This is a genomic window from Pseudomonas sp. 3JA (assembly GCF_036961705.1).
In the GTDB taxonomy this organism is placed as follows: domain Bacteria; phylum Pseudomonadota; class Gammaproteobacteria; order Pseudomonadales; family Pseudomonadaceae; genus Aquipseudomonas; species Aquipseudomonas fluorescens_Q.
The window spans coordinates 115,343-156,180 of record NZ_JBAMDJ010000012.1; the positions used below are offsets into that span (position 1 = coordinate 115,343).

The window sequence follows — 40,838 nt, forward strand, 5'->3', positions numbered from 1 at the left end:
GCACTCCCAGTTGCGCGCCGCACGGCCAATGCCACCGTAGACCACCAGTTCCTTGGGGTTCTCGGCCACTTCCGGGTCGAGGTTGTTCATCAGCATGCGCAGCGGCGCTTCAGTCAGCCAGCTCTTGGCGGTCAGCGTGTTACCGCGAGGGGCACGGATTTCAACGTCACGGTATTTTTCAGGTTTGCGGGTAGCGTCGGTCACAGCAAAAACTCCTCAGCGATCAATCCAGACCAGCCCGGGCAGTGGGCAGCGATTTAGCGAACGTTGCGTTGAATATCAGTGACTCATACGCATACGTCTTTACTTGTATGTACAAGCATATGCAATCAAGCGGCCAACTTGTTGGAGGTTGTGTTCAGAAACGCTTGGGAATTGGCTGAAAGCCTTGTGATTTCTGGGCTGCTGAGCGGCATGAAATTTTTTAAGAGGGTTTTCGAGAGGGCAATCGGCGGGTCACAGAAGCATGGCATTGCGCCACGCTGGGGCATTCGGTAACAAATTGGTGCGCAAAGAGGAAACAGCGAGGACGAGGCTTTTTGTGGCGAGGGAGCTTGCTCCCGCTGGGCTGCGCAGCAGCCCCCTCTCAAGCTCATTCAATCAACCTGTTCCACCGCGTTGCCGGGTTTTAGGGCCGCTGCGCGCCCCAGCGGGAGCAAGCTCCCTCGCCACGGGGAATTGGGCACGGGGTGGGTTAGGGGAATGCCTTGAATCGGTGTCAGTTTCAAGAGCAAATCGGTTGGTTGACCGGGATGCTTTTGTGGCGAGGGAGCTTGCTCCCGCTGGGCTGCGCAGCAGCCCCCCTCTCAAGCTCACTCAATCAACCTGATCCACTGCGTCGCCGGGTTTTAGGGCCGCTTCGCGCCCCAGCGGGAGCAAGCTCCCTCGCCACAGGCGTGGCGCTATCGCGATTCAGTCCTTACGGACCCAGCGCGCCTGGCGCCAGGCCTGTTGCTGGGACTCGGTCTGGAAGGTCCAGGCCACGAAGCGACTCTGCTTCTGGCCCTGGGACATCTCCACCACCTGGCTGTGCAGCGCCCCGGCCTTTTTCAGCGCGGTTTGAATCGCCGGCAGGTTCGACGCTTTTGACACCAGGGTGCTGAACCACAGCACTTGCCCGGCCAACTGCGCGCTTTCGCCGATCAGTTGCGTCACGAACCGGGCTTCCCCACCCTCGCACCACAGCTCCGCAGCCTGCCCGCCGAAATTCAGCACCGGCAGCTTGCGCTTCGGATCGGCCTTGCCCAGTGCCCGCCACTTGCGCTGGCTGCCCTTGGTGGCTTCCTCCAGGGACGCATGGAACGGCGGGTTGCACATCGTCAGGTCGAACCGTTCGGTGTCTTCCAGCAGGCCCAGGAGAATCTGCTTGCGGTTGGCTTGCTGGCGCAACTGGATGGCTTTGTTCAAGCCATTGGACTGGACGATGGCCTTGGCCGAGGCGATGGCCGTTGGGTCGATCTCCGAACCGAGGAAGTGCCAGCGGTAGTCGCTGTAGCCGATCAACGGATAGACGCAGTTGGCGCCGGTGCCAATGTCCAGCACCTTGACTGCTGCCCCGCGGGGGATTTCACCGGCGTTGTGGCTGGCGAGCAAATCGGCGAGGAAATGCACATAGTCCGCCCGACCTGGCACCGGCGGGCACAGGTAATCGGCCGGGATATCCCAGTGGGCGATGCCATAGAAAGCTTTGAGCAGCGCCCGGTTGAACACCCGTACGGCTTCGGGGCTGGCAAAGTCGATGCTTTCTTTACCGTAGGGGTTGATGATCACGAACTTCGCCAGTTCCGGCGTGCTCTTGATCAACGCTGGGAAGTCATAGCGGCCCTGGTGGCGGTTGCGCGGATGCAGGCTGGCCTTCTCACGCGGCGCCACGGTTTTAGCCTCTGGGGTGGACTTGGGCTTCTGGCGGGCTGGTTTGGGTATGCGGGGGGCGGTCATGGGCGAGTCGATTCGGGATGGCTCAAAAGTGGCGGGCATTGTCCCACATCCGGCCTGGTCTTGATGACTGCACAGTTCAAATGTGGGAGCGAGCAGGAGTGAGAAAGTGCCAGGCAAAAAGAAGGAGGCCACCAGGGCCTCCTCCTTCAGCGACGAACCACCGTTACAGGCTGGAGATCCGCGCGTGCTGCTCGGCCAGTTTGCCCAAGGCCTGTTCGGCCTCGGCCAGTTTGGCCCGTTCTTTCTCGATGACTTCGGCCGGCGCCTTGTCGACGAAGCCGGCGTTGGACAGCTTGCCGCCGACCCGCTGCACTTCGCCTTTGAGGCGCAGGATTTCCTTGTCCAGGCGCGCCAGTTCCGCGGCCTTGTCGATCAGGCCCGCCATTGGCACCAGCACTTCCATCTCGCCGACCAGGGCGGTGGCCGACAGTGGCGCTTCTTCGCCGGCAGCCAGGACGGTCACCGATTCGAGCTTCGCCAGTTTCTTGAGCAGCGCCTCGTTCTCGTTGAGGCGGCGCAGGTCTTCGGCGCTGGCATTCTTCAGGAACAGGGTTAGCGGCTTGCCCGGGCCGATGTTCATTTCGGCGCGGATGTTACGCAGGCCGAGCATGAAGGTCTTGAGCCATTCGATGTCGTCTTCGGCCGCCGGATCGATGCGGCTTTCGTTGGCCACAGGCCAAGGTTGCAGCATGATCGTCTTGCCTTGGGCGCCGGCCAGCGGTGCGATGCGCTGCCAGATTTCCTCGGTGATGAACGGCATGAACGGATGCGCCAGGCGCAGGGCCACTTCCAATACGCGCACCAGGGTGCGACGGGTGCCGCGCTGGCGCTCGACCGGGGCGTTTTCGTCCCACAGCACTGGCTTGGACAGCTCCAGGTACCAGTCGCAGTACTGGTTCCAGATGAACTCGTACAAGGCTTGTGCGGCCAGGTCGAAACGGAACTGATCCAACTGGCGGGTCACTTCGGCCTCGGTGCGTTGCAGCTGGGAGATGATCCAGCGATCAGCCAGGGTCAGCTCGAAGGCTTCGCCGTTCTGGCCGCAGTCTTCACCTTTATCCAGCACGTAGCGCGCGGCGTTCCAGATCTTGTTGCAGAAGTTGCGGTAGCCTTCGACGCGACCCATGTCGAACTTGATGTCGCGACCGGTGGACGCCAGCGAGCAGAAGGTGAAGCGCAGGGCGTCGGTGCCGTAGCTGGCGATGCCCTCGGCGAACTCTTCGCGGGTGGCCTTCTCGATCTTCTTCGCCAGTTTTGGCTGCATCAGGCCGGAGGTGCGTTTCTGCACCAGGGTTTCCAGGTCGATGCCGTCGATGATGTCCAGCGGGTCGAGGACGTTGCCCTTGGACTTGGACATCTTCTGGCCCTGGCCATCGCGCACCAGGCCGTGGACATAGACCGTCTTGAACGGCACTTGCGGTGTGCCGTCTTCGTTCTTCACCAGGTGCATGGTCAGCATGATCATCCGGGCGACCCAGAAGAAAATGATATCGAAACCGGTGACCAGCACGTCGGTGGAGTGGAATTTCTTCAGGAACTCGGTCTGTTGCGGCCAGCCCAGGGTGGAGAAGGTCCACAGGCCCGAACTGAACCAGGTGTCGAGGACGTCGTTGTCCTGCGCCAGGGCGACGTCCGGACCGAGGTTGTGCTTGGCGCGGACTTCGGCTTCATCGCGGCCGACATAGACCTTGCCCGACTCGTCGTACCAGGCCGGGATGCGATGGCCCCACCACAGCTGGCGGCTGATGCACCAATCCTGGATGTCGCGCATCCACGAGAAGTACATGTTTTCGTATTGCTTGGGCACGAACTGGATGCGGCCATCTTCCACGGCGGCAATCGCAGGTTCAGCCAGCGGCTTGGTGGACACGTACCACTGGTCGGTCAACCACGGCTCGATGATGGTGCCGGAGCGGTCGCCTTTCGGAACTTTCAGGGCATGATCGTCGACGCTGACCAGCAGGCCGGCGGCGTCGAACGCCGCGACGATCTGCTTGCGTGCCTCGAAACGGTCAAGGCCGGCGTATTCAGCCGGGATCTGGCCGTCGATGCTCTCGTTCAGCGTGCCGTCCAGGTTGAACACCTGGGCTGCCGGTAGGACGTTGGCGTTCTTGTCGAAGATGTTCAGCAGCGGCAGGTTGTGGCGCTTGCCGACTTCGTAGTCGTTGAAGTCGTGGGCCGGGGTGATTTTCACACAGCCGGTGCCGAATTCCGGGTCGCAGTAGTCGTCGCCGATGATCGGGATACGACGGCCAACCAGGGGCAGCTCGACGAACTTGCCGATCAGCGCCTGGTAGCGTTCATCGTTCGGGTTCACCGCCACGGCCGAGTCGCCCAACATGGTTTCCGGACGCGTGGTGGCGACGATCAGGTAATCCTTGCCTTCGGCGGTCTTGGCGCCGTCGGCCAGTGGGTACTTCAGGTTCCACAGGAAACCTTTCTCGTCATGGTTCTCCACTTCGAGGTCGGAAATGGCCGTGTGCAACTTGGTGTCCCAGTTGACCAGGCGCTTGCCGCGATAGATCAGCCCGTCTTCGTGCAGGCGTACAAAGGCTTCTTTCACCGCTTCGGAGAGGCCATCGTCCATGGTGAAGCGCTCGCGGCTCCAGTCTACCGACGAGCCGAGGCGACGGATCTGGCGGCTGATGTTGCCACCGGACTCGTCTTTCCATTCCCAGACTTTCTCCAGGAATTTTTCGCGACCCAGGTCATGGCGATTCTGGCCCTGGGCTTCGAGGCGACGCTCCACCAGCATCTGCGTGGCGATACCGGCGTGGTCGGTACCCGGCTGCCACAAGGTGTTGCGACCCTGCATGCGGCGGAAACGGATCAGGGCGTCCATGATCGCGTTGTTGAAACCGTGGCCCATGTGCAGGCTGCCAGTGACGTTAGGCGGCGGGATCATGATGGTGTAGGAATCGCCCGCGCCTTGCGGAGCGAAATAATTCTCGGACTCCCAGGTGTTGTACCAGGAAGTTTCAATGGCGTGCGGCTGGTAGGTCTTATCCATGCGCGGCGGGACCCTATTGGCATTTATTCAGGAAAAGCCGGGAAGTATAGCGGGGCGAAGGACGCAGGGCGAGCCAGTACGCAGTGAGCGCGTATTAACAGGCGCAACAAATCCTGTGGCGAGGGAGCTTGCTCCCGCTGGGGCGCGAAGCGGCCCCCAAAAGTGTCAAGGTGAGTGAGAGGGGGCTGCTCGCCAGTGTTACGGCTGCTTTGCAGCCGAGCGGGAGCAAGCTCCCTCGCCACAAAAAGCGGGGGGAGTGCTTTTATTCGTACTGACTGAGCAAGCGCTCCATCCGTGCATCCAGCCGACGCTTGATCTCGGTCTCGATGTGCGGGGCGAAGTCGTCGATGACGTCTTGCATGATCAACTGCGCAGCAGCGCGCAGTTCGCGGTCCAGGTGCAACAGGGCGTCGGGCCCTTTGGCTTCGGTCTTGGCAGCAGGCTTGGGTTCCGGCTGGCCGTTGATCGGGTCGAACAGCAGGGGGATCTGTTCGTCATGCACTGGCTCGTGCACGACCGTGTCGGTCAGCAGTGGCGGTTGCAGGTTGTCGTCGCCGAGCAGTTGGCGGATCGACTCGAGGTCATCCAGCAGGTGCGCGGGTTTTTGTGGCGGTTTTGGAGTGTCCATCGTAGGGCTCAGAGTCGCTGTAAACGGTGGTCTTGCAGAGGATAGCCCTGTTCGCGGTAGAAACGGAAACTCTCCCGCGCGGCTTGTCGGATGGCCGGGTCTTCGACCACCACTTCCGCCACACGGGCGAAGCGCTGGGCAAAGGCCGGAACTTTCAGGTCGAGGTTGACCAGCAGGTCTTGGTGCTGGCCGCAGTCGTCCCCCAGTCCCAGCACGATCACCCCCTCGGGTTCGCTTTCGGCCGGGCCGTGGGGCACGAAGCTCTCGCCCTTGAAAGCCCACAGGCGTGCGTCCAGGTCCTCGCGCTGGGCGGCATCGCTGCAATGCAGGTAGATGCGGTGGCCCATGCGCCAGGCCTTTTCGGTGAGCTTGCAGGCGAAATCCAGCCGCGCCGACGGGTCGGCGCTGGGCAGGATATAGAAATCGACTTTGGTCATTGCGGTTCCTGAGCCGCCGATGACCCCACCCGAGGGTGAGGCCAACGACGGTCATTGGTGTCAGGCCTTGGCGCGGTCCAGCAGGTACTGGGTCAGCAGGGGCACCGGACGACCGGTGGCGCCCTTGTCCTTGCCGCCGCTGGTCCACGCCGTGCCGGCGATGTCCAGGTGCGCCCAGTTCAGGTTCTTGGTAAAGCGCGACAGGAAGCACGCCGCGGTGATGGTCCCGGCTTTCGGACCACCGATGTTGGCGATGTCGGCGAACGGGCTGTCCAGTTGTTCCTGGTACTCATCGAACAGCGGCAGTTGCCAGGCGCGGTCGTCGGCTTGTTGGCCGGCGCTGAGCAGTTGGCCGATCAGCTCGTCGTTGTTGCCCAGCAGGCCCGAGGTGTGGGAGCCCAGGGCGACGATGCAAGCACCGGTCAGGGTCGCGATGTCGATCACCGCTTGCGGCTTGAAGCGCTCGGAGTAGGTGAGGGCGTCGCACAACACCAGGCGGCCTTCGGCGTCGGTGTTGAGGATTTCAACGGTCTGGCCGCTCATGGTGGTGACGATGTCACCCGGACGCGAGGCCGTGCCGCTGGGCATGTTCTCGGCGCAGGCCAGGATGCACACCAGGTTGATCGGCAGTTGCAGTTCGAGCACGGCGCGCAGGGTGCCGAACACGCTCGCGGCGCCGCCCATGTCGTACTTCATCTCATCCATGCCGGCGCCCGGCTTGAGGCTGATGCCGCCGGTGTCGAAGGTGATGCCCTTGCCGACCAGGGCGTACGGCTTCTCGGATTTCTTGCCGCCGTTGTATTGCATGACGATCAGGCGCGGTGGTTGGGCGCTGCCCTGGCCAACGGCGTAGAACGAGCCCATGCCCAGGTCCTTGATCTTCTTCTCGTCGAAGACTTCGACCTTCAGGCCCTTGAATTCCTTGCCCAGTGCCTTGGCTTGTTCGCCGAGGAACGTCGGGTGGCAGATGTTCGGTGGCAGGTTGCCCAGGTCGCGGGTAAACGCCATGCCGTTGGCAATCGCGGTGGCGTGGGTCACGGCGCGCTGGACTTCAGCCTGGGCGGCTTTGATGGTCAGCACGGTGATTTTTTTCAGGGTGCGGGGTTCGGCTTTCTGGCTCTTGAACTGGTCGAACCGGTATTCGCCGTCTACCAGGGTTTCGGCCAGCAAGCGGTTCTTGCCGTAGCTATCGCGGCCCTTGATCACCAACTCGTCCAACGCCAGGGCGGCATCAGCGCCGCCAAGGCCCTTGAGGGTGCCCAGCACGCCGGCGATGATTTTACGGAACGGACGATCGCCCAGTTCAGCGTCCTTGCCCACGCCCACCAGCAGCACGCGCTCGGCCTTGAGGTTGGGCAGGTTGTGCAGTAACAGGCTCTGGCCGACCTTGCCGGCCAGGTCGCCGCGCTTGAGTACGGCGCTGATGGCCCCGCCGCTCAGGGTATCGAGCTGGGTGGCGACCACGCCGAGTTTGCGGTTTTCACCGACGGCAACCACCAGCGTGGCGGTTTTCAACGTTTCTGGGCTGACGCTTTTTACAACCAGTTCCATGTCCGGATCCCTGAGTCAATGGTCAAGATGCCAGGCGCTGACTTGTGGCGAGGGAGCTTGCTCCCGCTCGGTTGCGCAGCAACCGCAAAGAAGCGGGGTCTGCTACGCAGCCCAGCGGGAGCAAGCTCCCTCGCCACAAGTCCTGAGTGAAACGGTCACGGTCGCGCCGGCGACAAAGGCCGCAGTTTGAACCTCGGCGCCCGAGCCTGACAACCCTCGACGGCGCTAACTTTTGGCTTTAAGCACCGGCTTAAAGCGTGCGAAGTGACAGGCGCCTCCAATCACAGGATAATGCGGCTCTTTTTTCGGCGGCTCGCGTTGGCGGGCCGACTCGATACGTTTGCTTGTTTGGCCGCCTTAAGGGTTTTTATGCAAAGTCGTCGAGCGGCGATCAGGCAAGGCGAAAACAGGCGAGGAAGCGGAGTTGACTGGCTGTCAATGAGCATTCCGAGCCTGTTTTCAACGCAGCATGATCGTCGCGCAGGCACTTTTCATACAAAACCCAGCCTGACAACCCTGGAGTGTCTGGTGTGATCGTCTTTCGTTATCTATCCCGTGAAGTCCTGCTGACCCTGAGCGCCGTCAGCGCCGTGCTGCTGGTCATCATCATGAGCGGGCGCTTCATCAAATACCTCGCCCAGGCGGCTTCCGGCGCCCTGGACCCGGGCTCGCTGTTCCTGATCATGGGGTTCCGCCTGCCGGGCTTCTTGCAATTGATCCTGCCGCTGGGGTTGTTCCTCGGCATCCTGCTGGCCTACGGGCGCTTGTACCTGGACAGCGAAATGACCGTGCTGTCGGCCACCGGTATGAGCCAACAGCGCCTGTTTCGCATGACGCTGTTCCCGGCCACGTTGGTGGCGTTGGTGGTGGCCTGGCTGAGCCTGAGCCTGGCCCCCCAAGGCGCCAACCAATTCCAGTTGCTGATCAACCAGCAGGACGCCATGACCGAGTTCGACACCCTGGTGCCAGGGCGTTTCCAGGCCCTGCGCGACGGTACGCGCGTGACCTACACCGAACAGCTCTCGGACGACCGGATCGACCTGGCCGGCGTCTTCATTACCCAAAAGAACCTGTCTTCGGATACCAAGAAGGACCGTGGCATTTCCGTGCTGGTGGCCGAGAAGGGCCGGCAGGAAATCAACCCCGACGGCAACCGCTACCTGATCCTGGAAAACGGCTATCGCTATGACGGCAAGCCGGGACAGGCCGATTACCGGGCCATCAAGTACGACACCTATGGCGTGCTGTTGCCCAAGCCCGAGGTCAGCGACGAAGTCACTGATCGCGACGCGATGCCGACCGCCAGCCTGCTGGGCAACAAGGACATTCGTGCCCGTACCGAGCTGCAATGGCGCCTGTCCTTGCCGCTGCTGGTGTTCATCGTGACCCTCATGGCGGTCCCGCTGTCGCGGGTCAACCCGCGCCAGGGGCGTTTCCTCAAGCTGCTGCCGGCGATTCTTCTGTATATGGCTTACCTGACCATCCTGATTTCCGCTCGCAGTGCGTTGGAGAAAGGCAAGATCCCGCCCGCCTTGGGCCTGTGGTGGGTGCACTCGATCTTCCTGGCCATCGGCCTGGGGCTGCTCTATTGGGAGCCGCTACGCCTGAAGCTGGCCAGTCGTCGCAGCGCGCTGGAGGTGGCCCGTGGTTAAACTCGATCGCTACATCGGCAGCAGCGTGTTCATGGCGATCCTTGCGGTGCTGGGGATCATCCTCGGTCTGGCGACCCTGTTTGCCTTCATCGATGAAATGAGCGATGTCAGCGACACCTATACGCTGACGGACGTGGCGAGCTACGTGCTGCTGACGGCGCCACGGCGTTTGTACGACATGCTGCCGATGGCCGCGCTGATCGGTTGCCTGATCGGCCTGGGTAGCCTGGCCAGCAATAGCGAGCTGACCATCATGCGCGCCGCCGGCGTGTCCATTGGTCGGATCGTCTGGGCGGTGATGAAGCCCATGCTGGTGTTGATGCTGGTGGGTGTGCTGATCGGCGAATACATCGCCCCAGCCACCGAAAATACTGCCCAGGCCAACCGTTCCCTGGCCCAGGGCGGCGGCGATGCGCAAAGCGCCAAGCACGGCCTGTGGCACCGCCAGGGCGACGAGTTCATCCATATCAACTCGGTCCAGCCCAACGGCATTCTGTACGGGGTGACCCGTTATCGCTTCGACGACCAGCGGCACATGCTGTCGTCGAGCTTCGCCAAGCGCGCCAAATTCGCTGAGGACCACTGGCAGTTGATCGATGTCACTACCACCTTGTTCCATGACAAGCGCACCGAGGTGGTCGCCGCCCCGCAGGAGCGTTGGGACGTGTCGATCAGCCCGCAACTGCTCAGCACCGTGGTGATGGCGCCCGAATCCCTGTCGATTACCGGCTTGTGGGGGTATATCCACTATCTGGCGGACCAGGGCTTGAATAACGGCCGCTATTGGCTGGCTTTTTGGGTCAAGGTGTTGCAGCCGTTGGTCACTGCCGCCCTGGTGTTGATGGCGATTTCCTTCATCTTCGGTCCGCTGCGTTCGGTGACCCTTGGCCAGCGGGTGTTTACCGGTGTACTGGTGGGCTTCACTTTCCGCATTGCCCAGGATCTGCTGGGGCCGTCGAGCCTGGTGTTCGGCTTCTCACCGCTGTTTGCGGTGCTGGTGCCGGCCGGTGTCTGCGCGTTGGCCGGGCTCTGGCTGTTGCGTCGGGCGGGTTGACCCCGATTCTTGTGGCGAGCGGGCTTCTGTGGCGAGGGAGCTTGCTCCCGCTGGACTGCGCAGCAGTCCCCTACAGCCTGCCTGACATATCGCCGTGGCGGATAAATCGAGGGCCGCTTCGCAGCCCAGCGGGAGCAAGCTCCCTCGCCACAAGAGCTCATCGACCGGCGAACGTGACGCTTGCGCGGTCTATCAGGTACAATTCCCGGCTATTTTTCGGCGGGCTATGCCTGCAGCCTTTTTGAGTGTTGATCCGTGAGTGATTTGAGTCATATCCGCAATTTCTCCATCATCGCCCACATTGACCATGGCAAGTCGACGCTGGCCGATCGCTTCATCCAGATGTGCGGCGGCCTGGCCGAGCGTGAAATGGAAGCCCAGGTCCTGGACTCCATGGACCTCGAACGTGAACGCGGGATCACCATCAAGGCCCACAGCGTTACCCTCTACTACAAGGCCCGCGACGGCATCACCTATCAGCTGAACTTCATCGATACCCCGGGCCACGTCGACTTCACTTATGAAGTCAGCCGGTCGCTGGCGGCCTGTGAAGGTGCGCTGCTGGTGGTCGATGCCGGCCAGGGCGTCGAAGCCCAGTCGGTTGCCAACTGCTACACGGCCATCGAGCAGGGCCTGGAAGTCATGCCGGTGCTGAACAAGATCGACCTGCCCCAGGCCGATCCAGACCGCGTGAAGGAAGAAATCGAGAAAATCATCGGCATCGACGCCACCGACGCGGTCACCTGCAGCGCCAAGACCGGCCTGGGCGTGGACGAAGTGCTCGAGCGCCTGGTGCACACCATTCCCGCGCCGACCGGCAACATCGAAGATCCGCTGCAAGCGTTGATCATCGACTCCTGGTTCGACAACTACCTGGGCGTGGTGTCCCTGGTTCGCGTGCGCCATGGCCGCGTGAAGAAGGGCGACAAGATCCTGGTCAAGTCCACCGGCAAGATCCACCTGGTGGACAGCGTCGGTGTATTCAACCCGAAACACACCGCTACCGTAGACCTGAAGGCCGGTGAAGTGGGCTTCATCATCGCCGGTATCAAGGACATCCACGGGGCGCCGGTCGGCGACACCCTGACCTTGAGTTCCACCCCCGATGTCGATGTGTTGCCAGGTTTCAAACGCATCCAGCCGCAGGTTTATGCCGGCCTGTTCCCGGTCAGCTCCGACGACTTCGAGGATTTCCGCGAAGCCCTGCAGAAGCTGACCCTGAACGACTCGTCCCTGCAATACACCCCGGAAAGCTCCGATGCCCTGGGCTTCGGTTTCCGTTGCGGATTCCTGGGCATGTTGCACATGGAAATCATCCAGGAGCGCCTGGAGCGCGAATACGACCTGGACCTGATCACCACGGCACCGACGGTAATCTTCGAGCTGCTGCTCAAGAACGGCGAGACCCTCTACGTCGACAACCCGTCCAAGCTGCCGGACCTGTCGGCCATCGAAGACATGCGCGAACCGATCGTGCGGGCCAACATCCTTGTGCCTCAGGAGCACCTGGGCAACGTCATTACGTTGTGCATCGAGAAGCGTGGCGTACAACACGACATGCTGTTCCTCGGCACGCAGGTCCAGGTGACCTACGACCTGCCGATGAACGAGGTGGTACTGGACTTCTTCGACCGCCTCAAATCCACCAGTCGCGGCTATGCTTCGCTGGACTATCATTTCGATCGTTACCAATCGGCTAATCTGGTGAAGCTGGATGTGCTGATCAACGGTGAGAAAGTCGATGCCCTGGCATTGATCGTGCACCGTGACAACGCGCACTACAAAGGTCGTGCATTGACCGAGAAGATGAAGGAACTGATTCCGCGGCAGATGTTCGACGTGGCAATCCAGGCCGCCATTGGCGGGCAGATTGTGGCGCGTACAACCGTCAAGGCGCTCAGAAAGAACGTATTGGCCAAATGCTACGGTGGCGACGTCAGCCGTAAGCGCAAGCTGTTGGAAAAGCAGAAGGCCGGTAAAAAACGCATGAAGCAGGTCGGTAACGTGGAAATTCCACAGGAAGCCTTCCTTGCGGTGCTCAGGTTGGATAGTTAGGTCCTATGTCGCTAAATTTCCCGCTGTTGCTGGTTATCGCCGTGTTTGTCTGCGGCCTGTTGGCGTTGCTTGATCTGTTGTTCCTGGCGCCTCGGCGCCGGGCGGCCATCGCCTCTTATCAGGGCAGCGTCAGCCAGCCTGATGGTGTGGTGATCGAAAAGCTCAACAAGGAACCGCTGCTGGTCGAATACGGCAAGTCGTTCTTCCCGGTGTTGTTCATCGTGCTGGTGCTGCGCTCGTTCCTGGTGGAGCCTTTCCAGATCCCCTCCGGCTCGATGAAGCCGACCCTGGACGTGGGCGATTTCATCCTGGTGAACAAGTTTTCCTACGGGATCCGCCTGCCGGTGATCGACAAGAAAGTCATCGAAGTCGGTGATCCGCAACGCGGCGATGTCATGGTGTTCCGCTTCCCGAGCGACCCGAACGTCAACTACATCAAGCGTGTCGTCGGCCTGCCGGGCGACACGGTTCGCTACACCGCCGACAAGCGCCTGTTCGTCAATGGCGAATCCGTGGCCGAACAGTTGCTCGGCTCCGAGCCGGGTACGCTGGGCAGTGCCGAGCTCTACCGGGAAAAACTCGGCGAGGCCGAGCACCTGATCCGCAAGGAAATGAGCCGCTACCGCGCGACACCGGACCATTCGTGGACCGTGCCGGCGGGGCACTACTTCATGATGGGAGACAACCGCGACAACTCCAACGACAGCCGGTACTGGGATGATCCGAACATTCCCAAGGACCTGCTGGGCATGGTCCCGGACCGGAACATCGTCGGCAAGGCCTTTGCGGTCTGGATGAGCTGGCCGGAACCCAAACTCAGTCACCTGCCGAATTTCTCGCGGGTTGGCCTGATCAAGTAATCACCCACGGCGCTGTTGATCACAGCGCCGAATGCTTTTCTGGAGCCTGCGCAAGGTTGCCCGAAGGCATGAAGCCAACGATAGTCAGGACGTATTTTTGAACACAGCGTTAATTGTCCCAAGCCAACGGCGCCTTGCCGCCGTGGCGGTGGAATCCAGCCACGAACTCAGCGTGGGTAAACCGTGAGCGTTTCTCTAAGCCGTCTCGAGCGTCAGCTCGGCTACACCTTCAAGGACCAGGACCTAATGCTCCTGGCCCTCACTCACCGCAGTTTTGCCGGGCGCAACAACGAGCGCCTGGAATTTCTCGGTGATGCCATCCTCAATTTTGTGGCCGGTGAGGCGCTGTTCGAGCGTTTCCCGCTGGCCCGCGAAGGCCAATTGTCGCGTTTGCGCGCGCGCTTGGTAAAAGGTGAGACCCTGGCCGTACTGGCCCGTGGTTTCGACCTGGGCGACTACCTGCGCCTGGGCTCCGGCGAGCTGAAAAGTGGCGGTTTCCGTCGCGAATCTATCCTGGCCGATGCCCTGGAAGCGTTGATTGGCGCGATCTATCTGGACTCAGGCATGGAAATGGCGCGTGAACGCGTGCTGGCCTGGCTGACGTCCGAGATCGACAGCCTGACGCTGGTGGACACCAACAAGGATCCGAAGACCCGTTTGCAGGAATTCCTGCAATCGCGCAGTTGCGAGCTACCGCGCTACGAAGTCGTGGATATCCAGGGTGAGCCGCATTGCCGTACCTTCTTCGTCGAATGCGAAGTGGTCCTATTGAATGAAAAAAGCCGGGGTCAGGGTGTGAGTCGTCGTATTGCCGAACAGGTAGCGGCCGCCGCAGCATTGATTGCCCTGGGTGTGGAGAATGGCAATGACTGATACAACCGTCACCCGCTGCGGCTATGTCGCCATTGTCGGTCGGCCGAACGTGGGTAAATCCACGCTGCTGAACCACATCCTGGGCCAGAAGCTGGCGATCACCTCGCGCAAGCCCCAGACCACCCGCCACAACATGCTGGGCATCAAGACCGAAGGCGCCGTGCAGGCGATCTACGTCGACACCCCGGGCATGCACAAGGGCGGCGAAAAGGCCCTGAACCGCTACATGAACAAGACTGCCTCGGCGGCGTTGAAAGACGTCGACGTGGTGATCTTCGTGGTCGACCGCACCAAGTGGACCGAAGAAGACCAGATGGTCCTCGAGCGCGTCCAATATGTCACCGGCCCGCTGATCGTGGCGCTGAACAAGACCGACCGGATCGAAGACAAGGCTGAGCTGATGCCGCACCTGTCCTGGTTGCAGGAACAGTTGCCGAACGCCCAGATCATCCCGATCTCTGCCCAGCACGGCCATAACCTCGACGCGCTGGAGCGGGTCATTGCCGAACATCTGCCGGAAAACGATCATTTCTTCCCCGAAGACCAGATCACCGACCGCAGCAGCCGTTTCCTCGCCGCCGAGCTGGTGCGTGAGAAAATCATGCGTCAGATGGGGGCCGAGCTGCCCTACCAGATCACGGTCGAGATCGAAGAGTTCAAGCAACAGGGCAAGACCCTGCATATCCACGCCTTGATCCTCGTCGAACGTGACGGCCAGAAGAAAATCATCATTGGCGACAAGGGCGAGCGCATCAAGCGCATCGGCACCGAGGCGCGCAAGGACATGGAACTGCTGTTCGACTCCAAGATCATGCTCAACCTGTGGGTCAAGGTGAAGGGTGGCTGGTCCGACGACGAGCGGGCGCTGCGGTCGTTGGGTTACGGCGACCTGTAATCCCCGGATCATGGTGGGCGGGCTCTTGTGGCGAGGGAGCTTGCTCCCGCTGGGCTGCGCAGCAGCCCCAATACCCTTCCGGCAACTCGGTGTGTCTGGTAGATCCAAGGGGCAGCTTCGCAGCCCAGCGCGAGCAAGCTCCCTCGCCACAAGGCTCTCTTCCATAGTCGATATCTTCTGATATTCAGGCCCCTGATGTCCCCAAGCCAACCCATCGCCCAACCCGCCTACGTCCTCCACAGCCGCGCCTACCGCGAAAGCAGCGCCCTGGTGGACTTCCTCACGCCGCAAGGGCGGCTGCGGGCGGTGTTGCGTGGAGCGCGGGGCAAGGCCGGGACACTGGCGCGACCGTTCGTGCCGCTGGAAGTCGAGTTCCGTGGTCGAGGCGAGTTGAAAAATGTCGGGCGCATGGAAAGCAATGGCGTCGCGGCGTGGCTCAACGGTGAGGCGCTGTTCAGCGGCTTGTACCTCAATGAACTGTTGATCCGCCTGCTGCCGGCCGAAGATCCCCATCCTGCCGTCTTCGACCACTACGCCGCCACGCTGCTGGCCCTGGCTGAAGGGCGGCCGCTGGAGCCGCTGCTGCGCTCCTTTGAGTGGCGGCTACTGGATGACCTGGGCTACGGCTTCGCTCTGAACACTGATCTGCACGGCGAACCCGTCGCGGCGGACGGTCTTTACCGCTTACAGGTGGATGCTGGCCTGGAGCAGGTCTACCTGTTGCAACCGGGGCTGTTCAATGGGGCTGAGCTGCTGGCGATGGCCGAGGCCGACTGGAGTGCGCCAGGCGCCTTGTCGGCAGCCAAGCGGCTGATGCGCCAGGCCCTGGCTGTGCACCTGGGCGGGCGGCCACTGGTCAGTCGCGAGTTGTTTCGCAAGCCCTGATCAACCCGTATGCTGTGGGCCGACTATTCGTCCATTCAGGAGCCTTTTTGTGAGCACCAGCAATCGCATTCTTCTCGGCGTGAACATCGACCATGTCGCCACCCTGCGCCAGGCCCGCGGTACGCGTTACCCGGATCCGGTCAAGGCCGCATTGGACGCGGAAGAGGCGGGTGCCGACGGCATCACCGTACACTTGCGTGAAGACCGTCGTCATATCCAGGAGCGAGATGTGCTGCTGCTCAAGGACGTGCTGCAAACCCGCATGAACTTCGAAATGGGCGTGACCGAAGAGATGATGGCGTTCGCTGAGCTCATCCGCCCGGCGCACATCTGCCTGGTGCCGGAGACTCGCCAGGAGCTGACCACCGAAGGCGGCCTCGACGTGGCGGGGCAGGAGGCGCGGATCAGCTTGGCAGTGGAGCGCTTGTCGAAGATCGGCGCCGAGGTATCGCTGTTCATTGATGCCGACGAACGGCAAATCGAGGCTTCCAAGCGTGTTGGCGCACCGGCCATCGAGCTGCACACGGGCCGTTACGCTGATGCCGAGACTCCCACGGATGTGGCCGATGAGCTGCAGCGAGTCGCTGACGGTGTCGCCTTCGGCCTGGCCAAGGGCCTGATCGTCAATGCCGGCCATGGCCTGCACTACCACAACGTCGAGGCCGTCGCGGCGATCAAGGGCATCAATGAACTGAACATCGGCCATGCACTGGTGGCCCATGCGTTGTTCGTCGGGTTCAAGTCGGCGGTGGCGGAGATGAAGGCGTTGATCCTGGCTGCCGCCAAGTCCTGACCGCGGCCATAAGACTGGCTGCTCACTTAGGGCTTGCCTGATTCATTGTGGCGAGGGAGCTTGCTCCCGCTGGGCTGCGCAGCAGCCCCTTGGATCTGCCAGACACACCGGGTTGCCAGGGAGTTACTAGGGCCGCTTCGCGCCCCAGCGGGAGCAAGCTCCCTCGCCACAATGGTTCATCACTGCATCAGGGTTGCGCAGCAGCTTCTTGGGTCTGCCAGACACACCGGGTTGCCAGGGAGTTACTAGGGCCGCTTCGCGCCCCAGCGGGAGCAAGCTCCCTCGCCACACTGGTTCATCACTGCATCAGGGGTGTGTGCAGCCGTCAGAGCTGCGGGCTTTCCTGGTTAGGCTTGCTCTTGTCGACGCCCGGCACGTGCAGGTTGCCCTCGGCCACCTGGTTGCCTTCGAGCTGCGGCTGCGTCACCCAGGTCAGGATGTCGTAGTAGCGACGGATGTTCGCCACGAAATGCACCGGCTCGCCGCCCCGGGCGTAGCCATAGCGGGTCTTGCTGTACCACTGTTTCTGCGACAGGCGCGGCAGGATCTTCTTCACATCCAGCCACTTGTTCGGGTTCAGCCCTTCCTTGGCCGCCAGTTTGCGGGCGTCGTCCAGGTGGCCGCTGCCCACGTTATAGGCAGCGAGGGCGAACCAGGTGCGGTCGGGCTCCTGGATGCTTTCATCCAGTTGGTCCTTCATGTAGGCCAGGTACTTGGCGCCGCCCATGATGCTCTGCTTCGGATCCAGGCGGTTGGACACGCCCATGGCCTGGGCGGTGTTCTGGGTCAGCATCATCAGGCCGCGCACGCCGGTCTTGGACGTGACCGCCGGTTGCCACAATGATTCCTGATAGCCAATCGCAGCCAGCAGGCGCCAATCGACTTTCTCTTTCTTGGCGTAGGCCTTGAAGTGCTGTTCGTATTTGGGCAGCCGTTGCTGCAAATGCTGGGCGAAGGTGGTGGCGCCCATGTAGCCGAGAACATCGACGTGCCCGTAATAGCGGTCTTTGAGGCGCTGCAGGGTGCCGTTCTTCTGCACCTTTTCGAGGTAAGTGTTGATCTCGTTGAGCAGGCTGTTGTCCTCACCGGGTGCGACCGCCCAACTCTGGCTGCGGGCATCGCCCAGGTCGAACGCCACGCGCACGTTGGGGAAGTACACCTGGTTCATCGCCACTTCGTTGGAGTCCACCAGGGTCAGGTCGATCTGGCCCTCATCCACCATGCGTAGCAGGTCGACCACTTCAACCGCGTCGGACTCTTCGTATTCGATGCCCGGGTATTGCTGTTTAAGCTGTGCCAGTTGTTCGGCGTGAGTGCTGCCCTTGAGCACCATGATTTTTTTGCCGGCCAAAGCGGCGGCGTCGGTGGGGCGTGACTGGCCGTTGCGGTAGATGATCTGCGGGGTGACTTCCAGGTAGGAGCGGGAAAACCGTACCTGCTTCTTGCGCTGTTCGCTGCTGACCAGGCCCGCGGCCGCCAATACCGGACCGTTGGGCTTGCCGATCTGGCTGAACAGATCGTCGAGGTTGTCGGCGGTCTCTATCTTCAGTTCCACCCCCAAATCGTCGGCGAAGCGCTTCACCAGCTCGTACTCGAAGCCGGTTTCACCGTTACGATCCTCAAAGTAGGTGGCGGGGCTGTTTCGGGTAACCACCCGCAGCACGCCATCCTCCTTTACGCGCTCCAGTGTGTTGGGTTTCTCAACACAACCACTGAGCACCAGGAAGAGTCCGGTTGCGATCAGCCATCTGGCATATCGCGGACGCAAAGCCGTTGGGGAAAACATCTGCGCAGTATACGCAAACGGCCCCTACCGCCATATCTCGACAGCAAAAGGCCAGTCTGCTAGCCATTGCAAAACATGTCCGCAACACAGGCCGGCCGGGGCGCGCAGGGCTTTGCATCGCTGAAAAATATCTCTTCGGCAGCCTTGGCGCGGGTGTCCGATACCGTCGCGCACGCAAAGACCGACATTCGGCCAGCACTGCGCGTGCCGTTTCGGGTGCCGTTGCCGGCGGTTTAGGCTAGAATGCACGGCCTCAAAGCACACCCCCTTCCCGAGGCTGTCCCGAAGATGTTGATCCTGCGCGGCGCTCCTGCCCTTTCTGCCTTTCGCCACAGCAAACTCCTTGAGCAACTGAGCCAGAAGGTTCCGGCTGTCAGTGGCTTGTATGCTGAATTCGCTCACTTCGCCGAAGTCACCGGCGGTTTGACCGGCGACGAACAGCAGGTGCTTGCGCGCCTTCTGAAGTACGGTCCCAGTGTTCCTGTCCAGGAGCCGGCCGGTCGCCTGTTCCTGGTACTGCCGCGTTTCGGCACCATTTCGCCGTGGTCGAGCAAGGCCAGCGATATCGCCCGCAACTGCGGCCTGGCGAAAGTCCAGCGCCTGGAGCGCGGCATTGCCTTTTATGTCGCCGGTGAGTTCAGCGAGGCCGAGGCCCAACTGATCGCCGACGGCCTGCATGACCGCATGACCCAGGTCGTGCTGGGCAACCTGGAGCAGGCCGCCGGCCTGTTCAGCCACGCCGAACCCAAGCCACTGACCGCCATCGACGTACTGGGCGGCGGCCGTGCCGCGCTGGAAAAAGCCAACGGCGAACTGGGCCTGGCCCTGGCCGAAGACGAGATCGATTACCTGGTCAACGCTTTCCAGGGCTTGAAGCGCAACCCGCACGACATCGAACTGATGATGTTCGCCCAGGCCAACTCCGAGCACTGCCGCCACAAGATCTTCAACGCCAGTTGGGACATTGACGGCCAGAGCCAGGAAAAAAGCCTGTTTGGCATGATCAAGAACACCTACCAGATGCACAACGAAGGTGTGCTCTCGGCCTACAAGGACAACGCGGCGGTGATCGTCGGCAACGTTGCCGGTCGTTTCTACCCGAACCCTGAGACCCGCCAGTACGGTGCGGTCCAGGAGCCGGTGCACATCCTCATGAAGGTCGAGACCCACAACCATCCGACCGCCATCGCCCCGTTCCCGGGCGCGTCCACCGGTTCCGGTGGCGAGATCCGCGACGAAGGCGCCACCGGGCGCGGTGCCAAGCCCAAGGCCGGCCTGACCGGCTTCACCGTGTCGAACCTGCAGATCCCGGGTTTTGAACAGCCGTGGGAAAAGCCGTACGGCAAGCCTGAGCGCATCGTCAACGCCCTGGACATCATGATCGAAGGCCCCCTGGGGGGCGCGGCGTTCAACAACGAATTCGGCCGTCCGGCCCTGACCGGTTACTTCCGTACCTTCGAACAGTCCATCACCACCCCGCGCGGTGAGGAAGTCCGTGGTTACCACAAGCCGATCATGTTGGCTGGCGGCATGGGCAACATCCGCGCCGACCACGTGCAGAAAGGCGAGATCCTGGTCGGCTCCAAGCTGATCGTCCTCGGTGGCCCGGCCATGCTGATCGGCCTGGGCGGTGGCGCTGCTTCCTCCATGGCCACCGGCACCAGCTCGGCCGACCTGGACTTTGCGTCGGTCCAGCGGGAAAACCCGGAAATGGAACGCCGTTGCCAGGAAGTCATCGACCGTTGCTGGCAGTTGGGTGAACACAACCCCATCAGCTTCATCCACGACGTCGGCGCGGGCGGCCTGTCCAACGCCTTCCCGGAACTGGTCAACGACGGCGGCCGCGGTGGCCGCTTCGAACTGCGCAACATTCCGAACGACGAGCCGGGCATGGCCCCGCACGAAATCTGGAGCAACGAATCCCAGGAGCGTTACGTCCTGGCGGTCGGCCCGGCCGACTTCGAACGCTTCCAGGCCATTTGCGAGCGCGAACGCTGCCCGTTCGCGGTAGTGGGTGAGGCCACCGCCGAGCCGCAACTGACCGTCACCGACAGTCACTTCGGCAACAGCCCGGTGGACATGCCGTTGGAAGTGCTGCTGGGCAAGGCCCCGCGCATGCACCGTTCGGCCGTTCGCGAAGCGGAGCTGGGCGATGATTTCGATCCATCGACACTCGACATCGCCGACTCCATCGAGCGTGTACTGCATCACCCGGCCGTGGCGAGCAAGAGCTTCCTGATCACCATCGGCGACCGCACTATCACCGGCCTCGTGGCCCGTGACCAGATGGTCGGCCCATGGCAGGTGCCGGTGGCTGACGTGGCCGTGACCGCCACCAGCTTCGACGTCTACACCGGCGAAGCCATGGCGATGGGCGAGCGCACGCCGCTGGCGCTGCTGGACGCCCCGGCGTCGGGTCGCATGGCGATCGGCGAGACCCTGACCAACATCGCGGCTTCGCGCATTGGCAAGATTTCCGACATCAAGTTGTCGGCCAACTGGATGTCCGCCGCCGGTCACCCGGGTGAAGACGCCCGCCTGTACGACACCGTCAAGGCCGTCGGCATGGAGCTCTGCCCGGAGCTGGGCATCACCATTCCGGTGGGCAAGGACTCCATGTCCATGGCCACGCGCTGGAACGATGAAGGCGTGGACAAGAGCGTGACCTCGCCGCTGTCGCTGATCGTGACCGGTTTCGCCCCGGTCACCGACATCCGCCAGACCCTGACCCCGCAACTGCGCATGGACAAGGGCACCACCGATCTGATCCTGATCGACCTGGGCCGTGGCCAAAACCGCATGGGCGCCTCGATCCTGGCCCAGGTGCACGGCAAGCTCGGCTCGCAAGCGCCGGACGTCGACGATGCCGAAGACTTGAAAGCGTTCTTCGCCGTGATCCAGGGCCTCAACGCCGATGGTCACCTGCTGGCCTATCACGACCGTTCCGACGGCGGCTTGCTGACCACCGTGGTGGAAATGGCCTTTGCCGGTCACTGCGGCCTGAGCCTGACCCTCGACAGCGTGGCCGAGTCCAGCGCCGAAATCCCGGCCATCCTGTTCAACGAAGAGTTGGGCGCGGTGATCCAGGTTCGCCAGGACGCCACCCCGGACATCCTCGCCCAGTTCAGCGCGGCTGGCCTGGCCGACTGCGTTTCGGTGATCGGCCAGCCGATCAACAACGCCCACATCAACATCACCTTCAACGGCGACACCGTCTTCGACGGCCAGCGCAGCCTGTTGCAGCGCCAGTGGGCGGAAACCAGCTACCAGATCCAGCGCCTGCGGGACAACGCCGACTGCGCCGAGCAGGAATTCGATGCACTGCTGGAAGAAGACAACCCGGGCCTGAGCGCCAAGCTCAGCTACGACGTCAACCACGACGTGGCCGCGCCCTACATCAAGAAAGGCATTCGCCCACAAGTGGCGGTCCTGCGCGAGCAGGGCGTCAACGGCCAGGTGGAAATGGCGGCGGCATTCGACCGTGCCGGTTTCAACGCGATCGACGTGCACATGAGCGACATCCTGGCTGGTCGTGTCGACCTGAATGACTTCAAGGGCATGGTCGCTTGTGGCGGTTTCTCCTACGGTGACGTGCTGGGTGCCGGTGAAGGCTGGGCCAAGTCGGCGCTGTTCAACAGCCGTGCCCGCGATGCGTTCCAGGGCTTCTTCGAACGTACCGACAGCTTCACCCTCGGCGTGTGCAACGGTTGCCAGATGATGTCCAACCTGCACGAACTGATCCCGGGCAGCGAGTTCTGGCCGCACTTCGTGCGTAACCGTTCCGAGCAGTTCGAAGCGCGCGTGGCAATGGTCCAGGTGCAGGAGTCGAACTCGATCTTCCTGCAGGGCATGGCCGGTTCGCGCATGCCGATCGCCATCGCCCACGGCGAAGGCCATGCGGAATTCGAAAGCGAAGAGGCGCTGCTCGAAGCGGACCTGTCCGGTTGCGTGTCGCTGCGGTTCGTCGACAACCACGGCAAGGTCACCGAAACCTACCCGGCCAACCCGAACGGCTCGCCGCGCGGGATCACCGGCCTGACCAGCCGCGACGGCCGCGTCACGATCATGATGCCGCACCCGGAGCGAGTATTCCGCGCGGTGCAGAACTCGTGGCGTTCGGACGACTGGAACGAAGACGCACCTTGGATGCGCATGTTCCGCAACGCGCGCGTCTGGGTGAACTAAGACGGTGTACAAGCTCTGCTTCTTCGTCCCGGCCAGCCATCTGGACGTGGTCAAAAGCGCCGTATTCGCTGCCGGTGGCGGGCGAATCGGCGACTATGACCGCTGCGCCTGGCAAGTGTTGGGCCTGGGCCAGTTTCGCCCGTTGGACGGCAGCCAGCCGTTCATCGGCGAGGCGGGGCAGGTCGAGCAGGTCGAGGAATGGAAAGTGGAGCTTGTCGTAGCCGAGGAGCTGATTCGTGGGGTGGTGGACGCGCTGAAACAGAGCCATCCCTACGAGACACCGGCGTATGAAGTGTGGCGGTTGGAGGACTTTTGATCCCTGGCCGCTGAAATGAAAAACCCGCTGATGAATCAGCGGGTTTTTTATTGGGCGCTATTTGAAGCCGATTTATCTATGTACACGAACCCTGTGGCGAGGGAGCTTGCCCCCGCTGGGCTGCGCAGCAGCCCCATAACACTCTGGCAACTCGGTGTGTCTGGCAGATCCAAGGGGCTGCTTCGCACCCCAGCGGGAGCAAGCTCCCTCGCCACGGGGATTGTACTTTTCCAGAGAGAGTGGTGTGGATCACCGGTCGAACAACACAAATTCTCTGTGGGAGCTTGCTCGCGATAGCGATTCACCGGTGTAAACGGAACCCTGTGGCGAGGGAGCTTGCTCCCGCTGGGCTGCGCAGCAGCCCCAATAACACTCTGGCAACTCGGTGCGTCTGGCAGATCCAAGGGGCTGCTTCGCACCCCAGCGGGAGCAAGCTCCCTCGCCACAGAGATTGGGGGACTAGGCTTTCACATCGGCCTGACGGCTCACCACCACCCCCTCCAACACTTGCCACAACCCCGGCGCTTTCTCCCCCAGCAACAGGTGCCAGACACCGCCTTCCAACGGGCTGACCCCCTGGCATCCCAGTGCCCTGAGGCCGCTTTCCGACAGTCTTTTGCCATCGGCCAGGCGCACCCGCAACCGGCTCATCGCCACGCAATCGAGCTGCAACACGTTGCCACCGCCACCCAGCGCATCCAGCCACTGTTGCGCTTCGACCCCGGACACGCTGGTCGCTGTGGCCGGTTCAACCACCGTGGCCACGGGTGTAGCGGCAGGGCGGTCGGAGGAAGGCAGGGCCAGGCGGATTTCATCGGCGATGCTGTCGGCCATCGGCCCGACCACCACCTGCAAACTCCCGCCATTGCCGGGACGCACCACGGCCATGGCGCCCAGGGCCTTGAGTTGCGCGTCGGAGGCCTTGTTGCGATCCACCATGTCCAACCGCAGCCGAGTGGTGCAGGCGCCGACGGTGATCAGGTTGTCGGCACCGCCGAGTGCTTCGATGTAGGCCCCGGCTCGTTGGTTCTGGGCGATGACCGGTTTGTCACCGGCGGGCACTTCTTCACGCCCTGGGGTTTTCAGGTCGAAGCGGCGAATGCAGAAGTCGAACACCGTGTAATAGATCACGGCATAGACCAGTCCCACCGGCACCACCAGCCAGCCGTTATTCGACTTGCCCCAGCCGAGCACCATGTCGATGAAGCCGCCGGAGAAGGTAAAGCCCAAGCGGATGTTCAGCCAATCGGTGATCGCCATCGACAGCCCGGTGAGCAAGGCATGCAACAGGAACAGCAGCGGCGCAAGGAACATGAAGGCGAACTCGATCGGTTCGGTGACACCCGTGAGAAACGACGTCAGCGCCATGGACAGCAGGATCCCCCCCATGACTTTGCGCCGCTGGGGCAGGGCATTGCGGTACATCGCCAGGCACGCAGCGGGCAGGCCGAAGAGCATCACCGGGAACATGCCGGTCATGAACTGGCCGCTATTCGGGTCGCCGGCAAAGTAGCGGGTCAGGTCGCCGGTGACCACCGCGCCGGTTTGCGGATCGGTGAAGCTGCCGAAGATGAACCAGGCCATATTATTGAGGATGTGGTGCAGGCCGGTGACGATCAGCAGGCGGTTGAACACGCCGAACACGAAGGCACCGAAACTGCCGCTTTCCATCAGCAAGGCGCCGAAACTGTTGATGCCCTGCTGGATCGGCGGCCAGATCAGGCCGAACACCACCCCCAGGCCCACGGCGCTGAAACCGGTGACAATCGGCACGAAGCGCCGACCACCGAAGAACGCCAGGTATTCCGGCAGCTTGATGTCCTTGAAACGGTTGTACAGCGCGCCGGCCAGCAGGCCACTGATGATCCCGGCGAGCATGCCCATGTTGATGCTGGCATCGAGCACCTTCAAGGTCGCGATCATCACCAGGTAACCGATGGCCCCGGCCAACCCCGCCGTCCCGTTGTTGTCCCGGGCGAAGCCCACGGCGATGCCGATGGAGAAGATCAGCGGCAGGTTGGCAAAAATCGCCTGGCCGGCATCGTGGATGATGGCGATGTTCAACAGGTCGGTGTCGCCCAGGCGCAGCAACAGGCCGGCGATGGGCAGGATCGCGATGGGCAGCATCAGTGCCCGGCCGAGGCGTTGCAGTCCTTCGATGAAATGCTGGTACATGGCGTCTCTCCCTTTATTGTTCTTCGACGTGGCTCAGCCCAGGGGCCAGTGTTGATGACAGGCTTGGCGCACGGCGGCGGCACTGCCCAGGTTCAGCAGCTCGCCGCTGAGGCGGGCGCACTGGGCGGCGTCGAGGTGCCGCACGCGGTCCTTGATTGCGCCGATCTGCGGCGGACTGACCGACAGTTCACGTACACCCAGCCCGATCAGCACCGGCATCGCCAGTGGATCGGAGGCCAGGGCGCCGCATACACCCACCCAGCGACCATGTTTCGCCGCGCCGGCACAGGTCTGGGCGATCAGCCGCAGCAGCGCCGGGTGCAGGGCATCGACCCGGGCGGCGAGGCCGGCGTGGTCGCGGTCCATGGCCAGGGTGTATTGCGACAGGTCGTTGGTGCCGATGGACAGGAAGTCCGCATGCTCGGCCAATTGTTCGGCCAGCAACGCGGCGGCCGGCACTTCGATCATCACTCCCAATTGCGGGCGTTCGCCCAGGCCCAGTTCGGTGCCGAGGGCATCTAGGCGTTGGCGGATGTGCAGCAGTTCGTCGACTTCGGTGACCATGGGCAACAGGATCCGGCAGCGCCGCAGCGGACGGGTTTGCAGCAAGGCCCGCAGTTGCTGGTCCAGCAGATCCGGTCGCACCTGGGCCAGACGAATGCCGCGCAGACCCAGCACCGGGTTGGCTTCGGTCGGCAGCGGCAGGTAATCCAGTTGCTTGTCACCGCCCACGTCGATGGTGCGGATGATCACCGGCTTGTCGCCCATGGCCTCGAGCACGGCTTGGTAGGCCTGGCGTTGTTCCTCTTCGTCGGGCGCGGTATGACGGTCGACGAACAGAAATTCGGTGCGCAGCAAGCCAACACCGTCGGCACCGTTTGCCCAGGCCTGGGCTGCATCGTCGCTGGAGGCGACGTTGGCCGCCACTTCCACGGTGACGCCGTCAAGGGTCTGGGCCGGGGTGTGGGCGAGCGCTTGTTGTTGGGCGCGTCGGCTGGTCTGCCGGAGCTGCTCTTGATGCACCTGGGCCAGGCGCTCGGCGCTGGGCCTAAGTTCGAGGCGACCGTCGTCTGCATCCAGCACCACCCCTTGCCCCAGCGCCTGGGCAAGCAGCTCGTCACCCAGTGCCACCAGGCACGGCAAGCCTTTGCCCCGGGCCAGGATCGCCACATGGGAGGTTGCGCCGCCCTCGACCATGCACACGCCGGCCACGCCTTGGGCGCTGAGTTGCAGCAGGTCCGACGGGGTCAGTTCCTGGGCGGCGACGATGGCGCCGGGCGCCACGTCGAATTGCCAGGCCTCACCCAGCAACACCCGCAGGACCCGTTGGCGCAGGTCGCGCAAATCATTGGCGCGCTCGGCCAGCAATGTGCTGCCCAGTTGTTGCAGCACCTGGCATTGCCCATCGATGGAATGGCTCCAGGCGTGGGTCGCGGCGCTGCCTTGTTCGATAAAGAGGTAGGCGGCATCCAGCAACACTGGGTCTTCGAGCAACGCCAGATGAGCGCTGAAGATCGCTTCTTCGTCGCGGTGGCGTCGGGCCTTGGCGATTTCCAGGGTGAGGCGGATTTCGCCACTGACCTGAGCCAAGGCATTGTCCAAGCGGTGTCGCTGCTCTTCGACGTCATGGCCGCCAGTGTCCTGGGGCAATTGAATGCCATTCAGCCGAACCAGCGGCCCGGTCACCAGGCCGGGGGCGGCACACACGCCATGGAGCACACCGTTTTCGGCGGCAGGGCGTTGCGGCTTGATGGCCGGCGCCACGGCATGGGCTTCTTCCGCCAGGGCTGTGGATAAGGTCGCCAGCAAGGCTTGCAGCGCCGCCTCGGCATCGCTGCCCTGGCAACTGACGTGCACTTGCGCTTGTTCGGTGATGGCCAGGCCCATCATCCCCATCACGCTGTCGCAAGAGGCCGACTTGCCTTGGAAATGCAGGTGCGAGCGGCTCTTGAAGCCCTGGGCGGTCTGGCGAATCAGCGCCGCCGGCCGGGCATGCAGGCCGCCGCGATGGGCGATGCGGACCTGGCCGAAGACTTCGTGGCCGATCTGCTGGTCATCGTGTGACGTTTCGCCCGGGGCCTTGGCGATGATATGCAGCAGTGGTTCGCCGACCTTCACCCCCTTGAGCGTGATGGGCCGCGCCTGGAAGTGTTCGCCGTTGGTGATGACCAACAGGCTGACCAGGCTCTTGCAGCGCAGTGCCACTTTGTCCACGTCGTAACGCAGCAGCGGCTGACCATTGCTGACCCGCGCCCCTTCCTTGACCAGCATGGAAAACCCGTCGCCCTGCAGCTCGACCGTGTCCAGGCCCAGGTGCAGCAACAGTTCGGCGCCGTTGTCGGCCCGCAGGGTCACGGCGTGGCCAGTGCGGGCGACGTGAATCACTTCACCAGCGCAGGGCGCGTAGAGGGTGTCGTTCAGCGGGTCGATGGCGATCCCGTCGCCCATGGCGCCGCTGGCGAACACCGCGTCCGGGACGTTGGCGAGGGTGAGCACCGGGCCGCTGAGCGGGGCGCTGAGGGTCAGCTCTTTATTATTGTTGGGCATGGGGCGCTCTCATCAGACTCTCTATAAAAAGAAAACCGTCGGTTCAGTGCGTACGGGTGACCTTGCTCAAGTACCGTGGCTGGTCCGGATCCAGGCCTCGGGCCACGGCCAGGCTCGCGGCCATCCCATAAAAGCTCTGGATCGCCAGGATCGGGTCCAGGGACGGGTGTTCGGCGCGGGTCAGCGTCAGGTCGCGTTCGGCGATGTCATCCGGCGCCGCCAGCAACACCCGGGCGCCGCGCTGGCGCATGTCGGCGGCCAGGCTCAACACGCCGGCCTGCTCGGCACCGCGAGGGGCAAACACCAGCAACGGGTAGTTTTCATCGATCAGCGCCATCGGCCCATGACGAACCTCGGCACTGCTGAAGGCTTCGGCCTGGATCGCCGAGGTTTCCTTGAATTTGAGCGCCGCTTCCTGGGCGATGGCGAACCCGGCGCCACGGCCAATGACCATCAACCGCTGGCAATCGCGCAGGGCCTCGACGGCAGCACGCCAATCCTGGCGGGCGGCCTCTTGCAAACCTTCGGGCAGGGCGCTGCCGGCTTCCAGCAACTCGGCGTCGTCCTTCCAGTGCGCCACCAGCCGCGCACTGGCGCTGAGGGTGGCGATGAAACTCTTGGTGGCGGCGACGCTGTTTTCGACGCCGGCACACAGCGGCACGCTGAATTCACAGGCGGCTTCCAGGGGCGAATCGGTGGCGTTGACCAGGGCCACGCTCAAGGCGCCACGCTTGCGCAACAGGCGCAGGCTGTTCACCAGGTCCGGGCTCTGTCCCGATTGGGAAAACGCGAATGCTACCTGGCCACCGACCTTCAGCGGCGCCTGTTGCATGGTCACCACCGACATCGGCAACGAGGCCACCGGGATGCCCAGTTGCTGCATGGTGAGGTAGGCGAAATAGCTGGCGGCGTGGTCGGAACTGCCACGGGCGACGGTCATCGCCACTTGCGGTGGCTGACGGCGCAGGCGTCCGGCGATTTCCTCGAGGGCCGGGTCCAGTTGCTGTAACTGGCGCTCGACGGCTTCCCACGAGGCCAAGGCCTCTTCAAGCATTTTGGAAGTCAATGGCTTCTCCTTCGACCATCACGTCGGTCAGGGTCAGGGAGCGGTCAAGGCGCACGCAGTCGGCCCAGGCGCCGGGTTGCAAGCGGCCGCGCTCGGGCAGGCCGAGGTAATCGGCGGGAAATTGCGACAGGCGCTGGGACGCTTCGGCGATGGGCAAGCCGATTTTCACCAGGTTGCGCAGGGCCTGGTCCATGGTCAGGGTGCTGCCGGCCAAAGTGCCATCGGCCAGGCGCACGCCGCCCAGGCACTTGGTCACGGTGTGGCTACCCAGCTTGTATTCGCCATCGGGCATGCCCGCGGCGGCGGTGGAGTCGGTGACGCAATACAGGCACGGAATCGAACGCAAGGCCACGCGCATCGCACCGGGGTGTACGTGGAGCAAGTCCGGAATTAACTCGGCATATTGAGCATGGGCCAGCGCCGCGCCGACGATGCCTGGCTCGCGGTGATGCAACGGGCTCATGGCGTTATACAAATGGGTGAAACTGCTGGCCCCGGCGGCCAACGCCGCGACGCCTTCTTCATAACTGCCCAGGGTATGACCGATCTGCATGCGCACGCCCCGGGCGCTGAGGGCGCGGATCAAGGCATCGTGACCGGCGATTTCCGGGGCGATGGTAATCACGCGGATCGGCGCCAGGGCCAGGTAACTCTCCACCTCGGCCATCAGCGCGGTGTGGGCGAAATTCGGTTGCGCGCCGAGTTTTCCGGGGTTGATGTAAGGGCCTTCCAAATGCACGCCCAGGACTCGGGCGCTGCCGTTCGGGCGTTGTTCACAGAACTCGCCGAGGGCCTGCAGCACGCTGGCGATTTCTTCGCTGGGCGCGGTCATGGTGGTGGCCAGCAGCGCGGTCGTGCCGAAGCGCACGTGGGTGCGGGCGATGGTTTCGAACGCCGAGGCGCCTTGCATGATGTCCTTGCCGCCACCGCCGTGGACATGCAGGTCGATGAAACCGGGCAGCAGGTAGGGCAGGTCATTGCTGGCCGGATCGCAGGGCTGGCCTTCGATGGACACGACTTTGCCGTGCGCATGGATCAGGCGGCCGCGAACCCAGCCGTCACAGGTGAGGATGTTGTCTTCGGACATGGGAATTCTCTGGTCGTCTAGCGCCGCAGTTCTGCGACAAAGTCGTAGTAGTCGTTGCGGCAATAGGTGTCGGTGACTTCGATGGGGGTGTTGTCTTCCAGGTAGCCGACCCGGGTCATCAGCAACATGGCGGTGCCGGGGGCGATGCCCACCAGGGCGGCGAACTCGTCCGAGGCGTTGATGGCCTGGATGTGTTGCAGGGCGCGCACCACCGGTTTGCCGATGCTGTCGAGAAATTCATAGAGCGAATCGCCCACTGCCTGTGGCTTGGGAATGATCGAGGCGGGCAGGGTGCTCATCTCGATGGCCATGACCGTGTCGTCGGCCTTGCGCAGCCGCTTGAGCCGCGCGACCTTGTCGGTGGGCGACAGGCCCAGGCGGATCAGTTCTTCGTGGGTGGGCGGAGTGATGTCCCGCTCCAGCCATTGGGAGCCCGGGACAAAACCCTTGAGGCGGAGCATCTCGCTGAAGCCGCTCAGGCGTGACAGCGGTTGTTCCAGGCGCGGTGTGATGAACGTCCCCGAACCCTGGTTACGGCGGATCAATCCTTGTTCGAACAACACTTCCAACGCCTTGCGCGCGGTCACCCGGGAAATGCCCAGTTGCTCGCTCAAGCTGCGCTCGGACGGCATCGCCTGCTCGGCTTTCCACTGGCCGGCATGAATCGCCGTCTCCAGGTTACGCGCCAATTGCAGGTACAGCGGCGTGGGTTGGGTGTCGTCGGGGCGCAGGGCCAGGATGTCGTTCATGTGGGTGTCCGATGCGGTTATTGAGTTGTTTGTCGCCCGGTAAGTGAGGTGGAAGCTAATACCACTTGAATACCATGTCAACGCCGCATGCCCTGGATGTAGAGGGGTTATTGGAGGGTTTTGGTGGGGTGGGATTGAAGTGGTATTAGAGGTTGGGGGTTCGAAAGCAAAGATCGCAGCCTGCGACAACGGCCGCTGGGTGAACTGGTATTCATCTGTAGGTAATTTCTGACTTTGCGATTTTTTGATTTTATTTTTCGATGCTGACGGGCGGTCGTTCGAGCCACCAAGGCTAACGAGCTGTTGTGGCGAGGGGATTTATCCCCGCTGGGGCGCGAAGCGGCCCCAAAACCTGACAACGCGGTGTATCAGGCAAATTGAGTTAACGGCCTTGGGGCTGCTGCGCAGCCCAGCGGGAGCAAGCTCCCTCGCCACGGGGAATGATGGTGTGGCGAGGGGATTTAGCGAAACGTCGCACCGCCCCGCTGGGGCGCGAAGCGGCCCTAAAACCTGACAGCGCGGTGTGTCAGGCAAATTGAGTTGACTGCTTTGGGTCTGCTGCGCAGCCCAGCGGGAGCAAGCTCCCTCGCCACAGAGATTTGCGGTTTGTCAGACGCACCGAAGTTTCCGACAGGTTTTTAAGGTTGTCCTTAAGAAGTGGTGGTTTTAGCCTTTTGATTTGCTGTCCTTTTTTAAAATTTCTTGGGAATACAAATGGAGAAGCCAGCTAACAGATCAAGTCTCCTATTTGCTCTAGAGACGTTAGTTAAAAGCCCATTAAAGCAGGCAGATGACGCCGCGCTTGTGAGTGCAGCCAAGGCTGTCTGGTATTCAAATTCGGACCTGATGAGTGTCGCTCAGGCTTTTCTAAGTAGGCACACTGATGAGGTCGAGGTTCGTCGCGCAGGGTATTTGCTCGAACGATTCACCCGCTTTTCATGCGTAACCGATAGCCGCGTGTCGGAAGTCTTCAAAGCGCTTGAGCTATTCTGGCGTTCGGCACCTAAGCACGAAGTGACTTCACAAGCCGCTGTAACGCTTCGCAGTCGTCGTGATGAACTCGCCCTCTCGTGGGGGGTGAGTGAAGGTCTTGGTTTGAAGGTACAGGTCCTCATGCCTTTTCAGACTCGGCATTATGAGGCTGAGCAGCGCGCAGCATTTGTTTGAATCCAAATGTTGTGATCGAAACCCGGCTTAGGCCGGGTTTTTGTTGTGTGAATGATCCTCATACGGCGGCTGGTCTGTCAGACGCACCGAAGTTTCCGACATGTTTTTAGGGTTGTCCCTCGGAAGCGCGGGCTCTAGCCTTTGGGTGTCGCTGCCAATTCAGCGACCGGGTTTGACCGTCCGAAAAATCACAGGGCAACAGGCCCGGACGTTTTGTCCTGGGCTCCATTAGATAAAGGAGCTTCCATTGAAAAATTCTGACATTCCCAAACCCGCCTCCACCTTTCCCTACGGCGATTACGCTCCCGAAAGACTGAAAGAAGCGGCCGACCGCGCGATGGACCATTACCTCAAGCCTGAGGACAGCGCATCAGAAGCCAAACCACCGGCGCAATTGTTCACCGTAGTGGACAGTGTCGATACTGAAGCCCTGTTAGCCAACCTCAGCGAAACCCTGGCGTCAGCCAACGCAATGCTCAGCGACCTTGCCTTCGACCTGGAAGGCTCGCGGCGGCATGTGGCGTTGGGGGTGGCGCAGATGATTGAGTTGGGGGCTTTGTTGGCGAACAAGTGCCTGGACCGGGCAGAGCTTCGGACTTGATGCAATAAGTGCCGGCCTCATCGCGAGCAAGCTCGCTCCCACAGTGGATTTGAGTCGTTCACAAATATGCCCATCGACACCAAACCCCTGTGGCGAGGGAGCTTGCTCCCGCTGGGGCGCGAAGCGGCCCAAACCCTGACACCCCGATGTGTCAGGCAAATTGAGTGGCCTGCCTTGGGTCTGCTGCGCAGCCCAGCGGGAGCAAGCTCCCTCGCCACAGGGGGATGGTGTTTTGTGGCGAGGGGATTCATCCCTTGAAAACTATTGGTGGAGGTTCTCAAGCCGACAAGCTTCTTTTTCGATGCCAATGCACTCGACCGGTTGACTCACACCTTTCTCGAAACGGCGGGCGTTCATCAATAGGCCGCCCTTGATACCGCCGATGAAGGCGACAGCGCCGTTACGTCCGCCGAAATTTGGCCGCGCCAGATCCACCGCTGGGGTGTTGGGCCTGACTTCATACACCCAGCCGCCGTTCTGTGCTTCCGTGATCGCCCAGACCCTGGCGTCATTGTATTCATAGAAGGCTATAACAGCCGAGTTCGTGAAGACACTGTCTTCCGGGGAGGTCCCCAGCCTCAAATTGGGAGCCCTGGAGTTCCTGCCTCGTAATCCGTTAGCAAGCGCGTCCGCCCCCTGCACGGGGTTGGCTATCGGAGAACTGACTGCCCATAGAGAGTCTTTAGTGTTTACCCATGGCATGCCTTCCGGAGGAGCTATCCGGTTCCAGTCGATGGCTACGGCCGCAACTTCAGATGGGCTTTCCTGGCCGGTCGGTTCGCGGTAGTTCGGGTTCGCGGCGCAATCGGAGAGGTTATCCTTCTTGCACGCCTGCTTGACGAACTGACGCTTGATTCCCCCTGGGAAACTGATTTCCTGCTCGCTGACTGCCCCTCCCGATTTATCCTGGTCGATTCCATGGGGGGCTTTGATCTCGTACACCCATTCCTGGGCGAAACTCTGAGCGATAGCCTGATCACGGGTTGTACTGCTATAGATCGATTTTCCTATTCCAGCCCCGTGGTCCCACCAGTCATACATCCAATCGATCACGGGAAAGCCTATGGCTTTGGGCAAGATACCGTCCCTGAAGGCCCCGAGGCCCTGACCGGTGGTGTCGCCGCGATAGAGCGCGTCCGTGTCGGTGCGCCACTGCAAGAATGGCTTAGTATTGCGAATCGGCACGCTCGGATCCGCCGTAACCTGAAGCCAGGCTTGATACCACGGCTCCTCTTTACCCTCCGCAGGCGCCCCAGCCCCCCACGCGTCGCCTCCCAACTGCCAAACACCCGCCAACGCCACCACCGCAACCGCGGTCGTCCGTATAAAACTGTTATGAGTTGTCATGATTTGATGTCCATCTGGAACGGTGAAGCCCTGTCGAATCACATACGTCATGACTGCCTATGCTTCGACGTGACACGTCTCACTATGAATTCTGCGGGGCATCGCGCCACCGCATCAGTTTTGAGGGTAGATCAAAGCTGATAAGGCGGTTGCGCTCCGCTTCCGGGACTTGTAGCAAGATGTGAAACCGACACCGTCCCCTGTGGCGAGGGAGCTTGCTCCCGCTGGGGCGCGAAGCGGCCCCCTGGATCTGCCAGACACACCGAGTCGATCGTTCCCACGCTCCCGCGTGGGAATGCCGCCAGGGACGCTCCGCGTTCCGCTTCTGGAAGGTGACGCAGAGCGTCACGGGATGCATTCCCACGCAGAGCGTGGGAACGATCTATACCGGGTTGTCAGGTTTTGGGGCCGCTTCGCGCCCCAGCGGGAGCAAGCTCCCTCGCCACGGGGAATGGGGTGTGGCGAGGGGCTACGGACGAATCTCGATCATGGTGCCATCCGGCACCAGGTTCCAAACCTCGCGCATATCCACATTGCGCATGGCGATGCAGCCATCAGTCCAGTCCAGCGTATGGAACAACTGCTCAGGGTTTTCTTCCGAATCCGGCGTGCCGTGGATCATGATCATGCCCCCCGGTTCCACGCCTTCACGGCGGGCGCGGGCGGCGTCGGTGATGTTGGGGTAGGAAATGTGCATCGACAGGTAGAAGCGGTCGCTGGTCTTGCGCCAGTCGATCCAGTAGAAACCCTCGGGGGTGCGCTTGTCGCCTTCGATCAGCTTGGGGCCTTTCTTGGCGCCCTTGCCCAGGGAGATGCGATAGGTCTTGAGTGGCTTGCCGTCGTTGATCAATTGCAATTGATGGGCGGACTTGAGCACCAGCACTTTTTCGATGGTCTTGCCGTTGTAGGTTCCCGGCGCGGAAGCCTGGGACACAGCGGTGAACGACAAGCAGAACAGGACAAGCAACCAGCGCATTGAAACGATCCCTAGAGGTGTCGCGGCTATTAATGGGTTTTTTATGTATTGGCAGGCTGGGCCAGTGGCGGGATCGATTCGGATCGCACAGGGTAATCTTCGGCCCGGCGGTCAGCGTAGAAATATTCCAGGGTGCGGCCCACCGTGCGGAACGCCAGTTCATCCCAGGGAATATCCGCTTCTTCGAACAGTTTCACTTCCAGGCTCTCAGGCCCGGCGGCGAAATCCTCATCCACCAGTTCGGCGCGGAAGAATACATGTACCTGGCTGATATGCGGTACGTCAATCAGCGTATAGATGCTCAAATTTCGCACACGGGCGCAGGCTTCCTCGGCGGTTTCGCGCACGGCGGCCTGTTCGACCGTCTCGCCGTTTTCCATGAAGCCCGCCGGCAGCGTCCAGTAACCACGCCTTGGCTCGATGGCGCGTCGGCACAACAGGACTTTACTGCCCCAGGTCGGTACGCAACCGGCCACGATATTGGGGTTCTGGTAATGGATGGTGTGGCAGGTGTCGCAAACAAAACGCAGGCGCGAGTCGCCTTCGGGTATGCGCTGGGTCACCGGGTTACCGCACTGGCTGCAGAATTTCATGCTTGGATTCCTGAATGCTGCGCCTATCTTGGCGTGCGTGGGCCGGTGCGGCAAGTTGTCGTTTCGCGACACGACGCGGTGCGGGGGTTGGGCCGCTTGAACGATTGGTGCATGATGCAAGGTAGCGAATAAATCGAGAAGTCTCATGCTGGACGAGCTACTGCATCGAGTAAGCAACCATACCCCGCACGATCTGCAGGCTGACCGACGTTTCCCTGAAGCCGCGGTGCTGGTGCCGATTACCCGCAGCGATGAACCGGAGCTGGTACTGACCCTGCGCGCCAGCGGGCTCTCGACCCATGGCGGCGAGGTGGCGTTCCCCGGCGGGCGCCGCGACCCGGAAGACCCGGACCTGATCTTCACCGCCCTGCGCGAAGCCGAGGAAGAGATCGGCCTGCCGCCCGGCCTGGTGGAAGTGATTGGCCCCCTCAGTCCGCTGATCTCGTTGCACGGCATCAAGGTCACGCCTTATGTCGGAGTGATTCCGGACTACGTCGAATACCTGGCCAACGATGCCGAGATCGCTGCGGTATTCAGCGTGCCGCTGGAATTTTTCCGCAAGGATCCGCGCGAACACACGCACCGCATCGATTACCAGGGCCACAGTTGGTACGTGCCCAGTTATCGCTTTGGCGAATACAAGATCTGGGGACTGACGGCGATCATGATCGTCGAATTGGTCAACCTGCTGTACGACGCCGAAATCGACCTGCACAAACCGCCCAAGAGTTTCATCAATACCTGACGCCCCCGAGGACTCTCATGAAATATCGCCTGGGCGATGCCCGTGTCGAAACCCACCCACAGAGCTGGGTCGCGCCCAACGCCACGCTGGTGGGCAAGGTCCGCCTCGAAGAGGGCGCCAACGTCTGGTTCAACGCCGTGCTGCGCGGTGACAACGAACTGATCCTGATCGGCAAGAACAGCAACGTGCAGGACGGCACGGTGATGCACACTGACATGGGCTATCCGTTGACCATCGGCACCGGCGTGACCATCGGCCACAACGCCATGCTCCACGGCTGCACGGTGGGCGACTACAGCCTCATCGGCATCAACGCGGTGATTCTCAACGGCGCGAAGATCGGCAAGAATTGCATCATCGGTGCCAACTCGCTGATCGGCGAGGGCAAGGAAATTCCCGACGGTTCGCTGGTGATGGGCTCGCCCGGCAAGGTGGTGCGTGAACTGACCGAGGCCCAGAAGAAAATGCTCGAGGCCAGTGCGGCGCACTATGTGCACAATTCCCAGCGCTACGCCCGCGACCTGTTCGAGCAGGAACCATGAGCGCCCCTGAACGCCCGGTGCCTTCGCCCTGCGTGAACATCTGTGCGCTGGACGATGAAGACATCTGCACCGGTTGCCAGCGCACCGTGGCGGAGATCACCCGTTGGAGCCGGATGGACAACGAAGAGCGCCGCAGCGTCTTGGCGTTGTGTGATGAGCGGGCCAAGGCCAGTGGGTTGATGTGGATGTTGCCGGCCAGGCGGTGATGTCTACTTGCGAACACAAAACCCTGTGGCGAGGGAGCTTGCTCCCGCTGGGCTGCGAAGCAGCCCCAATAACGCACTGACAACTCGGTGCGTCTGGCTGATCCAAGGGGGCTGCTGCGCAGCCCAGCGGGAGCAAGCTCCCTCGCCACAAAAGCCTCTCACACGGCTTTAGCCGGTCGCCGCCCCAACCACCGATCCAACCCCACCACCCCCAGCGCAATCCCGACAAACCCCAGCAATATCCCCCCAGCATTGATGAACACCTGCGGATAACCCAGGTTCGCCACATCGATGAAAGGGTAGGGGTAAGCCGCCAATAGATCCCCGCGCAGCAGGACATAGGCGAAATACACCAAGGGGTAGATTACCCACAGCCCGATGTGGCCCAGGCGCAAGGTACCTTTGGGCACCCACAGCCACCAATAGGCGATGTACAGCAAGGGCACCACGTCGTGCAGCAACTCGTCGGCTACGAACTGCCAACCTTCGGGTTGCCAGAGGTGGCGCAGCAGCAGGTTGTAGGCCAGGCCGACCAGGGCGATGCTCACGGCGATGCCGCTGCGCACGCTGGGCAGCAGGAACCAGCGCCGGGCCGCCGATTCGCCAGGGGTCAGTTCCCAGGTCAACACCACGGCCACCAGGGTGTTGGTCAGGACCGTGAAGAAACTGAAGAAACTCACCAGCCCGCCCAGCAGGCTCGCGTCCAGTTTCCAACGACCCAGCAGGATCAGATACAACTGGATGCTCAATCCCACCCAGCCCAGCAGTGCCGTCACCGAGACAAAACGCTGTCGCAGCGTGAGGTGACGACCCTGATCACTGCCCACGGCTCAGACCGGCCGCTTGGTGCGCATCAACTTGATGTACAGGCGCTCGACTTTCTCCCGCGCCCATGGCGTCTTGCGCAGGAAGGTCAGGCTCGACTTGATGCTCGGGTCGCTCTTGAAGCAACGGATGTCGATGCGCTCGGCCAGCCCCGACCATTCATAGTGCTGCACCAGGGCATTGAGAATCTGCTCCAGCGTCACGCCGTGCAGCGGGTTGTTGTTGGGTTCGGTCATGGGAGGTCTTCGCGCTAAAGGTGTAAAGCCGCGCACCTTAGCCGAGGTGCCCCTTTGGTGGAAGCATAGCCTTCATCATGGCCGCCAGAGCCAGGCGCACTGTTACCGAATCCGAGATGATTCATGTCAGCAAAAGCCCTTTCTCTATTGAGAACAGGACATTATCCTTGCCCGCTTGCTGAAACGCTTCTTCTGGCGTGCCGAAGTCTCTGCGTCCAGCTCAATCCTGCTGAAAGATCAAAGAACGCCCAGTGTTCAGATTTTGAAAGACAGCGCTGTCTTTCAGGATTTCTGTGGGAGCGAGTTTGCTCGCGATAACGATTGCACATTCAACATTGAAGCCGGCTGACACACCGCATCGCGAGCAAGCTCGCTCCCACAAGGGATCGCGGCAACCGAATTTGCCTTTTTTCAACTGAACCATGCCCCTGCAAGATCGTCATCTACAGTGACTACTTGCGCGGAACTCCTTAAAACGTCACGGAGAAACACACTATGAGCACTGAGGGTGCTTTGAGTCGAAGCCGTCTGCTACCGAGTTTGCTCGGCATTCTGCTTCTATTGATGGGCCTGGCCCTGTTGGCCGGGGGAGTCAAGCTGAGCACGCTTGGCGGCTCGTGGTATTACCTGCTGGCCGGTATCGGCCTGGCGTTGACTGGCGTGCTGCTGATCATGGCCCGCCGCGCGGCCCTGGGCCTGTACGCGCTGGTGCTGTTCGCCAGCACCGTGTGGGCGTTGTGGGAAGTGGGCTTGGATTGGTGGCAACTGGTGCCGCGCCTGGCGCTGTTGTTTGCCTTGGGCATCGTCATGTTGTTGCCGTGGTTCCGCCGCCCGCTGTTGACCGCCGATGCCTCGGCCACCGGAACCCGCGCATTGGGCGCCGCCGTGGTCATCGCCGGTGTCGCCGCCCTCGCCAGCCAGTTCACCAACCCAGGTGAGATCAAGGGCCAACTGGATCGTGACAGCGTGCCGGGTATGGCCAACACCGCACCGGCCATGCCGGACGGCGACTGGAACTCCTACGGGCGCAGCGCCCATGGCGATCGCTATTCGCCACTGGCGCAGATCACCCCCGAGAACGTCAGCAAGCTCAAGGAAGCCTGGACCTACCGCACCGGCGACCTGCCAGGGCCGAACGACCCGGGTGAAACCACTGCCGAGAACACCCCGCTGAAGGTCAACGGCATGCTTTATGTGTGCACGCCCCACAGCCAGGTGATTGCCCTGGAACCGGAAACCGGCAAGGAAATCTGGCGTTTCGATCCGAAGCTTTCCACGCAAAAGGCGGAGAACTTCAAGGGTTGGGCCCACATGACCTGCCGTGGCGTGACCTATCACGATGACGCTGCGTACGCCTCTGCCGAACAGAGTCCCACCGGCACCGCCAGCACTACACCGGCCAGCACCGTCTGCCCGCGGCGGATCTTCCTGCCGACCGCCGACACCCGCCTGATCGCCCTCAACGCCGACACCGGCAAGATGTGCGAAGACTTCGGCGACAAGGGGCAGGTCGACCTGACTGCCAACATCGGCGGTTTCACGGCCGGCGGTTACTACTCCACGTCGCCACCGGCGGTCACCCAGAACCTGGTGGTGATCGGCGGCCACGTCACCGACAACGTCTCCACCGACGAGCCAAGCGGTGTCATCCGTGCCTACGACGTGCACACCGGCAAGCTGGTGTGGAACTGGGACAGCGGCAACCCGGACGACACCGCGCCGATTGCCGAGGGCAAGACCTACACCCGCAATTCGCCGAACATGTGGTCCATGTTCAGCGTCGATGAAAAACTCGGCATGCTCTACCTGCCGATGGGCAACCAGACCCCCGACCAGTTTGGTGGTTTCCGTACGCCGGAATCGGAAAAATACGCCGCTGGCCTGACGGCGCTGGACATCGCCACCGGCAAGGTGCGCTGGTACTTCCAGTTCACTCACCACGACCTGTGGGACATGGACGTCGGCGGTCAACCGACCCTGATGGACATGAAAACCGCTGACGGCGTGAAACCGGCGGTACTGGCCTCGACCAAGCAGGGCAGCATCTACGTGCTGGACCGCAGCAATGGCCAGCCGATCATCCCGATCAAGGAAATCCCGGTGCCCCAAGGCGCGGTGGAAGGTGACCACACCTCGCCGACCCAACCGATGTCCGACCTGAACTTCGTGCCGCCGGTCCTCAAGGAACGCGACATGTGGGGCGTGACCCCGTTCGACCAGATGCTCTGCCGGATCGACTTCAAGTCGCTGCGTTATGAGGGCATGTTCACGCCGCCGTCGCTGCAAGGCTCAATCGTTTACCCGGGTAACTTTGGTGTGTTCGACTGGGGCGGTATTTCGGTGGACCCGGTGCGCCAGATCGCCTTCGTCAACCCGAGCTACATGGCGTTCAAGTCCAAATTGGTGCCGGCAGCCGAAGTGGCTGGCGGTCCGGGGCGCAAGAGCGAAACCGAAGGCGTACAGCCGAACAAAGGCGCGCCGTATGGGGTGATCCTCGAAGCGCTGCTCTCGCCGATGGGCCTGCCTTGCCAGGCGCCGGCCTGGGGTTATGTGGCGGCGGTGGACCTGACCAACAACAAGACCCTGTGGAAACACAAGAACGGCACCGTGCGTGACAGCTCGCCGGTACCGATCCCGCTGAGCATGGGCGTACCGAGCCTGGGCGGCACCTTCACCACTGCCAGCGGCCTGGCGTTCCTCAGCGGCACCCTCGACCAGTACCTGCGTGCCTATGACGTGAAAAACGGCAAGCAACTGTGGGAAGGTCGCCTGCCAGCGGGGGCCCAGACCACGCCAATGACCTACACCGGCAAGGACGGCAAGCAATACGTGCTGGTCGTTGCGGGTGGTCATGGCTCCCTGGGGACCAAGCAGGGTGATTATGTGATTGCCTACAAGCTGCCGGATTAAGCCAGACCGGCGCTCATGAAAAAGGCGACACCTTGGCGGGTGTCGCCTTTTTTTGTAGCTTGAACACAGGCCTTTTTGAGCTTTTGGGCTTTTGAGCTTTTGGGCTTTTGTGGCGAGGGAGCTTGCTCCCGCTGGGCTGCGCAGCAGC

General features: G+C 62.0%; 33 protein-coding genes (1 of these 33 cut by a window edge). 16 read left to right on the top strand and 17 right to left on the bottom strand.

The genetic code is table 11. From position 1 onward, the window contains the following. The 6 genes from hutU to V7773_RS12180 form a co-directional block, all read right to left on the bottom strand. Window positions 1-204, bottom strand: partial view of a urocanate hydratase gene (hutU, locus tag V7773_RS12155; RefSeq protein ID WP_336073581.1) — the 5' end (the start) only. 1,485 nt of this gene lie to the left of the window's left edge; the window shows 204 of its 1,689 coding nt (coding positions 1-204); its start codon is at window positions 202-204; the stop codon falls past the left edge of the window. 708 nt (window positions 205-912) lie between these two features. Continuing rightward, window positions 913-1,938, bottom strand: a complete 1,026-nt coding sequence (rlmF, locus tag V7773_RS12160) for a 23S rRNA (adenine(1618)-N(6))-methyltransferase RlmF (protein WP_336073582.1) — start codon at window positions 1,936-1,938, stop codon at window positions 913-915. Between the two features lie 163 nt (window positions 1,939-2,101). Then, window positions 2,102-4,948, bottom strand: coding sequence for a valine--tRNA ligase (locus V7773_RS12165; protein WP_063324527.1), 2,847 nt, complete (start codon window positions 4,946-4,948; stop codon window positions 2,102-2,104). 262 nt (window positions 4,949-5,210) lie between these two features. Further along, on the bottom strand, window positions 5,211-5,576 hold the full coding sequence (locus V7773_RS12170) for a hypothetical protein (protein WP_027911412.1): 366 nt from the start codon (window positions 5,574-5,576) through the stop codon (window positions 5,211-5,213). An 8-nt stretch (window positions 5,577-5,584) separates the two neighbouring features. Further along, entirely contained in the window at window positions 5,585-6,013 is a 429-nt protein-coding gene (locus tag V7773_RS12175) for a DNA polymerase III subunit chi (RefSeq protein ID WP_092223652.1), read from the bottom strand. A gap of 60 nt (window positions 6,014-6,073) precedes the next feature. Further along, complete coding sequence (locus V7773_RS12180; RefSeq protein ID WP_063324529.1) at window positions 6,074-7,564, bottom strand: leucyl aminopeptidase; 1,491 nt, start codon at window positions 7,562-7,564, stop codon at window positions 6,074-6,076. 530 nt (window positions 7,565-8,094) lie between these two features. Here V7773_RS12180 and lptF point away from each other — a divergent pair. From lptF to pdxJ, 8 genes are all read left to right on the top strand, one after another. Beyond that, window positions 8,095-9,216 carry an LPS export ABC transporter permease LptF gene (gene lptF / locus V7773_RS12185; protein ID WP_063324530.1) on the top strand — a complete coding sequence of 374 codons (1,122 nt, stop codon included), beginning with the start codon at window positions 8,095-8,097 and terminating at the stop codon, window positions 9,214-9,216. Further along, on the top strand, window positions 9,209-10,270 hold the full coding sequence (gene lptG, locus V7773_RS12190) for an LPS export ABC transporter permease LptG (RefSeq protein WP_336073583.1): 1,062 nt from the start codon (window positions 9,209-9,211) through the stop codon (window positions 10,268-10,270). The genes lptF and lptG overlap by 8 nt, the downstream gene beginning before the upstream one ends. Window positions 10,271-10,525: 255 nt before the next feature. Then, window positions 10,526-12,325, top strand: coding sequence for a translation elongation factor 4 (lepA, locus tag V7773_RS12195; RefSeq protein WP_063324532.1), 1,800 nt, complete (start codon window positions 10,526-10,528; stop codon window positions 12,323-12,325). A gap of 5 nt (window positions 12,326-12,330) precedes the next feature. Next, entirely contained in the window at window positions 12,331-13,185 is an 855-nt protein-coding gene (lepB, locus tag V7773_RS12200; protein WP_063324533.1) for a signal peptidase I, read from the top strand. 183 nt (window positions 13,186-13,368) lie between these two features. Continuing rightward, window positions 13,369-14,058 (top strand): ribonuclease III, encoded by a 690-nt coding sequence (gene rnc / locus V7773_RS12205; RefSeq protein WP_057448995.1) that lies wholly within the window; start codon window positions 13,369-13,371, stop codon window positions 14,056-14,058. Further along, a complete protein-coding gene (gene era / locus V7773_RS12210; RefSeq protein WP_072345611.1) occupies window positions 14,051-14,953 on the top strand; it encodes a GTPase Era in 903 nt (300 codons plus the stop codon). Before rnc ends, era begins: the two co-directional genes overlap by 8 nt. 195 nt (window positions 14,954-15,148) lie before the next feature. After that, on the top strand, window positions 15,149-15,838 hold the full coding sequence (gene recO / locus V7773_RS12215) for a DNA repair protein RecO (protein ID WP_063324535.1): 690 nt from the start codon (window positions 15,149-15,151) through the stop codon (window positions 15,836-15,838). 49 nt (window positions 15,839-15,887) lie between these two features. Next, window positions 15,888-16,631, top strand: coding sequence for a pyridoxine 5'-phosphate synthase (gene pdxJ, locus V7773_RS12220; protein WP_058544095.1), 744 nt, complete (start codon window positions 15,888-15,890; stop codon window positions 16,629-16,631). Window positions 16,632-16,956: 325 nt separating this feature from the next. Here pdxJ and mltF read toward each other — a convergent pair whose 3' ends face one another. Further along, the gene (gene mltF, locus V7773_RS12225) at window positions 16,957-18,417 is read right to left on the bottom strand and encodes a membrane-bound lytic murein transglycosylase MltF (protein ID WP_336073587.1); all 1,461 of its coding nucleotides are present in this window, start codon (window positions 18,415-18,417) and stop codon (window positions 16,957-16,959) included. A 288-nt stretch (window positions 18,418-18,705) separates the two neighbouring features. Between mltF and purL the strand changes: the two genes are divergently transcribed. Together purL and V7773_RS12235 are read left to right on the top strand one after the other, a co-directional pair. Beyond that, the gene (gene purL / locus V7773_RS12230; protein ID WP_336073588.1) at window positions 18,706-22,602 is read left to right on the top strand and encodes a phosphoribosylformylglycinamidine synthase; all 3,897 of its coding nucleotides are present in this window, start codon (window positions 18,706-18,708) and stop codon (window positions 22,600-22,602) included. 4 nt (window positions 22,603-22,606) lie between these two features. Continuing rightward, window positions 22,607-22,918 (top strand): YqfO family protein, encoded by a 312-nt coding sequence (locus V7773_RS12235; protein WP_336073589.1) that lies wholly within the window; start codon window positions 22,607-22,609, stop codon window positions 22,916-22,918. 459 nt (window positions 22,919-23,377) lie between these two features. On the opposite strand, the gene nagE is transcribed toward V7773_RS12235, so the two are convergent. From nagE to V7773_RS12260, 5 genes are read right to left on the bottom strand one after another with little or no spacing between them, the layout of a single operon-like run. After that, a complete protein-coding gene (gene nagE / locus V7773_RS12240; RefSeq protein WP_336073590.1) occupies window positions 23,378-25,093 on the bottom strand; it encodes an N-acetylglucosamine-specific PTS transporter subunit IIBC in 1,716 nt (571 codons plus the stop codon). Window positions 25,094-25,126: 33 nt separating this feature from the next. Then, window positions 25,127-27,640, bottom strand: a complete 2,514-nt coding sequence (gene ptsP / locus V7773_RS12245) for a phosphoenolpyruvate--protein phosphotransferase (RefSeq protein WP_336073591.1) — start codon at window positions 27,638-27,640, stop codon at window positions 25,127-25,129. A gap of 43 nt (window positions 27,641-27,683) precedes the next feature. Beyond that, entirely contained in the window at window positions 27,684-28,706 is a 1,023-nt protein-coding gene (locus tag V7773_RS12250) for an SIS domain-containing protein (protein ID WP_336073592.1), read from the bottom strand. Next, a complete protein-coding gene (gene nagA, locus V7773_RS12255) occupies window positions 28,687-29,793 on the bottom strand; it encodes an N-acetylglucosamine-6-phosphate deacetylase (RefSeq protein ID WP_336073593.1) in 1,107 nt (368 codons plus the stop codon). Before nagA ends, V7773_RS12250 begins: the two co-directional genes overlap by 20 nt. 17 nt (window positions 29,794-29,810) lie before the next feature. Further along, complete coding sequence (locus tag V7773_RS12260; protein ID WP_092146894.1) at window positions 29,811-30,542, bottom strand: GntR family transcriptional regulator; 732 nt, start codon at window positions 30,540-30,542, stop codon at window positions 29,811-29,813. 714 nt (window positions 30,543-31,256) lie between these two features. Between V7773_RS12260 and V7773_RS12265 the strand changes: the two genes are divergently transcribed. Together V7773_RS12265 and V7773_RS12270 are read left to right on the top strand one after the other, a co-directional pair. Next, window positions 31,257-31,709 (top strand): hypothetical protein, encoded by a 453-nt coding sequence (locus V7773_RS12265; RefSeq protein ID WP_336073595.1) that lies wholly within the window; start codon window positions 31,257-31,259, stop codon window positions 31,707-31,709. A gap of 247 nt (window positions 31,710-31,956) precedes the next feature. Then, window positions 31,957-32,310: a DUF6124 family protein gene (locus V7773_RS12270; protein ID WP_092146900.1), complete on the top strand. Its 354-nt coding sequence runs from the start codon at window positions 31,957-31,959 to the stop codon at window positions 32,308-32,310. Between the two features lie 261 nt (window positions 32,311-32,571). Here the strand turns inward: V7773_RS12270 and V7773_RS12275 are convergent, their stop codons facing one another. The 3 genes from V7773_RS12275 to V7773_RS12285 form a co-directional block, all read right to left on the bottom strand. Continuing rightward, window positions 32,572-33,657 (bottom strand): scabin-related ADP-ribosyltransferase, encoded by a 1,086-nt coding sequence (locus V7773_RS12275; RefSeq protein WP_336073596.1) that lies wholly within the window; start codon window positions 33,655-33,657, stop codon window positions 32,572-32,574. 469 nt (window positions 33,658-34,126) lie between these two features. Then, window positions 34,127-34,633, bottom strand: coding sequence for a L,D-transpeptidase family protein (locus tag V7773_RS12280; RefSeq protein ID WP_063324540.1), 507 nt, complete (start codon window positions 34,631-34,633; stop codon window positions 34,127-34,129). Window positions 34,634-34,674: 41 nt separating this feature from the next. Then, window positions 34,675-35,226 (bottom strand): NUDIX hydrolase, encoded by a 552-nt coding sequence (locus V7773_RS12285; protein ID WP_092205380.1) that lies wholly within the window; start codon window positions 35,224-35,226, stop codon window positions 34,675-34,677. A gap of 145 nt (window positions 35,227-35,371) precedes the next feature. Between V7773_RS12285 and V7773_RS12290 the strand changes: the two genes are divergently transcribed. From V7773_RS12290 to V7773_RS12300, 3 genes are read left to right on the top strand one after another with little or no spacing between them, the layout of a single operon-like run. Beyond that, window positions 35,372-35,971 (top strand): CoA pyrophosphatase, encoded by a 600-nt coding sequence (locus V7773_RS12290; RefSeq protein WP_063324542.1) that lies wholly within the window; start codon window positions 35,372-35,374, stop codon window positions 35,969-35,971. A 17-nt stretch (window positions 35,972-35,988) separates the two neighbouring features. Further along, window positions 35,989-36,513: a gamma carbonic anhydrase family protein gene (locus tag V7773_RS12295; protein ID WP_063324543.1), complete on the top strand. Its 525-nt coding sequence runs from the start codon at window positions 35,989-35,991 to the stop codon at window positions 36,511-36,513. Beyond that, complete coding sequence (locus tag V7773_RS12300; RefSeq protein WP_336073600.1) at window positions 36,510-36,719, top strand: DUF1289 domain-containing protein; 210 nt, start codon at window positions 36,510-36,512, stop codon at window positions 36,717-36,719. The genes V7773_RS12295 and V7773_RS12300 overlap by 4 nt, the downstream gene beginning before the upstream one ends. A gap of 158 nt (window positions 36,720-36,877) precedes the next feature. On the opposite strand, the gene V7773_RS12305 is transcribed toward V7773_RS12300, so the two are convergent. Together V7773_RS12305 and V7773_RS12310 are read right to left on the bottom strand one after the other, a co-directional pair. Next, complete coding sequence (locus V7773_RS12305) at window positions 36,878-37,546, bottom strand: Pr6Pr family membrane protein (protein ID WP_336073601.1); 669 nt, start codon at window positions 37,544-37,546, stop codon at window positions 36,878-36,880. 3 nt (window positions 37,547-37,549) lie between these two features. Further along, window positions 37,550-37,780: a VF530 family DNA-binding protein gene (locus tag V7773_RS12310; RefSeq protein WP_003205228.1), complete on the bottom strand. Its 231-nt coding sequence runs from the start codon at window positions 37,778-37,780 to the stop codon at window positions 37,550-37,552. Window positions 37,781-38,275: 495 nt separating this feature from the next. On the opposite strand from V7773_RS12310, the gene V7773_RS12315 reads away from it, so the two are divergent. After that, window positions 38,276-40,690 (top strand): glucose/quinate/shikimate family membrane-bound PQQ-dependent dehydrogenase, encoded by a 2,415-nt coding sequence (locus V7773_RS12315; protein ID WP_336073602.1) that lies wholly within the window; start codon window positions 38,276-38,278, stop codon window positions 40,688-40,690. The last annotated feature ends 148 nt before the right edge of the window (window positions 40,691-40,838 follow it).

Excerpts from the sequence above, each read along its gene's own strand:
- rlmF (WP_336073582.1), bottom strand. The coding sequence starts at position 1,938 with ATGACCGCCCCCCGCATACCCAAACCAGCCCGCCAGAAGCCCAAGTCC.
- V7773_RS12165 (WP_063324527.1), bottom strand. The coding sequence starts at position 4,948 with ATGGATAAGACCTACCAGCCGCACGCCATTGAAACTTCCTGGTACAAC.
- V7773_RS12170 (WP_027911412.1), bottom strand. The coding sequence starts at position 5,576 with ATGGACACTCCAAAACCGCCACAAAAACCCGCGCACCTGCTGGATGAC.
- V7773_RS12175 (WP_092223652.1), bottom strand. The coding sequence starts at position 6,013 with ATGACCAAAGTCGATTTCTATATCCTGCCCAGCGCCGACCCGTCGGCG.
- V7773_RS12180 (WP_063324529.1), bottom strand. The coding sequence starts at position 7,564 with ATGGAACTGGTTGTAAAAAGCGTCAGCCCAGAAACGTTGAAAACCGCC.
- lepB (WP_063324533.1), top strand. The coding sequence starts at position 12,331 with ATGTCGCTAAATTTCCCGCTGTTGCTGGTTATCGCCGTGTTTGTCTGC.
- era (WP_072345611.1), top strand. The coding sequence starts at position 14,051 with ATGACTGATACAACCGTCACCCGCTGCGGCTATGTCGCCATTGTCGGT.
- recO (WP_063324535.1), top strand. The coding sequence starts at position 15,149 with ATGTCCCCAAGCCAACCCATCGCCCAACCCGCCTACGTCCTCCACAGC.
- mltF (WP_336073587.1), bottom strand. The coding sequence starts at position 18,417 with ATGTTTTCCCCAACGGCTTTGCGTCCGCGATATGCCAGATGGCTGATC.
- purL (WP_336073588.1), top strand. The coding sequence starts at position 18,706 with ATGTTGATCCTGCGCGGCGCTCCTGCCCTTTCTGCCTTTCGCCACAGC.
- nagE (WP_336073590.1), bottom strand. The coding sequence starts at position 25,093 with ATGTACCAGCATTTCATCGAAGGACTGCAACGCCTCGGCCGGGCACTG.
- ptsP (WP_336073591.1), bottom strand. The coding sequence starts at position 27,640 with ATGCCCAACAATAATAAAGAGCTGACCCTCAGCGCCCCGCTCAGCGGC.
- nagA (WP_336073593.1), bottom strand. The coding sequence starts at position 29,793 with ATGTCCGAAGACAACATCCTCACCTGTGACGGCTGGGTTCGCGGCCGC.
- V7773_RS12260 (WP_092146894.1), bottom strand. The coding sequence starts at position 30,542 with ATGAACGACATCCTGGCCCTGCGCCCCGACGACACCCAACCCACGCCG.
- V7773_RS12265 (WP_336073595.1), top strand. The coding sequence starts at position 31,257 with ATGGAGAAGCCAGCTAACAGATCAAGTCTCCTATTTGCTCTAGAGACG.
- V7773_RS12275 (WP_336073596.1), bottom strand. The coding sequence starts at position 33,657 with ATGACAACTCATAACAGTTTTATACGGACGACCGCGGTTGCGGTGGTG.
- V7773_RS12280 (WP_063324540.1), bottom strand. The coding sequence starts at position 34,633 with ATGCGCTGGTTGCTTGTCCTGTTCTGCTTGTCGTTCACCGCTGTGTCC.
- V7773_RS12285 (WP_092205380.1), bottom strand. The coding sequence starts at position 35,226 with ATGAAATTCTGCAGCCAGTGCGGTAACCCGGTGACCCAGCGCATACCC.
- V7773_RS12290 (WP_063324542.1), top strand. The coding sequence starts at position 35,372 with ATGCTGGACGAGCTACTGCATCGAGTAAGCAACCATACCCCGCACGAT.
- V7773_RS12295 (WP_063324543.1), top strand. The coding sequence starts at position 35,989 with ATGAAATATCGCCTGGGCGATGCCCGTGTCGAAACCCACCCACAGAGC.
- V7773_RS12300 (WP_336073600.1), top strand. The coding sequence starts at position 36,510 with ATGAGCGCCCCTGAACGCCCGGTGCCTTCGCCCTGCGTGAACATCTGT.
- V7773_RS12310 (WP_003205228.1), bottom strand. The coding sequence starts at position 37,780 with ATGACCGAACCCAACAACAACCCGCTGCACGGCGTGACGCTGGAGCAG.
- V7773_RS12315 (WP_336073602.1), top strand. The coding sequence starts at position 38,276 with ATGAGCACTGAGGGTGCTTTGAGTCGAAGCCGTCTGCTACCGAGTTTG.